Origin of the sequence: Stenotrophomonas sp. UBA7606 (assembly GCF_002477705.1) — a bacterium.
GTDB lineage: Bacteria > Pseudomonadota > Gammaproteobacteria > Xanthomonadales > Xanthomonadaceae > Stenotrophomonas.
This window is the reverse complement of the sequence record NZ_DLJW01000042.1, coordinates 1-57,671: the sequence shown is the minus strand read 5'-3', so window position 1 is coordinate 57,671 and position 57,671 is coordinate 1. Positions and strand designations below refer to the sequence as shown.

The window sequence follows — 57,671 nt, the reverse complement described above, 5'->3', positions numbered from 1 at the left end:
TGGCGCCGGCAGCGGAGCCGGCGCACCAGGACGGACATTCATCGGCTCAGTGCCCCAAAGCCTTGTGCAGGCGCTGCTGCCACTGTGCGTTGCTCATGATCGAGGCGTTGTCCCACTGCCCCTGCGCCGACGGGCCAAAGCCGTAGACCGGCTCGAACATCTGCCACACCAGCACCTGCGGCGGGTTGTCGCGGAAGTCCGCCGATTCCAGGTAGTCCAGCAGCACCACCCATGGCCCGACGTTGCCCGATTTCCAGTTCACCGTCACTGGCCGGTCGATGGCGTTGGAAAGTTTCTGCGGGAAGCCGAAATAGGCCTGCACCATGCTGTGGCCGGTGACATGCACCGGTGCCTTGCCGTCATCCAGCAGCGACTGGCCTTCGGCGGCGCGGCGCACCACGAAGGTATCGCGGCCAACGGCGCTGCGCGCGGCAGGGTCCAGGAACAACTCGGCCAGATCGCCATAGCGGCGCTCGCGGGTTTCACTGCCCAGCGCCATGCCGGTGCCAGGCTCGCCGGCCAGCACCGGTACCTTCTGCTTGATGCGCGCAGCCACGGCATCGGCCACCGCATCGGCGGCGGGCTGGGTCCAATGCTGATCGCTGCGGTAGAACACGTCCTTGCCCGCAGCGCGGGTATCGGCCAATACCTTGCGCGCGTCCAGTGCATCCACCCCGGCTGCCTGCAGCGAACCCAGGATGACGTCATAGCGCTTCCTCACCGCATCACTGACGACACGGCCTTCGGGCAGGCGATCTTCGTAGAAGGTCACCTTGTCCGGCAGCACCAGTACTTCCAGGCGCACGCCACGCGCGGCCAGGGCCTGCTGGGTTTCGGCGATCAAGGCGGTGGCCGCCTGCACACCGGTGGTGTCCACCTCGCTCAGGCTGCCCCAGGCCGGGAACAACCAACCGTCCTTGCCGACGATCACCACGTCGGAGTGCGGGGCCTGCTGCGCCGACGCAATAGCCATCGTTACTGTCAACGCGAGACCTGCGCCGACCTGTTTGATCCATCCGGTTGTGCTCATGCTTGGGTTTCCCATGCAGCCTTTCGGCTTAGTAAGAAAGGGTTACGTTGACGAACAGGCCACGGTTACGTTCGGCCTGGTCGCCATTGAGTGCGAAGCGGTACTGCACGCTGGCGTCGAATGAGGAACGCGGGCCGTGCAGGTTGTCTTCGCGGAACACCCGGCGTACCGCGAAACCGACACCGGCGCCCAGCGCCAGATCACCGTCCTCGGCCGCCAGGCGGAAGCGCTGCCGCGAACCATCCGGGTACACCACGCCCTGTGCGCGGTCGCGCTGCCGGTACCAATCGGCACCGACCACGGCGAAGGGATTGAGCGTCCAGTTGTCACTGGCGGTATGCGGCCGGAAACTCCAGCCATAGCGGAATTCACTGGAAGCGAACAGCTGGCTGCGCTTGAGTTGGCCGCTTGAACGCAGCTCCTCGGCCGGCAGGCCGGTAGTGGCGATGCGTTGCACATGGAAATCGGCGTCATTGTTGCTCCAGGCATAACCGCCCTGGGCGTACAACTGCATGCTCGGCCAGCTGCGATCATCCGGGCCGGTGGCAGCACCGTGGTACCAACCATAGGACAGGTAGGTCATCCAGCCGCCGGCGCTGTCGTCCAGCTGGTAACGCCCCTGCACGCCTTCACCGGTCAACACGGTTTGCGACAACCGGCACTGCTCGGCCGCGGACTGTGCGTACAGGCCGCCATGACGGTTGGCCGAACCGATGAACTGGCGGCGCTCGATGCCAAAGCCCAGGCCAGTGCCCGGCACCCGGAAACGCGCACCAAGAGCGGCGATGCTACTGGGCCAGCCGGTCGCGGTACGGGTGGTGGCGCCACCCTGCGTGCGATCCACGCCGCCAAGATCCTGGCCGGTGCACGGATCGACGTTGCGCAGTGTTTCGTAACGGCCACCACCGTCATACAGCACATTGGTCAGGCGACCGTAGAGCTCGATGTTGGGCTGGTAGGCAATCGGACGCCAATAGGCTTCGACCGAACTGAAGGCGGCATCGCCTGGCGTGCTCAATGCGGCGCCGCCCAAGGTGGCAGTGGTCTGGCGGGCACCACGCCAGCCGACGCTGGCCGTGATGCCCCAACGGCGTTCCAGCTCGGTCAACGAACTGCGCGCATAGCGGCGCTGCTCGGGGGTCAAGGACAAGTTGCCTTGATCGGCCTCGTGCAAGGCCTCGCGGATCTGCTGTGAGGCCTCGCCACGTTCGCTGGCCCCCATGCCGGCGCGGGCATAGGCCTGGTCCAGGCCGATGGTCGGCGGCGCCTTGCCGGTGGCCGCAGCCGCCTCCAGGTCGGCCAGGCCCAGGCTGGCCTCGCCGGCACGCTGGTGCAGGTTGGCACGCTGCATCAACATGTCGACGTTGTCCGGCTCCTTCTGCAGGCCGGCATTCAAACGTTGCACGGCCTCGGCACGCTGGCCGGCATCGCCGGCCGACAACGTGGCGGTCAGCAGGCGCTGCATGGCCGGATCGTCCGGTGCGGCCTTGACCGCCAACTCCGCCTGCTCGATGGCTTCGCCCCACTGCTGGCGGCCATAGGCAGCGTAAGCACGCGCGGCCGGGGTCTCCGGCACCTGATCGGTCGGTTGCATCTCGCACTGCGTGCCATAGGGCGTATCGCGGCAAGCCTGCAGCGGCGGCGGGTAGGCTGTGGCGTCAAGCGCGCGTGCCAGCGAGCGCTTGCCGGCAGCGGCACGCCGGCTCACCACCTGCGCGTCGGTAGCATCCATGGCGTCCAGCAGGTGGTTGGCACGCGCCGCATCCCCTGCCGCCAGTGCCGCATCCACAGCCAGCAGGCGGATGTTGTGGAGCTGTTGCTCATCCAGCCAGTCCTGCGCCAGCGCGCGGTCGTAGTCCGCGTTGGCGCCGGCGTCGCGCCCCAGGCGCTGCAGCATGTAAGCCCTCAGCACCAGTGCGTTGGTGTCCTCCCCGTCATTGGTGATGGCGTCGGTGGCCGCTTGTACGCCTTCCTCAAGCCGGCCGCTGAGCATCAACGCGGTCATCAGCAACAGGCGATGGCTGGCCGACTCCGGTGCAAGCGCGACGGCTTCGCGCGCCGGCTCCACCGCATCGGCAGGGCGGAACTCCATCATCGCTTTGTAACCGGCCTGCGCCGGCGCGACCGCCTGCGCCCGCTTGATGCGCAGCTTGCGCGCTTCCAGATCGGTGATGTTCTTGGCGCCAAGGTCCACCGCGGCCTGCAGCGCCTGCAGGGCGGCGTCCGCCTTGCCCTGGGCCTCCAGCGAGTCCACCCACAACATGGCCCAGGTACCTTGGCTCGGGTCGATGCGGTAGGCCTGTTCGGCTTGTTGCTCGGCCAGTGCCATCTCGCCCCGGTAGTAGCTGGCGTAAGCCTCGGTTGCCAGGGGATAGCCCTTCTCGAACGGGGTCTGCCCAGTCGTTGCCGTGCTGGATGGCGCGCGCGTGGCAGGCACTGGCCTTGCGGCATTGGGTCGACCCTGGCCCGAGGGACGCGCCGCGCCGGCGCCGCTACCGGTGGCACGCGCCTGCGCCTGCGCCAGCAGGTCGCGCAGGCGTTGCACGTCGGGACGCAGGCGTACCGCCTCGCGGGCCTGGGCAGCGGCCTGTGCATAGTCGCCACGGGCATAGGACGCATAGGCCTGCTCGGCGATGCGATATGCGGCGCCCGACAGCGGCAGTTCTTCGGCCATCGCCACCGGCACAAACGCGCCGGCGAGGACAAAGGCAACCAGGGGCTTCAACAGTTTCATGCTCATGCCAGAAATACATCCGGATGCAGGCGCGCTTCACGCGCACGCCGTTGTTGTTCTTCCACGGCGAGGGTGATGGCCTGCTCGCTGGCAACACCGCGGCGCACCAGGTAGTCACCAATACGCCCGTCACGGTGCGGACGATAGTCATCCAGCGCTGCCTGGAAGTGCTCGCGCGAAATCAGCTTCATCTCCACCAGCAAATCGCCCAGCAGTGGCACTGCATCGATCCTGTAGTCGGCGCCGCACATCAGCCGCAGCCCTGCGTTGATCTCGCTCTCGCGCGCCACCTGCTGCTCCACGCGGTCAACCCTGGCAAGCTCGGCCAGCCGCAGCAGCCCTTCATCGGGCAATGCGCTGGCCACGGCCAGGCGCAGGACCCCGGGCTCGCTGTCATGCAACGGCAGCACACGCCAATGCACGCAGGCCTCCACCGGCAAGGGGAAGCGTCCGGCCTTCAGATAGGCCACATCGACGTTGGCACGGGGCAGTTCTTCCTGGAAGGAGATCGCCTCAGCCAGGGTCTCGTCGTCCAGCCAACCCTGCGCCACCAGGATCCGCCCCAGCGGCTGTTGGCGGCCGCCCTGCTGTTCCTCAAGCGCCTGCTGCAGCCGTTCAGGCTCCACCGCCTGCCAGACACTGAGCAACTCGCCCAGTCGACGACGGGTCTGCACCAACTGGTTGTTGGTGGGAAAGTCATGCATGGTCTTGTCCCAGACCAGACGCTTGCCGAACAGCAGATAGCCGGCAAACATGCGCCAGGCGCGGCCGGTGGCGGCGCAGTTGATGACATTGCCAACCACCATGCGCGGCACCGACATCACCGCGTGCTCCCAGCCGTACAGGCGGTTGACGAAGTACATGCGCTGCAGCACGCGGGTGCCCAGTGCCGCGGTGGTGATCAAGGCGACAACCATGGGCCAGGAGCCGGCCTGGAACACGGTCGGAAACTCCATGTGCCAGACGCCGGTCATCTTCAGCACCCAGAACAGCATCAGCTGCAGGAACAACAGGTAGGCCAGGATGCTGACGAAGGAAGTGACGATGCCCTTGCGGTCACGCATCAGCAGGTAGCGATTGGCAATGCTGCCACCCCAACCCAGGGTCTCCCAGCTTTGCAGGCCAATGCCCAGTACCCAACGCGCCTTCTGCCGATAGGCCGCGCGGAAATTGTCGGGGAAGTATTCACGCACACACAGGGCCATCTTCAGGTTGCGCTCGCGTACGCCGCCCCAGCCAAACCATGCCGACGGTCGGCGCACGCGGAATTCCACCGGAAAGCGGGCGAATATCGACTGCATGCCCATGCGCCCCAGGCGGGCGCCAATGTCGTAGTCCTCGGTAAGGCTGTCGGTGTTGAAGGGCTGGTTGTCGGTCTCGGCGCTAAGCGCCAGCAGCGCGCGCCGCGAGAAGCAGGTGCCGACGCCGGCCGAAGGCACGGTTCCGGCCATGCTTTCACGCACGACCAGATCCTTGGCATGCCATTCGGCAAACTCGTCCATGTAGGTACCGGCAACCAGCTCGTACCACTCACGGTCCAGCGAGGTGACCGGCAGCTGGATCATGTCCTTGCGCGGCAACAGGTAGTTGAAGAAACGCAGCTCCAGCGGATGCAGCACATCCTCGCTGTCGTGCAGGATGACGCCGGCAAATTCCAGGCCGTTGCGCTTCTCGTAGTCGAAGATGGACAGCACCAGCCAGTTCAGGCAGTCGGCCTTGTTGGTCGGCCCGGGGTGCGGCACTTCCACCCGCTGCAGGCGCCGATAGCGACGACGCATGCGTTCGACTTCGGCGATGGTCTGGTGGTCGTTGGGATAGGTGCCGACAAACACCACGTACTCGCGGTAATCGAGCACGTCGATCATGTTCTCCACCATCTGCGCGATCACGTCGTACTCGGCCCAGGCCGGCACCATGATCGCCAGCGGCTGTTCGTCCCGGCTACGCAGGTCGTTGGCCGTCAACGGCCGGTAGGACGCACGCTTCACCACCGTAAGCTTGCGCCATACCAAACGGATCCAGTACCAGAGATCAATGAACAGATCATCCAGGCTGGACAGCAGGATCAACACCGCCAGCACCACCGCGCCCTTCTCCAGAAGGGCGTAGTAGTTGGCAAGCATCACATTCCAGGTGACGGCGTCCATGGCAGCTTAGTGCGTATTCTCGAGCTTGCGGCGGTGGCGGATCTGCGCCACGCGGGCGGCCAGCAGCAGGAACACGACCACACCCACCAGCAACAACAACCACACCATGTGCCGCTGCCATGCCGGCTGCGGGTTGCCATCGACCGCCACCCGCAGGCCTTGCGGGTCGTTGCGGTCGAAGTCCTGCACCAGGCCGCTGCCATCCAGCACCGCGACTGAGCCGCGCATCAGCCGGAACGGCTCGGCGATGCTCGGGATACGGTTGCCCAGTTCGCGATAGATGACACCCTGCTTGCCGCTGCCGCCGGCCACTTCGACCAGGGCTGCGTTGTCAAGGCCAGCGAGGTCGAGCAGGGTTTCATCCTTGCTGCCGCTGATGCGCAACTGGCCGCCTTCGGCCACGGCCGCACTCTGGATACCTTCAGGCTGTACGTTGAATGCCAGATAGGGCTGCCCCGGTGCAGGCACCGTCTTGCCCTTGGCCACGTCCAGGGTAGCGCGCTCCACCGAGGCACCCACCGCGTTGCTGACACGGATGACGGTCTGCAGGGTGGTCGGCGCATTCTGCAACCACGCCTCGGGCACCACGACCTGGTGCGGGCCTGACAGCTGTGCGGTCGCCCCCACGAAATCCGGGGCGGTGCCACGTTCCGCCATCACGATATGGCTGCTGGGCAGCAACGACACCGGATACGGCGTGGCCGGGTCATGGCAATGCGGGCGTGCGGGTTGGCGCAGGAACGACACCCGCACCTCGTTGCGCGCGGCGATCGCATAGAGCGGCACCTTGGCGCTGATCCGCTGCGGTTTGCCATCGGTATTGAGCACCTTGGCACCGAGCAGGTAATCATTGAAGAAGATGGACGCCACTGCGCCCTCGCCCGCCCCGTTGGGCGCGGCCGATACATCGATCACAACCTCCGCAGGCAGCTTGCCGTCGCTGGAGATCAGGCCCAGGTCGGCATTGGCGATGCGGTCGCTGCGGGCAATGATGTCCTGCGTGCCGGAGAACGTACCCAGCCGATCCAGCAGCAGGATGCCCTTTTCATTGACCAGCGGCTGCGCCTTGTTGACCTGCAGGTTCTGGCCCAGGGCATAGGCACGCCACTGTGCGCCCAGCAGGCCGGCCACCTCACCCGCAGCGCCGGGCGTGACCACCAGCAGCGGTTGCCCCGCCACCACGGCGGCACTGACGTTGCGTCCTTCAACCGCCGTTTCCAGGGCCGCCATGCCGCCCTTGCGCCAGGCGGCGAACGCCGCGGCGCCATCGGCATCGGCAGCCGCTACCTGCGTTGCCAGCGCGTCCAGCGCGCGCTTCACCGATGCACGCAACGCCGGGCTGGCAACCACTACGTCCATCGGCAGCGCGCTGTTGCCGCCCAGCGACAGTAACGCGCCCACTTCGGCATCGCTGCCGATGCGGTGCTGGGCCTCGCCCGCCGCCAATGCCGCGTAGGCCGGCACCGCCATCAGGCTGGCGGGAACCTGGGTACCACGCAGGTCGATGCTGTCGCCCACCCTGGGCAGCGCCGCAACGCTGACCCGCTTGCCCGCCGTCTCCAGCACCGCGCCCACGCGCCATGCTGTGTCATAACTGGCGGCATCAAGCTGGCGCCCTTCCACCAGCAGGTGTACCTGGCGCGGCAGCGCCGTCCAGGCCTTGGCCACCGTGTCGATGGCGCGCCCATCAAACTGGTAGCTGAAGCGTGTATCCGGGCCAATCCGCAGCACGTTGGCCGGCGCACTCTGGTCGGCACACTGGTAATCCGAGACGATCGACCACCAACCCACGCCGAAACGCACGAAGCCGGTGGAACGCGGCTCCCCGTCGATACCGATCAGCTGGCTCAGGTCGCCCTGGGCATCGGTGATGGTGCGGGCCGCCACGGCATCGTCATCGATGCTCAGCAGGTTGGACGTACGCCCCGGATGTCCGCGCAGATAGCGTGCATCCAGCTGCAACTGCGCGTTCTGGGTGGCCACACCGGCGGGAACTGGCAGGTACAGCTCGCGCTGGTTGTCCTGGCCGCGCAGGCTGATGGGTTGGCTGAAGCCCAGATCGCGCAGGGTCATGTTGCGCGAGACCAGCGCATTGGTGCTCCACTCGCGGAACTGGCCGCCTGCCGTATCGGCAGCCATCGCCGGGGCGCACAGCACCAGGGAAAGGGAAAGCAACGGCAGCAGGCTGCCGGACTTGCGAAGCGTCAGGTTCATCGGGCCAGCTCGAAGGGATGAAATACGAAGGACAACGCCGCCGCAGGCGGCGCCAGTGAGGGCGCAGGTTCTGTTGTGGGCCGATTGCACTGGCGCCCATGCGCGGGCGCGGCACCGTAGCGGATGCTGCGGCCCTGGAGGAGCGAGGGCGCCGACGGCCCTGCTTCCTGACTATAGAGATTGCTGGGGCAGTTTCCGCCGGGGATCACGCCCAACGACGGGTAAGAAAATGCACCGCCCTTGACTCCCCCGGGACGGATGCCCGACAACGGAATTCCCATGGTCCCCTCGCCAGAGACAATGCGTACCCCTGTGTACGCTGGCACAGATTTTACACGGCTGTACCCGGGAAATGTAAAAAATGCGAACTACGTCACAAACGTAAGACTCGCTTGTGTGCAGCCGTGGTGAACAATGCCGTGCGCGCCTTCACCGCAGCTTTACCCCTTAACTTACTGATTTACCTGGAACACCTGGCGAAGATAGGACAGGTAGCCCGGGTCGTCGCACATGCTCTTGCCCGGCGAATCGCTCAATTTGGCCACCGGCTGACCGTTACAGCGGACCATCTTTATTACGATGTTCAGCGGCGTGGGGCCCAGATCATTGGTCAGATGTGTCCCCACCCCGAACGCCACTTGGCAGCGGCCGCGGAAATAGTCGTACAGCTGCATCACCTTTTCGATGTTCAAGCCGTCGCTGAACACCAGGATCTTGCTCACGGGATCGGTACGGTTGGCCTTGAAGTGCGCCAGCATGCGGTCACCCCACGAAAACGGGTCGCCCGAGTCGTGGCGCACACCATCGAACAACTTGCAGAAATAGGTATCGAAGTCGCGCAGGAACGCATCCAGCCCGACCACGTCCGACAACGCAATGCCCAGGTCACCGCGGTACTCGCGCGCCCACGACTCCAGCGCCGCCACCTGCGAATCACGCAGGCGCGGCCCCAATGCCTGGAACGCCTGCAGGTACTCGTGGGCCATGGTGCCATGCGGGGTCATGCCATACAGGCGCGCGAAATGCACATTGCTGGTGCCGACGAACTGCGACCCCAGCGCATCGCGCAGCATCGGCAGCATGGTGCCATGCCACTCCCGCGAGTAACGCCGGCGCGAGCCGTAATCGGCAATGCGGCAGTTCTCGAACCCCGGGGTGTCACGCAGCAGCGCGGTCTTGGCCTGCAGGCGGCGCTCACCTTCGGCGAAATCCGGCGTGGTGGTATTGCGGAACCAGACCTCGTTGATGATCGCCAGCAGCGGCACCTCGAACATGATGGTGTGCAGCCAGGGGCCGGTGATATCCAACTCGATCTCGCCAGGCACCGTCTGCGAGGGACGCAGGTCGATGTACTTGCGATCCAGGTGGAACAGGCCAAGGAAATCGATGAAGTCCGCCTTCACGAAGCGCAGGCGGCGCATGTATTCCAGCTCTTCGCTGCTGAAGCGCAGGCTGCACAGGTGATCGATCTCAACGTTGATCTGGTCGATGTACCGCGCCAGATCGATGCCCGGGGTGCGGCACTTGAACCGGTACTGGACGATGGCGCCAGGGTACTGGTGCAGTACCGCCTGCATCATCGTGAATTTGTAGAGGTCGGTGTCCAGCAGGGATTGGATGATCATGGCCGCATTATGCGCTGGGCCTCCCCACGCTCCCACCTACCGCCCCTGAACGGCCGGGAGCGCCGCAGGCCGACATGCACGACCTGCCTGCGCCCGGCCATGCATGACCCCACGCCACATTGGTCAACCGCCGCGGCCTATCGCCTCAGGAAAAGACGCGGCACCTGCAGCACCGCATGCGCCCAGATCGCGCACCACACGCCGATCTTCACAGGCAGGCTACGCGTGGAAGCCTCGAACTTGCGGAAGTAACGCCACAGGCCGCGGTGCTTGTGCCACTCGACAAAGTAAGGCCGCGAGCGGCTGGAGACACCCCGCACATGCACGACCTGCAGCGCATTGGCGATGGCGACCACGGCCCCCGCCTCACGTGCCCGGCGGCACAGGTCCAGATCCTCGGCATGCAGGCGGTAGCCACCATCCCAGCCGTGCAGGCGGTCAAACAGGCCACGCGGCATCAACAGCAGGGCGCCGGACAAGGCCTGCACCCGTTGCAAAGGCATGGAACGGTCCACCTCCACCGCCAGCCGCGAACCTGCCCCCGGGTTGCGCAGCATCGCCGCAAAATCCGGGTCGCGCCGGCGCACCGCTGGGTCGGCCACGCCCTGCTCATCCACCTGTTCCACCCCCAGCAGGCAATCCCCCAGGGGCTGGCCCAACGCACGCAGGCGCGACAGGGTCTGCGGCTGCACCATCAGGTCGGGGTTGATGAAAGCCAGCCATGGCGCATGGCAATCCCGGGCGCCCTGGTTGCACGCCGTCGCCATGCCGGGATTGTCGGGGTTGGCGATGAAACGCACCCGCGCGTCGGCCAGGGCATGGCGCTGCGCGATTTCCACCGACCCATCGCGCGAGGCATTGTCCACCACGCGTATTTCAGCCACATCATCTGCTGCACGCAGGTGCTGCAGGCATTGGTCCAACGTGGTGGCGCTCTGGTAGCTGACCACCACCACGGCAATCGTTTCGTTCACTGCAGCTCCGTGCCTTGCGGGGTGTCACAGGCATCGAAAAGATCGGGCTGTGCGGCGGGCATTATCGCCTGCGCATACAACTGCTGCAGCTGCTGGCGGTGCAGGTACAACGGGTCGTTCATCAGGAACGCGGCCAAGCGTGCAGTCCACGCCGGCCAGCGGTTGGCCAATACTTCCATGTCGCCATCGGCCGGCTGGCCCTCATGCTTGCGGCCGACAAAGGCGTTGTCACACAGCACATTGCGCCAGCCCAGCCCGCTCATGCGCAGGCTCAGATCCACCAGCGCCGCGTACCAGGAGCCATAACTGTCGGTATCCAGGCCACCGGCGCGCTTACGCGCACTGCCGCGTATCAGCACCGCATGGGTGATGGCCGACGGCAACTCGGGCTGCAGCAGCGGCATCGCGGCCAGCGCCAGGGCCAGACGCGCGCCGTCGTCCGGCAACGCATTGAGCTCGGCCGCACGCGGCCAGGCCACGGTTTCGCCAGCGTTGCTCCACGGTGTGGCGGTGGCGATGGAGGCATCACGCGCCAGGCAGTCGCTGAGCTGCTGCAGCCAGCCCACGCCCGGCAATGCATCCGGGGCCAGCACCGCCACATCGGCGTCGCCACATGCCCGCAGCATTTCCTGCAGGTGTGCGGGCTCGCCGATCGGCCGCGGCCTGCGCGTGTACTCGGCCTGCAATGCGGTACGCGCCAACCAGTGTTCGATCACCGCCAGGCCGCGGGGGCCGGCCTGGCCATCGTCGGCCAGCCACACCGGCGTGCCGGCGGGCGTGTTGGCCTCCAACGCTGCCAGACAGGCGTCCAGCGCGGCATCATCCACCCCTACTGGCAACAGAATGACCGGCAGGGGCATGGCTCAGTGGCCTGCCTTGGGCTTGTTGAGCGGATCCAGCGCACGGAACTTGCTGCCGTACTCGTCGGTGAGATTGCGCGCTTCCTGCGGGTTGCGCACGATGGTCGGGGTCAGCAGCACGATCACCTCGCTGCGGCGGGTGGTCTGGGTCTTGCGCCCGAACAGGCCACCAATCACCGGCAGCCGGCTCAGCCCCGGCAAACCCGACGAGCCCTTGCTCGCACTGTCCTCGATCAAACCCGCCAGCATCACGGTGTCCCCCGCGTTGACGGCAGCCTCGGTCTTCATCCGCCGTGTGTTGATGCGCACATTGCCGTTGTCATCGGGCTCGCCTTCCGGCGAACTGACCTCCTGGACGATGTCCAGGAACACCATGCCGTCACGGGTGACGCGCGGACGCACCTTGAGGATGGTGCCGGTTTCCAGGTACTGCACCTGCGAATACTGGTTGTCGCTGATGCCGGAGACCGAAACCGAATACACGGGGATCTTGCTGCCCACGTTCAAGGTGGCCACCGCGTTGTTGCGTACGAACAGCGATGGGGTCTGCAGCAGGCGTACATCCGTGACCTGGTCCAGTGCCGTGATCACCGCAGCGGCATTCTTGCCCAGGAAGGTCCAGCTCAGGCCACCACCGCCCTTGCCGTCGCCGGGGATCAACGAGCCGGCGATATCGCCCCAGATGCCGCGACCCAAGGCCGAAGGCAGGCCAGCGCCGCCCTTGTCGACGGCGGCATTCACCGCCTGCTCGAAGTACCAGTTGACGCCGTAGCTCAAATCGCCGCTCAAGGCGACCTCCGCCACCTGTGCCTCGATATGTACCTGCATCGGCATCACGTCGAGCTTTTCCACCACCTCGCGGATGGAACGCCACGCCTGCGGCGTGCTGCGTACCAGCAGGGTGTTGGTTTCCTCGACCGCTGACACACCCACGCGATCGCCTTCCACTTCCAGCGTCACACTGCCGTTGCCCGAGCTGCGCTGCGGCAAGGCCATGCCTTCCCCAATGCCGCCGCTACCGGAACCACCACCGGTTCCACCACTCTTGCCGAAGGCGCCGCCGCCATCCCCCAACTGATCATCGGCACTGGCTGAAGGATCCACCGTACCACCGCCCTGCAGACTGATGGCGCTGGCACCCGGTGCCAGCGAGGCCGCGCTGTCCTGTCCCCCGCGCGAGCCACTGCCGGCACCGAATACTTCGGCCAGCCGATCAGCCAGGTCCTTGGCCTTGATGTATTTCAGTTCATGGGAGAACAGACGCGCACTGCCACCCGCGCTGTCGATGCGATCCAGCCACTGCTGGATCTGGTCCAGGTAGCGCGCCTGCGGGGTAATCACCAGTACCGCATTGGCATTGTCCAGTGGCATGAAGCGGAACATGCCTGCACTGGGCGTCTTGCTGGTTTCGCCAAACACCTTCTCCAGGTCGCTGGCCACCTGCGAGGCACGCCCGGACTGGATCGGGAAGACACCCACCGACATGCCGGAAAGCCAATCCACGTCGAAGATCTCGACCGTGCGCAGGTAGTTCTCCAGTTCGGTGCGGGTACCGCCCAGGGTGATGACGTTGCGGGCGCCATCGATGGCGACAATGGCATTGGGCCGTGCATACGGCTTGAGTACTTTCTCCATCTCGCTGGCGGAGATGTACTGCAGCGGCACGACACGCACTTCATAACCACGCGCGGCCGATGCCGGTGCCGTGCTGGGTGCCACCGTGCCAGCCAACGGCTGGTCGGCAGGCACCACGTTGTAGCGACCGCCGCTGTAGACCAGGCGGGCGTTGTTCCAGCCCAGCACCATCTCCAGCAGGTTCAAGGCCTGCGCCGGCGACACCGGCTTGGGCGTGGCCAGGGTAACCGTGCCCTGTACCGTAGGAGCGATCACATAGTTCTGGCCCAGCATGTCACCGAGGATGGCCTTGGTGACGGCCTGCACCGATTCACCCTCGAAGTTGAACACGGCAGTGCCATTGCCTGCGGCCGATAGCGACGGCGCGGGTGCAGCCGCCGCAGCGCGATTGATGACGGTGCCGTTGCCACGGCGGATCACCGCGCGGCTGCCAGCATCGTCGGCGACCGGTGCATCCACCTCGCCAAGCGCAGCGGTGCGCGCCGGTTGGCCCGCCACCGGTGTGGTGACATCGTCGGCGGCCTTGCGGCGTATCTCGGGCACCGGGGTGGTGACGCAACCACTGAGGGTGGCGATCAGCAAGGTGATGGGGACTATGCGTGACGTCATGCGCTCACTCTACGGTTTCGGGCTGCCGGAGCTGCCGTTCTGGTTCTGTTGCGCCTGCCGGCGGCGGGCCTGGATGCGTTCGCGGATGGCCTGGATCTGCGCGGCCGATGGGCCGGCCGCGTCACTGGCCGCCTCGGCAGCGGCATTGGCGGCCCGGGCCGCCGCCGCGGCGCGGGTGCTGGGGGTATCTGCTGGAGGCGGTGGCGGTGGCGCCGCCCCGGCTGTGCCGCCACCGAGGGGTGCCGCCGCATCGCCGGGGATACCCGACTGCGGGGCGACACCGCTGCCGCTGTAGACCTGCAACTCCAGGTTGAGCGTCCCGGCAGGACCACTGACCACAGCAGCGCGCGGCTGCAACGACAACAGCTGCCAGCCATTTTCAGGTTCCGCGCCCAACCGCAGGCGCAGCGACTGGCCCTGCTCGGTGGTCAACGTCGCCATCTCCAGGCTGGGCGTCATCAGCACGCCGGTCAGGCGTACGCTGCCGGTGCTGTCGGTTTCAGTAGGCTGCCCGATGGAGAACGGATGCGGTCGCCGATCACCGGCGAACAACGGCCGTGCCATTGCTTCGGCATTGTCCAGCACCACCGGTGCCGGTGCCTGGGGCACCTGCGGCAGCGGCGGCGCGCTGGCGCCCACATCACCACTACCCAAGCGGCTGCCCAGGCCAAACAGGCTGGCCGCCCACAGCAGCAATGCCCAGCCTCCCATGCCGGCCAGCAACCAGGTACGCAGGCCGGCGGCATCACGGCGCATTGCCAACCTCCGCCTGTGCATTGGCCGGGGCCGCCACGCTGGGTGCCAGATAGCCGCTCAATTCAAAGCTCACATCCAGACCGCCAGTCATTTCACCCATGCCCGCCGCCGACAGGATGTCCAGGCGATCCACCTGCAACTGCGGCGCGCCGGTTTCCAGGCTCTGCAGCACCTGCATCCACTCGCCCATGCCACAGCGCAGGCGCGCCTGCACCGCCACCCGCACGAAGCGGCCCGTGGTGTCGGGCGGCAGCGGCGAACGGTCGCTGATGGCGCAACTGCGCCCGTCCGGGCTGGCCTGGCGCGCGGCTTCCTCCAGCCGCTGCACCAGCCGCGAGGTAGCCAGTTCCATCGAGCCTTCGGGCATGAAGCCGGGCTGGTCGGCCAATACCTGCTGCGCCTGCTGCAGGCGCTGGCTCACCTGCGGTGCCTGTCGCAACTGCTGTTGCACGCGTTGCTGGCGTTCCTGCAGCGCGCTGATCTGCGCTTCCACCTCACGCATGGGCTGGGTCCACAGGGGATGCACCAGCAGCAGGTAGCCCACCACCAGCACCGCCAGCAGCAGCCCTGCGGCCAACAGGCGATCACGGCGATCCGGCAGCTGCGCCATTGGCGGCCTCCGGGTGGGTACCGCGCAGTTCCGCGGTCAGGGTGAAGCGCTCCTGGCCACCGCCGCTGCCGGTCTGCAACACCCCGGTCAGGGAAGGGGTTTTCCACAGCGGCGAGCCCTCAAGCGTTGAGACCAGCGACGAGGCACTACTGCTCAGGCCGATCAACTGCATGCGCCCTGCCTCGATGGACAGTTTCTCCAATGAGGTGTCATCGCCCAGGCGCTTGCTCAGTTCGTTGATTACTACGGTAGCGCGCGGCTGCACGGCACGCTGCTCGGCAAAGAAGCGCTGCCCGTCCACCAGGTCCTGCAGTTGCTGGCGCTGTGCCGCCACCGCACGTGCACGTTGCGCCGCCGACTCGACCTGCGCTGTCAGCTCGGCGGCTGCCTCGCGCCGGTTGTCCAGCACCTGCCACCCGGCCAGTACCAGCATCACCACGCTGCCCAGCATCAACATGCGATCCAGGCGCCGCATGGGATCAGTGCGCTGGCGGCGCAAGGCGGGCGGCAAAAGGTTCACGCCCAGGGGTTCACCGGCGGCATTGGTGGCGTCCACGCCATCCAGCTGTGCCTGCCAGGCATCACGTGGCAGCACGCCCTCCACCAGGGCGCGCGGCGCCACCACCAGCTCGACGTCAAGCTGGCCATCGTCCCGCCGCTGCAGCAGCCGGACATCGTGATAGACCTGCGCGGCGGTGAAAGGCGTCTGCCGGTCGATCTCGAAACCCAGCACATCACGCATGCGGGCTTCGGCGGCGGCAGGCAGACGCATCGGCTTGCACAGCACCGAGGCCGGTGCCAGCAGCGCAAAACGCGGCAGGCGCGAGCAACGCGCCGGCAAGGCCTGCTCCAGCGCCGCCGGCGTCAAGGGTGTCGGCAGGGACTGCAGCGGCTGCAGCTGACCCGACTGCACCACCCCCAATCGCACCTGGTCAGCACCCGGCATCACCAGCAGCCGCGCATCGGAATAGCCCAGCAATGCCCGCCAGGACGCCGGTAGGCAGGACAGCAGTGAGCGCCGCCACCACGCCCAGAAGCCCCCTGCCCCTGGCGCGATGCGCGCGCTCCACTGCCCCAGCTTGTCCTGCAACACCGTCATTTTGCTGCTGCTCCTTGTTCCCACCGCAACACTGTATAGGGCGCTCCGGCGCTTCCCTCCGGATTCAGACGCACAACGGCGCGGGTTACCGCCTGCCGTTCGCCCACCAGCATCACCCGGCTGTCGACGCTGTAGGTACCGCTGCCAGATGCTGTCATCGCCCCCCCGGCAGTGTCGCCGATTGCCGCTGCGGCGTCTTCACGCTCGCGCTGCGCCAGCAGCACTGCCGCATCCAGCCCCATGGCGGTCAATACCGGCCCCTGTGCAAACCGTGGGTTCGGCTGGGCGGCACCAAACACAGTGATATGGGACGCCAGCTGCGCATACAGGGCAGCGTCCATGCCCAGTACCCGCTGCAGTTCGCCAATGCTGTCAAAGCGTGCATTCTTGGCGCCATAGGGATACCCGGCGGCCGCATAGTCGTCGCTTTCCGCACCGCCACCGGGTTGCTTCAGGTCGTCGTTGTCGCGCCAGTCCATGATCGCCCCCGCCAACTGTTGGGCCCGTGCCTGCTCGGCCCCGACGGCGCGCAGCAGGCCTTGCAACAGCACCGGGCTGGCCTGGTTCAGATCGACCTTGCCAGTCTCATCGATGATCCGCAGCGTGATCCGGTGGTCGGCAAATTGCCAACGATAGGGACGACCATCGGCATGCCAGGCAGGCTGGCCAGGCGTGCCACGCATGCGCGACAACGCATAGTCCACACCTGCATGTGCCAGCTCCTGCCCTGCGGCCATGTCGCCCATCGTGCGCCCCTGCAGGTGTTCGACGCGGGCGGTGAGCGCGAATGCGGCAATGGTGGTGGTCAGCAGGGCCACCAGCCACAGCACCAGCACCAGCGCAGCCCCTCGACTGTTCATTGCCAGACCCCCTGCAGGTTCTGCTGCGGCAAGGCCACCAGCAAGGGCGGCCATGGGCTGCCCCGGCTGGGGGTCACCTCGATGCTCACCAGCAGAGGCATGCGTCCTGGCACATCCCAGCGGTCCTGCCAGGCGCCCAAGGCGTTGCTGGTCGGGTCGATGCCGCGATAGCGCAGGCGCACCTGCTTCAGCTCGCCGGCCAGCAGCTCACTGCCCCGGGGCGGGGTTTCCTCCACCGCCTGACCAGCCTGCAGCAGCACAAGGCCCAAGCGCAGCTGCTGCCGGTCGCCGCTGCCACTGACCTGCAGATGATGGATGTAGGGGCCGCCACGGCCCAGGTAGTCAGGTACTTCGGCGACAAATTTCAGTTCGGCCGGACCGCCTTCAAATGCGCTGGCAGCGCCGTTGAGTGCATCGCGCTGCATCGGCAGCGCCATCGCCGTGGACAGGCGCCGGCGCAGGAAGCCCTCGACCGCCCGCATGCGCTCGTTGTCGGCCGCGATCACCTCGCCGCGGGCACTGATGGCCATGGTCGAACGTACCGCGGCAAATGCCAGCGCCATGCCCGCTGCCAGCAACACCGTTGCCAACAGCACCTCGATCAGGGTGAAACCTGCCGCCGAGCGCACGCTCATGGCAGCGCCTCGCCGACCGCGTTGTTGCGCAGCCGCAGGCTACGCCAGCGCAGTTGTTGCTGGGCCTCCTCGCCCCAACTGACCTGCAGATCCAGCAACCACAGCCGCGATTGCGGCTGGCGCGGCTCGTTGTAAGGACTGACCTGCAAGCTCCAGCGGTAGCGGCCCTGCTCCCACTGGCCTTGCTGCCGGCCTGCCACCAACGGCGCCTCGACCCCGGCCACCGCCAACAGGGACTGTGCATGCAGGGCCGCGCGCCCGTAGCCGTCAGCCATGCCCACCTGCCGCGCTGCACCGGACAGACTGCCCAGCAGCAGGGTCATTGCCAACGCCAGCAGGGCAAAGGCAACAATCACCTCGATCAGTGAATAGCCAGCTTGGCGCTTCATTGGCCCGGCCCGCGCAACGGCCCGGACCGCACCTCGCCGGTGATCCAGGCCACGTCGACGCGCCACACCGCCGAGCCCGCCGACAGGTCGATGCGGCCCCCGCTGGACGCGCCGTCCTCGAAAAAGCGCACCACGCCGGTATCGGCGCGGGCCTGCAGCTGACCGGCGCCGGTATAGGACAGCTTCAAGACGGCAGGCAGGTCACCATGGCGGCCATCCGGGCCCTGCCAACGGTGCTGGCGCAGGTTCAACTCGAACTGCTGCGGCACCCCGGTGGCTATCGCACGGGTGCGTGCATAACGCAGCTCCGCTGCCAGCGACTTGCCGGCCGAGCGCAGCTTGAGCCCCTCCAGGCCGCCGTTCATGGCCATCGCGGCCATCAAGGCGATGGCCGCCACCAGCGCGAGCACCAGCAGCATCTCCAGCAGCGACATGCCGGCCACGCCCGCAGGCATGGCCACCGGCCGGCGCAGGCGCGGCTGCTGGGCAACAGGAGCAGCACGCAGCACGTGCTTACTCGTAGCGGATATCGGCGTTGTAACTGTCACCGCCGGGCTGGCCATCGGCCCCCAGGCTGATCAGGTCGAACGGGCGGCCTTCGCCCGGCATCCGGTACTGCACCGGGTTGCCCCAGGGGTCGTTGAACTCGGCGGGCTTGGCATAGGGCCCCAACCAGCCACCCACACCGGCAGGCTGCGTGGCCAGGTCATCAAGCTTGCCGGGCAACCGGCCGGTGTCCAGCTTGTAGTTCTCCACCTTGCCCGCCAGTGTCTGGATCTGGGTCTTGCCCAGGTTGGCCTTGCCACGGTCGGCACCACCCAGCACACGGCTGCCGACAAGGGTAAGGACCGCACCGATCAGGACGATGACGATGATGATCTCCAGCAGGCTCATGCCCGTCTGATGGTGTCGGAACGACGGTTGTTCAAAGCTGCGTTTCATCAAAATGCTTCCTAGGTCACGACTACGGCAGGTTCAGCCGATGGCATTGGTCAGGTCATACAGCGGCACCAGCACCGCGATGATGACCACGCCTACCACCGACGCCAACAACAAGGTGATTACCGGCACCAGCGCGGCCAACATGCGGTCGATGGCGCGCGCGCTTTCCTGTTCAAACGTGTCGGCGGTCTTCAGCAGCATGTTTTCCAGCGTGCCCGACTCCTCGCCCACCTGGATCATCTGCAGCGCCAGGCGTGGAAACCGACCGTTGCGGCTCAGTGAGGTGGCCAGCCCTGCACCGTTCTTCACTGCCTCGGAGGCTTCGGCCACGTCGCCCACCAGGGCACGGTTGCCCAGTACATTGCGGGCGATACCCAGCCCGGCCAGCAAGGGCACGCCGTTGCGCAGCAAGGTGCCCAGGGTGCGTGCCAGCCGTGCGGTCTCCAGCTTGGCCACCAGCCCACCCACCATGGGCCGCCGCAGCAACCAGCCATCAAAGGCCAAGCGGAACGCCGGATCGCGGCGCTTGCGCTCCATCCACAGCAACAGCACCGCCGGGACGGCGATCAGCACGATCCACCATTGCCGCACCAGCAGCCCCATGCTGAGCACAGCACTGGTGAACCAGGGCAGGCTCACATCCAGGCTTTCGTACATCTGCGCGAACTGCGGTACCACGTAGCCCAGCAGGAACAACAATGCACCGCCCACCACCAGCAGCAGGATGGCCGGATAGATCATTGCGTTGATCACCCGGCCCTTGAGCTCCTGGCTGCGCTCCAGATAGTCAGCCAGGCGCTGCAGGGTCTCGTGCAGGCTGCCGCCGGCTTCACCGGCGCGCACCATGTTCACGTACAGGCGCGAGAACAACCCATGCTGGCGTTCCAGTGCCTGCGACAACGGCGCACCCCCGCGCACGCTGTCGCGGATATCGGCGATCACCCGCCGCGAGCGCTCATCCTCGGGCGTCTCCAGCAGGATGGACAACGCACGGTCCAGGGGCTGTCCCGCGCTGAGCAGGGTCGCCAGTTGCTGGGTGAACTGCACCAGCGTGGCGCCGGCAAACGGGCGCTGCCGCCATTGCTTCCAATTGGCACCTTCGAAGGCCGAGCCGGTGGCCAGCCGGGCCTCGACCGGCAGGTGGCCCTGCTCTTGCAGACGGGCGATGACATCGGCATCGCTGGCCGCTTCCATCTGCCCGTCCAGCAGCTCACCGCGTGCGTCCAGCGCCTTGTAGCGGTACAGCGGCATCAGCGCAGGTACTCCTGGAACGGGTGCAGGCTCATGCGTCCTCCGTCACCCGCAGCACTTCCTCCAGCGTGGTCTCGCCACGCAACGCCTTGGCGATGCCATCCTCGTACATGGTGCGCATGCCGTTGGCGCGCGCCAACTGCTCGATCTCGCCCATGCCGGCCTTGCGCATCACCGCATTGCGCAGCGCATCGTCCATCACCAGGAACTCGACGATGGTGGTGCGGCCCTTGTAGCCGGTGGGCGCAAGTGCCGAGGGCTGCGCGCGATACAGGAAAATCTCGCCCTGCGGCTGGTAACGGCGCAGGTTGAAGCGCGCGATCTCCTCGGCCGAGGCCGGGTAGCGCTGGGCATGCTGCGGTTCCAGCCTGCGTACCAGGCGCTGGGCAAGGATGCCATTGATGGTGGAGGTGAGCAGATAGTCCTCCACCCCCATGTCCAGCAGGCGGGTGATGCCACCGGCGGCGTTGTTGGTATGCAGGGTGGACAGCACCAGGTGGCCGGTGAGCGCGGACTGGATCGCGATACGCGCGGTTTCCAGGTCACGCATTTCGCCGATCATGATGATGTCCGGGTCCTGGCGGACGATGCCACGCAGCGCATTGGCGAAATCCAGGCCTATCTGCGGCTTGGCCTGGATCTGGTTGATGCCTTCCAGCTGATACTCCACCGGGTCCTCGACCGTGATGATCTTGACCTTGTCGGTGTTGAGCTGGCTCAACGCGGTATACAGCGTGGTGGTCTTGCCCGAGCCGGTGGGGCCGGTCACCAGCAGGATGCCGTGCGGCTGCTCCAGCACCTTGCGGAACTGCGGCAGGAAATCCTCGCTGAAACCCAGGCGCTGGAAATCGAATACCACCGCCTCGCGGTCCAGCAGGCGCATCACCACGCATTCGCCATGCGCGGTGGGCATGGTGCTCACGCGCAGGTCCAGCTCCTTGCCCTGCACGCGCAGCATGATGCGACCGTCCTGCGGCAGGCGTCGCTCTGCGATGTTGAGCTTGGCCATGATCTTGATGCGGCTGATCACCGCGGCGGTAAGGTTGACCGGTGGGCTTTCACCGTCCACCAGCACGCCGTCAACGCGGTAACGCACCTTCAGGCGGTTCTCGAACGGCTCCACGTGGATGTCCGAGGCGCGCAGCTCCACCGCCCGCTGGATCACCAGGTTGACCAGCCGGATGACCGGTGCTTCGGAGGCCAGGTCACGCAGGTGCTCGATGTCGTCCAGGGGCACGGCCTCGCCGTCGGCGGCCTCCAGGATGGTACCCATCGCGCTGCGGCCCTGACCATGCCAACGCTCGATCGCCTCGTCCACCTCGCTGCGCACGCCGACCACGGGTGCCACGCCGCAACCGGTGACCAGCGCGATCGCGTCGATGGCATAGCTGTCGTGCGGATCGGCCATCCACAGCAGGATGCGACCGCGTTGTTCGCCCAGTGGCAGCACCAGGTACTGCTTGAGGAAACGCAGCGGGATGGGCTCCACGCCATCCACCAGTTCCGGCGGATGCTCAGGCACCTCGCGTGCGCCCAGCAGGCGCAGGCCCAACACCTTGGCGCAGGCCTCCGCATGGTCGCGTTCGGACACCAGCCCAAGACGCGCCAGCAGCACCAGCAGGTCACCACCGGACTCACGCTGCAACTGGCGTGCGCGCAGCAGGTCCGCATCCTTCAGACGGCCCTGCGCCAGCAGCGCATCGACGATGCGCTCGGCAGGCGTAGGCGCAAGTTGGGCGTCGTGGGCTACCGCGTTCACGCATTCCTCCTGTGTTGCCCGGACTTTACCAGTTCAACCTGCCAAGCCGTGCACATGAACACGCATTACGTCCAAAAAAAGAACCCCGGCATGGCCGGGGTTCCTTCAACGGCGAACGGCGTGGTTATTGACGCGCAACCAGGCTGACACCTGCGAACGAGGCCGCGCCCACCACCTTGACGTAGTAGGTACCGGCCTGCGGCTTGTTGATGCGCACCGTCTCGCTGTTGCCGGCACGGGTGGACTTGGCATCGAACGCGCTGCTGGTGGGCTCGGCGTCATAGCTGACGTACAGCGATACGTCACCGGTACCACCGTAGGTCATGAACGTCAGCACCTTGCCGGCCTCGGCCTGGAAGCTGTAGACCGTCTCGCTGCCAGCACCGCCGGTCAGGCCGGTGACGGCCACCTTGTTGGTCAACGGCGTGGCCACCGGCCCGCAATCATCGACGGCCGGATCACACGGCGGCGTGGTGGCCTTGACCAACGCGGCATTGATATCCAGGATGCCCGCGCCAATCGGCGTGCTGGCGGGAATGGTGGTGCCGAACGGCTTGACAGTGGAAGTCAGCAGATCGCGCATCTGGGTCCAGGTCAACGGCGTATCCACCACGCTCTGCACCATGGCCACTGCCGCAGCCACATGCGGTGATGCCATCGACGTACCGACCAGGCCAAGCGGTGCCCAACTGGCCGTCGGCGTGGTGGTGCCCTCGTTGATCACCTGGAAGATCCAGCCATCGTTGCTGTTTTCGGCGTTGCCGCCCGGTGCCGACAGATCCACGCGCGCACCGTAGTTGGAGTAATAGGTACGGCCGCCATTGATGCCCGTAGCGCCCACCGAAATCACGTTGTTGCAGGACGACATCGTGTAGCTGCCGGCATTCGCATTGTCGTTGCCTGCAGCCACCACGATGATGCTGCCCAGGCCGATGGCTTCATCGATGGCGTCCTGGTACATGGCGGGGCATGAAGAAGGGCTGACGCTGCCCAGGCTCATATTGATGACCTCGGCCGGGGTCGGATTGGCCGGCAGGCCGGGCACGCTGCCGCCGGCTGCCCAGACGATGCCGTCGGCAATATCGCTGCCGAAGCCGCCGCAGGAGCCCAGCACACGCACCGGCTGCACCTTGGCCTTGAATGCGAGGCCGGCCATGTTCAAGCCATTGTTGGTTTCCTGTGCCACCGTGCCGGCGACATGGCTGCCATGCCAGGAACTGTCCTTGGCCGCATGCGGATCATTGGTGGCCCACCCGGTGCAGTAGTTCTGCTCGATCCAGTCACCGGTATCCCAGCCACCCGCCACCCGGTCATCACTGTCGCGTCGTGACACACGCTTGTCGGTGATCATGTCGTAGCCGGGGATGACGTTGTTCTGCAGATCCGGGTTGCCCTGGGTGATGCCCGTATCGACCACCGCCACCACCACGCCTTCACCCTGGGAGATATCCCATGCAGCAGTCGCGTTGACACCAGCCTTGGCGTTGTAGAAGTTCCACTGGGCAAAGGTCTGCGGATCGTTGGGCGTGAACTTGGGAGCATCGGTCGCCATGCTGCGGTACATGCGGTCAATCTCGACCCGTTCCACTGCAGGGTTGGCCTTCATCTCCTGGATGAACTGGGCGGTCTCGGCCTTGTCGAGCGCACGCGAGGTTTTCACCACTGCCCAGCCAGGCGCGGCCATGCGCCGCAGCATCGTCGCACTGGCCGCCGGACGGGCAGCGGAGCGCGCGGAGGCCGCCACGGCGCGATTCAGACCCGCCCGGGAGGCAGCGCTGCCAAGCCCGCGGTTGACCGCAGCAGCGTCGCGCAGCTCGCTGGAGCCAGCACGGTATTTGACGATGAAGCGATAGCCACCTTCGCCGCCGCCAATGCCCGTATCCAGCGGGCGTGTCTGCAGCTTACCCGGCGTTGCCGCCGATGCAGCGGTGACACCAACGGTAGCCATCAGCACAACAGCGGCAACTGCCATTCCAAGCTTGGTCTTCTTCATGTTCGATCTCTCGTCTGGTGAAACAGGGATGGAACTCCATTGCTGCATCTACTAACCCTCCGGTTGACCGCTGTGGTGCCGCGGGGGCAACGCCACAGCAGCCGTGCAACCGGAAGCCGGTGCCGCAGCCGGCACCGGCCCGGACCTGCGCGTGGTTACCAGCCGAAGCCGGCGCCCACGCCTACCGAGCTGTCGTCACTGCTGAAAGCACCGCCGATGGTGAGGGTGGCGCGTTCGCTCAATGCACGCTGGTAACCCACCGACAGCGCCGACTCACCACTCTGGTAGCCCACACCCACACCGACGCGGTTCTGGGTATGGATGCCCGCTGCACTGGTGGCCATGTTCATCATGGCGGCGTTCATCGCGCCCTGGCGATCGATGCGACGGTCGACGTTGCGCAGACGGTTGTCCATGTCATTGCGCAGGCCGCTGAAGCTGTCGTTGAGGCTGCCGAACTTGCTGTCGGTGTAGCTGTTGGCCGAGGCGATGCCACTGTCCAGCTGGCCCTTGTTGACCGCATCGGTCGCCTGCGTACCTGCCGCCACGTTGGTGATCTGACGTTCGCTTCCGACGCTGCCCACCGACACCGTGTTGGCACGGTCCGCAACCGAGCCCTGGCCCAGGGCCACCGCACCTTGTGCGGTTACGCTGGAGCCTTGGCCGATGGCAGTACCCGAAGCCGCGGACACGCTGGCGCCCTCGCCGACCGCCACGGCATTGGTGGCCGCTGCGGTGATGTGGGTATTGGCACCCACGGCTGTGCTGCCATCGGCATCGACACGTGCGTTGCTGCCCAGCGCCGTGTCCTTCGGGCCATGGGCATAGCTGCCATTGCCCGCTGCAGTACCGGTTGCATGGTTGGCAGCAGCCTGGTCACCCATGGCAAGGCCACCGGTGGCGGCCGGCGTTACCGGCGTGGTACCCGCATCGGTCGTGCCGTTGCGTGGACCATTGCCATTGCCATTGCCATTGCCATTGCCGTTCCCGTTGCCATTCCCTTGGCCATTGCCATTACCCTTGCTGGCCAACTGGTTGTTGATCGACGTGACCTGCTTGTCCAATGCGGTCAGTGCGGCACCGACGTTGTTGAAGCTCGTGCCCTGGATGACATAGGTGGGCGCGACGAACATGCCCTGCATGCCGACACCGGCACCGCCGCCCAGGAAGCTGGCCATGTTGCCCAGCGACTGGAACAGCTGGCCGCCGTTGATGGCCTGCATGCTGCCGGCAGCAATACTGCCTGCGGCCACGTTGTCCAGGCGGGTGCCCTGGGCACCGGCCAGGGTCAGCGTGTCGCGGTTGGCATCGTCATAGGTCACCGCATTGGCAGTGACGCCCTCGATGCTGCCCAGGCGGCCATCCATGTCGGTCACGCGGGTTTCCACCGCACCCACGCGCTGGTTGGTGACATGCAGCTGGCCACCGGTCACCGCGTCGGTGCTGCCTTCGGCAATACGGCCTGCACCCACATTGACGATACGGCGTGTGGCCGGCCCGTTGCTGCCGTTACCGCCACCCACCGACACCACGTTGGCCTCGACCGCCCGCGAGCCCGCACCCAGCGCCACCGAGTTGGCCCCGGATACACCCGCACCGGCACCAATGGCCACGCTGTTGGCACCGTTGCTGGCAAATGCGCCGTAGCCGATGGCCACACCATTGCTGGCCGTGATGGAGGTCTGCCGGCCCAGCGCCGTGCTGTTGCTGGCACGCGCCGAGGCATCGGCACCCACCGCGGTGGCACCGTTTGCATTGGCGGTGCTGGCCGCACCCAGCGCGGTGCTGCGCTCGGCACTGGCAACGGCGCCGGCACCGGATGCCACCGCATTGGTCCCACTGGCAGTCGCCACGCCGTCACCGCTGGCCTGGAAGTACTTGCTGGTTTCACCGGCGACATCGGCCACCGCGTCCAGCTGCGCTTTGTTGACCGCGTCGGTGGCCTCGGTACCCGCAGCCACGTTGGTGATCTGCCGGGTATTGGCCGCGTGGGTCACGCCGTACTCGTCGGTCCAGGCCTGCGCGGCGCCGACCGACACGGTATTGGCACGATCAGCCAGCGCGCCCGAACCCAGCGCCACGGCGCCGGCAGCGTCTGCCTTGGCGTTGGCACCGATGGCCACCGCATCGCTGCCCTGCTCGTACACCGATGCACGGAAGCCCAGGGCGACACCGTTGTTGGCCAGCGACATCGAGGCGCGTCCCAATGCCATCGAGTTGGTCGCGTCGGCCAGGCTGCTGTTGCCCATGGCGATGCCGTTGTTGCCGGTGCTCAGTGCACCAACGCCCATCGCGATCGAGCTGGTGCCATTGGCCCAGGTGTTCGGGCCGATGGCAATGGCGTTGACCGCATCGGCCCATGAGCCCACACCCAATGCAGTCGCATTGGCGCCGGTGGCCCACGCCGATGCGCCCAGGGCAGTGGCACCGTCCTCCAAGGCCCAGGAGTAGCCGCCAATTGCAGTGGCATTGTCCACCTTGGCCCAGGCATTGCTGCCCACCGCGGTGGACCAGTCACCTGCGGCACGCGACTTCATGCCGGCGGCAAAGGTGTCGTTGCCATAGGCCTGTGCACCACTGCCGAAGGCCGAGCTGCTGATACCGGTGGCCTGCGCGCCCGCACCCACGGCAGTGCCGTTTTCGCCAGCCTGGGTACCCACCAGCAGTGGCGAGCCGTCCGGGTTCTGCAGGGCGAAGTTGTACTCATCGTAGGCCTGGCCCATGCCACCCACCGCCACTGCGCCATTGGCACTGGCGGTGCTGTTCTGGCCCACAGCCACCGTGTTGTCGGCTACCGCCGAGCTGCCGCTGCCGAAGGCCGACGCACCATTGCCCGTGGCATTGGCGGCCTCGCCGGCGGCGGTGGCGTTGTCGCCTTCGGCATAGGCACCGGCATCGCTGTCGGTACTGCCGGTAGCGGTGAAGTACTTGCTGGTGTTCTCGGCCACGGCGGCAACCGCATCCAACTGGTCCTTGTTTACCGCGTCGGTGCCTTCGGTGCCTGCCGCGACATTGGTGATCTGGCGCTCGGCCCCTTCATCACCCACCGAAACCGTGTTGTCGCGGCTGGCGATGGAGCCTGCACCCAGTGCCACCGCATTCTCGCCACTGGCTTCGCTGCCCATGCCGATGGCAGTGGTGCGTTGGCCAACTGCCCAGGCACCGGCACCAACTGCCGTGGCATCGTCACCGAAAGCCCAGCTGCCACTGCCGATGGCGACCGCATTGGTCGCACCGATGCCGAACAAGCCGAAGCCCGTTTCAGCACCGTCGCCGATGGCCAGGCTGCCCTCGCCCAATGCCGAGGCATTGCGGCCAACCGCGACATTGCCGTCTTCATAGGCTGCCGCATTGAAGCCCACCGCCGTCGCCCCGGCACCTTCGGCATAGCTCTGCGAGCCCGTCGCGGTGCTGTAGTCGCCCAGCGCATTGGCCACCGCACCGCTGGCGGTGGACTGGTCACCGCGTGCCAGTGCACCCACACCGGTGGCGGTGGCGGCAAAGCCCTCGGCATTGGCGCTGGCACCCAGGGCGGTACCGCCCACACCGGCGCTGGTGGCACCGGACTGCACCGGCTCGCCCGCGACCGTGATCAACGGATCACCATTGTCATCCACCGCATTGCCACCCACGGCCACCGCGCCCGGGCCCATCGCCTGGGCGTTCTGGCCGAAGGCCGCCGCATTCTGGCCACTGGCCAGTGCATTCATGCCCACGGCGGTTGCCCCGTCGGCAATCGCGTTGGCGCCGCTGCCAAACGCCGATGCACCATTGCCGATGGCATTGGTGGCCTCGCCGGCGGCGGTGGCGTTGTCGCCTTCGGCATAGGCACCGGCATCGCTGTCGTCACTGCCGGTGGCAGTGAAGTACTTGCTGGTGTTCTCGGCCACGGCGGCTACTGCATCCAACTGGTTCTTGTTGACTGCGTCGGTACCCTCGGTGCCATCTGCAACATTGGTGATCTGGCGCTCTGCGCCAACATCACCCACGGACACCGTGTTCTCACGGTCGGCCCAGGAATTCGCACCCAGGGCAACACTGTTGGCAGCCTCGGCAACCGCGCTCTGGCCCAGCGCGGTGGCGTTGTCCGCATCGGCCCAGCTGTTGAAGCCGATCGCCGTGGCGTATTCGCCCAGCGCCCAAGCGCCGTTGCCGAATGCCGAGGCACCGGTGCCCGACGCTTCGGTGCTGATCAGGCCACCGTAGGTGGTGCCGCCGACTGCGGTTGCTTCGTCACCCGATGCAATGGCCGATTCACCCACGGCCGTGGTGCTGGCCCCGGACGCCGATGCGGCCAGACCCATCGCCACACCGTAATCGCCCGTGGCCTGCGCGCCATAGCCCACCGCCGACGCCAGATCGCCAGAGGCGACGCTGTAGCTGCCCACGGCAGTAGTACCGCGGCCGCTGGCATCGGCGCGGAAGCCGTTGGCCAAGGCCTGCTGCCCGGATGCCACGGCTTCGGCACCCTGCGCGGTGGCAAATGCACCCGATGCCTCGGCACCGGCGCCCAGGGCGGTGCTGCTGTCACCGGTGGCGGCACTGGCCGAGCCCACCGCAACCGCATTGTCCGCATCCGCCAGCGCCGCATCACCAATCACCACGCTGCCATCACCGCTGGCCACGCTGTTGCTGCCCAGTGCAATCGCATTGGCACCGTCAACCAGATTGCCCATGCCGAAGGCACTGCTGTTCTCGCCGTCCACCTGGTTGAAGTTGCCGAACGCCGAGCTGTTGGTGCCATTGGCGGTGTTCACGTAGCCAACCGCACTGGCGTAGTCACCGGCGGCAACGTTGTAGCTGCCGACGGCGGTGCTCTGCACGCCGCTGGCCTCCGACCCCACACCCGCCGCCGTGGCACCTTCGCCACTGGCAACCGCATCGTCGCTGCCATCGGCTGCACCGTTGGCCTTGAAGTAACGGCCGGCCAGCAAGGCACCCTCGGCAGCTGCGTTGAGCTGATCCACGTTCACCGCGTCGGTGCCCTCGGTACCGGCTGCGACATTGGTGATCTGCCGATCGATCGCCGCGTGCGTTTCGCCCGCCGCATCGGTCCACTCCTGCGCCGCGCCAACCGACACCGTGTTGGCGCGGTCTGCCAGCGAGCCGGCACCCAGCGACACACTGTTTTCCGCCTCCTTCGTGGTCCAGGCGTTGGAGCCCAGCACTGTCGAGTTCAGCGCCTGCGCGTAGCTGTTGTAGCCCACTACCGTTGCACCATCTTCGGTGGCCCAGGCTTCGGCACCTACCGCGGTGGTGTTCTTGCCCTCGGTGACGCTGTAGAAGTCCTGCCCGGCCAGCGCGTTCACACCCACGGCCACGCCCATCTGGCCGGTGGCGGCGTTGTTGCCCACCGCCACACCGCCCTCACCGGCACGGGTCTGTACGCCAAACGCCGAGCCAGCAATACCGGCGATGGCGTTCTGGCCCATCGCCGTAGCCACTTCCGCAGCCTGCGCCGAGGTACCCACGGCGGTGCCGAAGAACGTCGCATAGGCTCCGCTACCTACCGCCACGGCCTGCCATGCATCGGCGGTGGCGCCGAAGCCGACTGCAGTGGATTCGCGACCGGTCGCCCAGGCCGCGTTGCCGATCGCGGTGGCTGCCAGCCCGGCGGCCTGCGCCTCGGCACCAATGGCCGCGGCAAACAGCCCCTGCGCATTGGCACCGGCGCCAATCGCGAGGAAGGCACCCTCCGACGTACTTGCATTGGTGCCGATGGCGATATCGTCCTGTGCGGACGCACTGGCGTTCATGCCCAGCGCGATGCTGCCGGCACCGGTGGCCAGGGCATTGGTGCCCAGTGCCGTGGCGTTGTCCGCCAGCGCGTTGGCACCACTGCCGTAGGCCGAGGCACCGTTGCCGATGGCATTGGTGGCTTCACCGGATGCGGTAGCGTTGTCGCCTTCGGCATAGGCACCGGCATCGCTGTCGGCGCTGCCGGTGGCTGCGAAGTACTTGGTCGAGCCGGTCACCGCATCCAACTGGCCCTTGTTCACCGCATCGGTGGCTTCGGTGCCTGCTGCGACATTGGTGATCTGACGCTCGGCCCCTTCATCACCTACCGAGACCGTGTTGTCACGGTTGGCAACCGAATCCGCGCCCAGCGCCACCGAATTTTCGGCGCCGGCCTGGCTGCCGGTGCCGATCGCGGTGCTGCGCTGATCAAATGCCCAGGCGTTTGCACCGACTGCCGTGGCATCGTCACCGAAGGCCCAGCTGCCACTGCCGATGGCGACTGCATTGGTCGCACCGATGCCGAACAAGCCAAAGCCGGTTTCAGCACCATCGCCGATGGCCAGGCTGCCCGCACCCAATGCCGAGGCGTTGCGGCCGACCGCGACATTGCCGTCTTCATAGGCCGCCGCATTGAAGCCCACCGCCGTTGCCCCGGCACCTTCGGCGTAGCTCTGCGAGCCCGTCGCGGTGCTGTAGTCGCCCAGCGCATTGGCCACCGCACCGCTGGCGGTGGACTGGTCACCGCGTGCCAGTGCACCCACACCGGTGGCGGTGGCGGCAAAGCCCTCGGCATTGGCGCTGGCACCCAGGGCGGTACCGCCCACACCGGCACTGGTGGCACCGGACTGCACCGGCTCGCCCGCAACCGTGATCAACGGATCACCATTGTCATCCACCGCATTGCCACCCACGGCCACCGCGCCCGGGCCCATCGCCTGGGCGTTCTGGCCGAAGGCCGCTGCATTCTGGCCACTGGCCAGTGCATTCATGCCCACGGCGGTTGCCCCGTCGGCAATCGCGTTGGCGCCGCTGCCAAACGCCGACGCGCCATTGCCGATGGCATTGCTGGCTTCGCCGGCAGCGGTGGCATTGTCGCCTTCGGCATAGGCACCGGCATCGCTGTCGTCACTGCCGGTGGCAGTGAAGTACTTGCTGGTGTTCTCGGCCACGGCGGCTACTGCATCCAACTGGTTCTTGTTGACCGCGTCGGTACCCTCGGTGCCGTCTGCAACGTTGGTGATCTGACGCTCTGCGCCAACGTCACCCACGGACACTGTGTTCTCACGGTCGGCCACCGATTCGGCCCCCAGCGCCACGCTGTTTGCGGCCACCGCTGTCGCACCGGCTCCCAAGGCAGTGCTGTTGGCACCACGGCTGGTGCTGTAGAAGCCCACCGCCGTGCTGTTGGCGCCACTGGCCCAGCTTTCGGCGCCCAGCGCGCTGGCGTTGTCACCTGGCGCATAGGCGAAGTAGCCCACCGCCGTTGCCTCGGTACCCGAGGCTTCGCTCAGGGCGCCGGATGCCAGCGCATAGTCGCCCGATGCGATCGCGCCTGCACCCACCGCCGTGGACACTTCACCGCTGGCCTGGGTGTCGACGAAGAAACCGAAACCCGGGATCAGATCGGCCGGCCCACCAATGGCGACGCTGCTGGTGCCGGATGCCGCGCTCTGCGTACCCACCGATGTGCTGTAGTCGCCGGTGGCATTGGACACCGCACCAAACGCCGACGACTGCGTCCCCTGCGCAAAGGCGCCTACGCCGGCAGCCGTGGCGGCAAAGCCTTCGGCACTGGCACTGGCGCCTACTGCGGTGCCGCCGACAGCCGCACTGGTCGCGCCGGTAGTGACCGGCTCGCCACCAAAGGTGATCAGCGCATTGCCATCAGCATCCACCGCATTACCACCGACAGCCACTGCGGCCGGGCCGGTAGCTTCGGCATTCTGGCCCACCGCGGCGCTGTTCTGGCCAGTGGCCAAGGCGTTCTGCCCAACCGCGGTAGCGCCGTTGGCAACGGCATTGGCACCGTTGCCATAAGCTGACGCACCGTCACCGGTGGCATTGCTTGCTTCACCGGCCGCAACGGCGCCATCACCTTCGGCCAGTGCACCGGCATCGCTGTCGGCACTGCCGGTAGCCTGGAAATATTTGCTGGTGTTTTCAGCCACGCTTGCCACCGCGTCCAGCTGCGCCTTGTTCACCGCATCGGTGTCTTCGCTGCCTGCGGCGACATTTGTGATCTGGCGCTCGGCACCTGCATCACCCACCGACACCGTGTTCTCGCGATCAGCCAGGGAGTTCGCGCCAAGGGCGACGCTGTTGGCAGCCGCCGCGGTAGCGCTCTGCCCCAGTGCCGTGGCGTCGTCGGCATCGGCCCAGCTGTTGAAACCGATGGCAGTGGCGTAATCGGCAACCGCCCAGGCGCCATTGCCGAATGCCGACGCACCGGTACCGGATGCACGCGTGGTGATGAAACCACCGAACGTGGTGCCGCCAACCGCCGTGGACTCCTCACCCGAGGCCACCGCCGAATCACCGACCGCCGTGGTGCTGGTGCCTGATGCTTCGGCGCCCAGCCCCATCGCCACGCCATAGTCGCCACTGGCCTGCGCGCCATAGCCCACTGCCGACGCCAGGTCACCCGAGGCGGCACTGTAGCTGCCCAATGCGGTGGTACCCCGGCCACTGGCCTCGGCACGGAAGCCGCTGGCGGTGGCCTGCTGGCCCGAGGCGAGCGACTGGCTGCCTTGTGCGCTTGCATAGGCGCCGGACGCCTCGGCACCACTGCCGGCGGCCGTGCTGCCCACTTCACTGGCGATGCTGCCTGAGCCTACCGCCGTGCTGTCGTCGGCAGCGGCATAGGCGCCATCGCCAATCACCACGCTACCGTCACCACTGGCGATGCTGTTGCTGCCAAGTGCGATCGCATTGGCACCATCCACCAGATTGCCCGAGCCAAACGCGCTGCTGTTGTCGCCGTCCACCTGGTTGAAATTTCCGACCGCCGAACTGTTGCTGCCGTTGGCGGTGTTCACGTAACCCACCGCGCTGGAGTAGTCGCCGGCAGCAACGTTGTTGTTGCCAACCGCGGTGCTTTCCACCCCCGTGGCCTGCGAGCCCACACCCGCAGCCATCGCCCCGGCACCACTGGCCACCGCATCGTCGCTGCCATCGGCCGCACCGTTGGCCTTGAAGTAGCGGCCCGCCAGCAACGCGCCTTCGGCGGCAGCGTTGAGCTGATCCACGTTGACGGCATCGGTGCCCGCTGTACCCGCGGCAACATTGCTGATCTGGCGTTCGCTACCGGCGGCCCCGACCGACACGGTGTTGGCGCGATCGGCAACCGAGCCGGCGCCCAGCGCCACGCTGTTGTCCGCCGAAGCAAGGGTCCCGGCACCGATGGCGACCGCATTGGCACCGGACGCCTCGGCGTCGTTGGCAATGGCGCACTCCACCAAGGTCGCGCTGCCGAGCACCATGCACTGCGCATTGCCGCCCACTTCCACTGACTGTGCCTGTACCGCTGTTGCCCAGGCGCTGGCCCCTAGTCCCAGGGCAACCGCAACCGACAAGGCCTGCAGGCGGAAACCGGAGCTGTGACGCTCATCCATGACCACACCGGCCGAGCTGGACGATGCCAACTCCGACGCCACCACCAACTGCCCCAACGCCTTGTTCCACACCTTGCGGTAGATCCGGTTCATCGCTGCTGCTCCTCAAGTGGACGGTTTGTTCGCTTGCAGAAACGCGCCATCGTTGGACTGTCGTGCCCAACGATCCCCCTGAGGTGTTGTGGTCCAGCTCCCGGTCGAACCGGGCACGTAAGGCTCACGCCTGTCGTGGTCTACCCAATCGGTTCCATACCTGTCGGGCGACTACGGGATGGATGGAGTCTTAATCGACGATTCATGGTTCGTCAAATTTTTGGCAACTCAGCACTATTTTGTGAAAAAGATCGCAAATATCTGAACAAAGTGAGAAGCACTAACAAATTTCTTCTGAAACAGTCGCCTACGGTCGTTCAGCCAGTCCTGCTGGCTTACCAGAGGCCGGAGGATCAACAAGACAAAAAGCCCGCGGGCCAAGGCCTGCGGGCTTTTCGACTTTTCCAGCCAGGTAACCGAATTCGCGTTGGCTGAATGGCTAGACCAGCTGCATTGCAACAAACCAGATGCGCGAATTCAGAAGCTCCACACTATTGCCGCGCTGTCAGCGTCACACCCTTGTAGTCCTCCAGGTAACTAGCCGCCAACCTGATGTAATAGGTGCCAGCTTTTGGTGCTTGGAAACGAACGGTCTCGATGTTGGACTTGCGGCGGCTCGACCTCGCTTCTGCAGTGACTATGGTTGGATTCTTGCCATAACTCACGTACATGCTGATGTCACCGGACCCGCCATAGGTCATGAAGTTCAGCACTTGCCCGGCGCGGGCATCAAAGCTGAACAGGGACTCGGTGCTACGTTTTCCTTGCACAATGATTGCACGCTTGTTTAAGAGCGGAACGGGCGCCGTGCCAGGTCCACAATCAGTCAGCACAGGGTCACAACGATCCACACAACTGGGCTTCTCAAGATCACAGGTGGGAGTGGCCAATTCTCGCAAGGCTGCGGCTATGTTGAGGATACCGGGACCGATGCCGAAAATTTCCTCAAGCGTAATTCCAGCAGGCGGCGGAAATGGGACGCTGGTAGGTACTGGTGATTTTGACAGCGGACTTGCCGTACGTTGCAACAACACTTTCATTTCGCGAAGATTCAATGGCGACTTGGCGACGCTTTGAATCATTGCCGCAGCGGCTGCAACATGAGGCGCTGCCATCGATGTACCCGCATAGCCTTCGAGCATCCAGTTGCCCGGCTCCGGCCCTCGATCACCGCCGTTGATCATCTGCCAGATAAAAGACGTTGCTTCACCTGATTCGCTACCACGCCCTACCTCGTTGCCACCAGGTGCAGCCAATACGGTTGGCCAGCCCTTGTTCGAAAAATCGGACTTTTCACCCTGGAATGTCGAAGAGGCGACTACCAGAACGCCCTCGCAGCTGCCCATCGTCTGCGTCATTGCACCGGTGTCGCGATTACCTGCGGACACCACAACAATCGCACCCTTGTCGTTGGCGAAATCAAGTGCTTCCTGATAGGCCTGAGGACAGACAGGCGTATCCGGTCGGCCCAAGCTCATATTGAGAATTTCAGCCGGGTTCGGGTTGATGGGCAAACCCGGCACGTCTCCCCCTACAGCCCACACAATGCCATCCGAAATATCACTGGTCAGGCCACCGCACGAGCCCAGCACCCGCACCGGCAGCACTTTGGCCAACGGCGCAACGCCGGCCGCTCCGATGCTGTTGTTGGTCAACTGCGCAATCGTGCCTGCCACGTGGGTCCCATGCCAACTGCTGCGCTCGGCCGGATGGGTCTCGCCCGTAAGCTGCGTGCAGTAGTTTTCCTCGACCCAAGTGCCGACGTCCCACCCCCCTGGCACGCGGCCATCGATACCGCGCCGGGACATCTCTTTAAACGACACCATGTCATAGCCCGGTAGGACATTCGCCTCCAGGTCTGGGTTTCCTTTTGCCACGCCAGAGTCCAAAACCGCTACAACGACCCCCTCCCCCTTGCTGCTTGCCCACGCCTCGGGTGCATGCACCCCATACTTGGGGTTGTTCAGGTTCCACTGATACCTGGAAAAGTCCGGGTCGTTGGGGAGTGCGCTGGCGCTTGCGCGTGCCGCCGCAGAAGGGAACATCAATTCGTCCCGCTCAACCCGTTCGACTGAGGGATTGGCCTTCAGTTCACGTATGAATGCCGCCTCTTCCACAGAACTCAAGCTGCGCGAGACTTTGATGACGCTCCAGCCAGGCATACCCATTCTTCGCAGCAGTGCGGCACTCGCAACGGGAGCCGCCGCACCAGGCAGGCTGGAGCTGCTACCTGCATTGATACCTGCACGCGTCACTGCCTGACCGATGGAGCGGTTGGCGGACGCTGTGTCACGAAAATCCATGCTGCCCGCACTGAACTTCACCATGAAGCGGGAATTGGAAATCGCCGCAGTGGGCGACACCGCAATCACCGCTGCCGCCGATCTGGTCGGCTGTATTGCTGCGGCGCTAGCACACATTGGACTGAGAAGCCCGGCCATCACAGAACCCACTACAGCCGATGAAAATAACCGATTGATTTCCACTTGAAAGCTCTCGATAGAAAGTTATGGAAAAATTTCCTGAGCTGGCGCGCTGTGACGCATTTCGTGAAATGCACGCCAGTCTTCACTGAACGGACGAATTTACGTCCCGGATGAAAACTATTGGCGGGCAACCAGACTCACGCCGGAATAAGCAGAAACCCCCGACAACTTGATGTAATAGGTGCCCGTCTTTGGCGCTGCAAAGCGCAGGGTTTCGGTGCTTGTCGGCCCACTTGAACGTGCCTCCGCCGACGTGCTGCCAGGCTCCTTGTTGAAGCTCGCGGACAACGTCAGGTTGCCGGTACCACCGTAGGTCATGATGGTGAGTGGCTTGCCGGCCAAAGCATCGAAGCGATAGACCCGCTCCTCATCCGCCGCCCCGGAAACGGCAAGCACCCGCGTATTGATCAGCGGGGTAGCCGCCAACGCACAGTTCGGGAAGCAAGCGGGCTCGACTACCTTGATCAATGCCGCCTCAATGTTGAGGATGCCTGCACCTACCGATCTTCCAATGCCATTGATTGGCTTCAACAGTGGCGTGGCAGTGCTCTGCAACAACTCGCGCATCTGCGCAGTTGTCAACGGCGTAGCAGCTACGCTCTGAATCATCGCTGCAGCGGCGGCAACATGTGGACTGGCCATAGAGGTACCCTCATGCCCGGCAGTCCGCCAGCTATTCGGATCGGGTGAGGTGCGGCTTCCATTCACAAGCTGGAAGATGCCCTGTTGATAGCTTGAGACAGGCACGTTGGCACCGCTTCCGCCCGGCGCGGCAATGTCAACCTTCAGGCCGTAATTGGAGTAGCCGGCTTTACCTCCGTCCTCGCCCGTTGCGCCTACGGTAATCACGTTATTGCAACTCGCGGGCGAGAAAAACTCCGCAGGCGACCCGGAATTACCAGCTGCGACCACGACAATAGTGCCGCGGTTGGTGATCATGTCTATCGCCGACTGCAATGGAGCACCGCATTGTCCCGGGCCACCAAGACTCATGTTGATGACGTCGGCGGGGTTCTGGTTGATGGGCAAGCCTGGCACTTCCAAACCAGCCGCCCAGACGGCCCCATCGATGACGTCCCCGAGGGACGCACCGCAGGCTCCGATCACGCGTACCGGAACCACCTTGGCCTTGTAAGCCAGGCCCGCCCCCCACCTTCCGTTATTGGCTTCCTGTGCAATCGTTCCCGCTACATGAGTGCCATGCCAACTACTGGGTTTGGCGACGCCATCTCCACATTGTCCCTCATCGTTCCAGTCACCGAGATCCCAGCCGCCGGGCACACGGCCGGCCTGCTCGCGCTTGGATGAAAATGGGCTGGTAATCATGTCGTAGCCTGGCAACACACTGTCCGCGAGGTCGGGGTGACCAAATACGATGCCCGTATCCACAACGGCAACCACTACCCCCTCACCCTGCGAATAGGCCCATGCGCCAGGCGCGTGCACGCCAACGTGTGGATCAAAGAAATTCCACTGATAGCGGCTGTAATCAGGGTCATCCGGCGTGACGGGTACGCGTTCGGCCACGGTGAATATCCTGTCTTCCTCGACACTTTCCACTGCAGGGCTGGCGCGGAGTTCGCGCAGGAACAATGCTTTTTCCGTTTCATCCATTCGGCGCGACGTCTTCACCACGCTCCAACCCGGCAGCCCCAAGCGACGAACGAGTGAAGCGACAACCGCCGTACGTGGTGCCCGACCAACTGTGGCAGGCAGCGCATTGGACAATCCGGACCGGCTGACAGCCGCACTCAGACCGGCATCTACGCTGGTGGTGCTGCGCGATTCAGCGCTGCCCGAACGGTACTTGACCAGATACTGGGTACCAACTGCGCTACCGGTGATGCTCGCTGGCACATTGGTGCTGCCACCTTTGGAGATTGGCAACATGGCGTCCGCGGATTGCATCGACGTGGCTAGCGCCATTGCGACTAACAGGCATTGCTGGGTATTTCCCTTCATGAGGATTCTCGATTTATTTGAAATGATGGAGGTGGGACGCAGTCGTGATGTGCTGCCATGGCGAGCAACAATCCGGTTGTCTGCTGGATGATCAACGACTCACGTTCTGCGCCTGACGCACAAGGATGAAACAGCTTTCACCAGCCGAAGCCGGCACCGATGCCCACAGAACTGTCGTCACTGCTGAAGGCTCCGCCGACGGTAAGCGTGGCCCGCTCGCTCAGCGCTCTCTGGTAACCCAGCGACAATGCAGACTCCCCCCCCTGAAAGCCCACGCCGACACCAACACGGTTATCAGTCCGCACTCCCGCGGCACTGACAGCCATGTTCAACATCGCTGCGCTCATTGCGCCCTGACGGTCAATGCGGCGATCCATATGCCGCAGCTCCTTGTTCACATCACTGCGCAGAAGATCAAAGCTGTCATTGAGGCCTGCGAACTTTCCATCGGCATAGCGGTTGGCCGACATCACACCCTGGTCAAGCTGGGCTTTATTGACCGCGTCGGTATCGCCGGTGCCGGCGGCAACATTGGTGATCTGGCGCTCATGACCCTTGCTCCCAACAGAAACGCTGTTGTCCCGATCAGCAACCGTACCTTGGCCCAACGCAACCGAATTGTTGGCAACAGCACTGGCACCCTGTCCCAACGCGGTGCTGTTGCTTCCCGAGGCCGAGGCTCCCTGCCCCAGCGCGGTGCTGTTGGTTGCCGAGGCGATGGCGCCCGCACCTACAGCCACGCCGTTCTTCGCCGTCGACGCCACGGTTGCACTGGCGCCCAAGGCCGTGCCGTTGTCGGCAAGCACCGTGGCCCTGTTGCCAACCGCGGTGTCATTCACCCCATTGGCTGAGGCCCCATGGCCGATGCCGGTTCCACTGGTCTGGTCCGCGCTCGCGTCATCTCCAAGCACCACACCCTTGTCACCGTTGACGTCCGGCACGCGGCTGCCAAGCGCAGTCACTTTGGTGTCCAAGGCCGCCAAAGCATCACCAACTGTGTGGTAGCTAGCGCCCTGCACCAGATAGGTCGGAGTAATGAATGCGCCTTGCAGGCCCAGCGCAGCGCCGCCCCCCATCAAACTCGCCACAGAACCAAGAGCGTCGTACAACTGTCCGCCATTGATCACCTGCATGCTGTTGGCAGCCACGTTGCCGGCGGCGAGATTGTCAATGACAGATCCGTTGGCACCCTTCAGCGTTGCCGTACTGCGCGTGTCATCGTCATAGCTGATGGCGTTGGCAGCGACCCCTTCAACCTCAACAATACGGCTGTCAATGGCGTCCACACGCGTCTCCACCACACCAACGCGTTGGTTGGTGTCGTTCAGTTGCCCACCATTGACTGCGTCGGTGCTGCCGGCGGCAACCTGGCCATCGCTTACGTTGACGATACGACGCGTAGCCGGGCCATTGAGGCCGTCGCCACTGCCTACGGAGATCACGTCGCTTTCCATCGCGACCGAACCTGACCCCAGCGCTACGCTATCAGTCCCCAGTGCCAATGAATTTCCGCCCAGTGCGACCGCTCCGTTCGCCAATGCATTTGCCTTGTTTCCCAGGGCCACGGCCGCATCACCAAACGCATTGGCAGACTCGCCGGCGGCAAGTGCGCCCTCACCGGCCGCACCCGCGCCCGCGTCGCTATCCACTGACGCTGTCGCTTTGAAGAACTTGTTGGTGCCTTCAGCCACTGCGGATACCGCATCCAACTGCCCCTTGTTGACCGCGTCGGTGGCCTCCGTACCAGGTGCGACATTGACGATCTGTCGTTCGAATCCAACATCGCCCACAGATACGGTAAACGCACGCGTGGCCAATGAGGCAGCGCCCAACGCGATGCTGTCGTGTGCCTGAGCCCTCGCACGAAAGCCTATGGCCACACTTTTCTGCTCGCTTGCCTCAGACATGGCGCCCAAGGCAACCCCGGCGTAGTCAGCGGAGAATGCGCCGGCACCCACAGCCACGGAGGCATAACCCGCCGCTTCGGCGCTGAATGCCAGCTCATCAATGATGTACGAGCCACCAATGGCGACGGAGGTATCGCCAGCCGTGGCGTTGAAACCCACGCTCACCGATTGAAAGCCAGCTTCTGCAAAACCACCCGCGGCGAAGGCTGCATCGTCGAGTGCCGTTGCGGACTCTCCGAGCGCGATGGACCAACTCCCCGCCGCCCAAGAGTTTGTGCCTACCGCAATACTGGCGTCCCCTTCCGCCGTAGCCCCCCCCATCATCGCCATGCTGTCCTGCCCCTGCGCCAAGGCGCTGTGACCCAAGGCCAAGGCACTTTTGGCAACGGCAGTAGCGCCTTCGCCTATCGCGATTGTACTTTCAGATATGGCACTGGCAGCCTCACCAATGGCTATGGCACCGTAGCCCTCCGCATAGGCACCGGCTGAACTCTCGTTTGTTCCCTCAGCAACAAAGTACTTGCTGGTCTCTTCGGCAACTGAAGCCACCTCGTTGAGCTGATTCAGGTTGACGGCATCAGTCCCTTCTGTGCCTGCAGCGACATGAGTTACCTGACGTTCCCTGCCTGCATCGCCCACCGACACGCTCAGATCGCGATCGGTCACGGAACCTGCGCCAAGCGCGACGCTATCGATATTCGCCGCCTGAGCATTTACTCCCAAACTCACTGCGTTACTTGCCTCTGCCAACGCGTTGGAACCCAACGCGATGCTGTCCAGCGCATCTGCTTTGGCTCCATCACCGGCAGCCAAAGCCCGCTCCAACGATGCCTGCGCCATATTGCCCAATGCCAAACTACCCGCACCTAGGGCCACCGCGTTGCTGCCCACTGCCGTGGCATTGGCGCCGTCAACAAAATTTGTGGTACCAAACGCGTTGGCGTTTTCGCCATTGACTTGGTTGAAGCTGCCCACAGCCGAACTACTGGTTCCCAGGGCGGCATTCTCGTAACCGATCGCGGTGGTGTAGTCGCCCCCTGCTTCGTTGTAGCTGCCAACAGCCGTGCTCTCAACTCCCACAGCATGCGAGCCAACGCCCGCCGCCAATGATCCAGAACCGCTGGCGACTGCATCATCGTTCCCGTCACCCACGCCATTGGCGCTGAAGTACTGGCCGGTACTGGCTGCGCTGGCGGCTGGCGCGAAAGACTGAGCTGGGTTCACCGGGTTGGCGCCGACAAGAGCGCCATTCAATGGCATCTGAGCCAACGCCAATGCGTAGTCATTCGCGGTGTAGGCACGTGCGCCAAGCGAAACACTGATTCCTTCGCCGGCACATCCACCAACGTTGGCGCTATAAAGTGTGTCGCACTGATCACTGCCCCCACCAGCAAACGACTGAGCTTGCGCGTGTGAGTTGTCGGCAGCCACCCCAAGCGCAAACGTGATGGCCAATACCAACAAGCGCAAATCTGACCGTGTGCGCTTATCGATGGAGGTGGATCTGCCCTGCGATGATGCAAATTCCGACGCCACCACCATCTGGCCCAATGCCCTGCTCCACACCTTGCGATAAATCAGATTCATCGAAAACCGCTCCCGAAATGATTGTTTACTTGCGCGTAGACACAGCCATACCGCTGCACTCGACGTGCTCAGTCCTTGTTTTCCTGCTGGATGCCTGCTCCCAGATCCCATTGGGCACGGCAGATTCACTTCCGCCGTGTGCGCCTGATTCCCCGTTACGAATCTTTGGGCGCCTGCAAGGCGTGCGGAGTTTTGGAGCTGTATCTTTTGAACGTCAAGTTTTCGACTGATCCAAAAAAAAAGCAGATACGGCGCAGGAAATGCGCGCTCAACGAGGAAACGTCATGGATTTTTTTTTACAAACAACTCTGTATGAACACATGCGGGCACAGTGCACGGACCAGACGGAAATCTACATTCCAGAACGGAAAAAGCCCGCAGACGTTGGCCTGCGGGCTTTTTCGTTTTCATATGTACTGAAACTATCTTTCGGCGCTTCCGCCTGTTCAGCCACACCATACTCTTGCGTTGCGGAACATTCGCAGCCACGGTGAATCCTCACTCCAGCTGCTCGGCGCCCAGCTCAGGTTGACCGTGCGCGGGGTGCGTTCCGGGTGCGGCATCAGGATGGTGACGCGGCCGTCGCTGGTGGTCAGGCCGGTGATGCCGTCCGGCGAGCCGTTCGGATTCAGCGGGTACTGGGTGGCCACGCGGCCATCACCGTCGACGTAACGCAGCGCGATGCTGGCTGCTGCCTGGTCCACCGCGCTGTCGAACTCGGCACGGCCTTCGCCGTGTGCCACCGCAACCGGCAGGCGCGAGCCAGCCATGCCACGCAGCAGGATCGACGGCGACTCGACGACTTCCAGCAATGCGGTGCGGGCTTCGAACTGCTCGCCGGCATTGCGCAGGAACTTCGGCCAGTGCTCGGCACCGGGGATGATGTCCTTGAGCTGGCTCATCATCTGGCAGCCGTTGCACACGCCCAGCGCAAAGGTGTCCGGGCGGGCGAAGAAGGCCGCAAAGGCCTCACGTAGCGCCGGGCGCTCGAGGATGGAGGTTGCCCAGCCACGGCCGGCACCCAGAACGTCGCCGTAGCTGAAGCCACCGCAGGCAGCGATGCCACGGAAGTCGGCGAGCTGCACACGGCCTTCGATCAGGTCGCTCATGTGCACGTCGTAGGCTTCAAAGCCGGCACGTTCGAAGATGTTGGCCATTTCGATCTGCCCGTTGACGCCCTGCTCGCGCAGGATCGCCACCCTCGGGCGCTTGCCGCTGGCGATGAACGGTGCAGCCACGTCCTCGGCCGGGTCAAACACCAGCTTCGGCTTCAGGCCCGGCGCGTTGAAGTTGCGCGCAATCGCACGCTCCTGGTCCGCCGCATCCGGGTTGTCACGCAGCTTCTGCATGGCGTGGGTCACCGACCACCACGCATCGAACAATTCTTCCCAGCGCCATTCCACCACGCTGTCGCCGCCCAGCTGCACGCGCACCACCGGTGCGGTAGTCGGGCGTGCAATGCGCTGCGCGCATTCGGTCAGGGCGTGACGCTCGACCAGGTCGGCAAACGCGGCACGGTCTTCCTTGGCGATCTGCACCACGGCACCCAGTTCTTCGTTGAACAGGCTGCGGAACGGATCATCGCCCCAGGCATCGAGCACGATGTCCAGGCCCAGGCGCGAGGCGAAGGCCATTTCGCACAGGGCGGCAAACGCGCCGCCGTCGCTGCGGTCGTGGTAGGCCAGCAACAGGCCGGACGCACGCGCATCGCGGATCAATTCAAAGAACGCACGCAGGCGCTGCGGGTCGTCCAGGTCCGGCACTTCACCGGCAAAGGCCGGCAATGCACTGTGGTCGGCCTGGGTCTGCGCCAGGATCGAGCCGCCCAGACGCTGCTTGCCAGCGCCCAGGCCAATCAACCACAGCTCGCTGTCGGTTTCGCGGTCCAGCAGCGGGGTCAGCTGCTGGCGGGCATCGCTGACCGGGGCAAAGGCGGAGATCACCAGCGACACCGGCGATACCGACTTCCCGGTCTGGCCATCGGCCTGCCACTGCGCCTGCATCGACAGCGAGTCCTTGCCCACCGGAATGCTGATATCCAGCTGCGGGCACAGTTCCATGCCCACCGCCTTGACCGCGTCATACAGCAGCGCGTCTTCGCCGTTGTGGCCGCAGGCGGCCATCCAGTTGGCCGACAGCTTGACCGTATCCAGCGCGGTTACCGGTGCGGCGCACAGGTTGGTGATGGCTTCGCCCACCGCCATGCGTGCCGATGCGGCGGCATCCAGCAGTGCCAGCGGGGTACGTTCGCCCAGCGACATCGCCTCACCTGCATAGGTATCAAACCCAGCCAGGGTGATTGCAACGTCCGCCATCGGCAGCTGCCACGGGCCGATCATCTGCTCGCGCGCGGTCAGACCACCCACGCTGCGGTCGCCGATGGTGACCAGAAAGCTCTTCGAGGCCACGGTCGGGTGTGCGAGCACGCGCAGGCCAGCGTCATGCAGGTCGATGCCGGCGGTCTTCAGCGACGGCCAGCGCGGTGCCGGCGGATGCACGGTGTCACGGTGCATCTTCGGTGCCTTGCCGAACAGCACGTCCATCGGCAGGTCGATCGGTGCATCGGCCGGGGTGTTGCCCGGGGTCGCGCCATAGGCAACGACCAGGTGTTCCTCCGCAGTTGCCACGCCGACGGCGGCAAACGGGCAACGCTCGCGCGCACAGATGGCGGCGAACTCGGCCAGGCGCTCCTGCGCCACGCCCAGTACATAGCGTTCCTGCGACTCGTTGCACCACAGTTCCAGCGGTGACAGCGAGGGATCGTCGGTGGGCACCTTGCCCAGATCGATCACGCCACCGACCTTGGAGTCGTGCAGCAGTTCGGGGATGGCGTTGGACAGGCCACCGGCGCCGACGTCGTGGAAGAACTTGATCGGGTTGTTGGTGCCCATGGCCACGCAACGGTCGATCACTTCCTGGCAGCGGCGCTCCATTTCCGGGTTGTCGCGCTGCACGCTGGCGAAGTCGAGGTCTTCGGCGCTCTCGCCCGAAGCCACCGACGAGGCCGCACCGCCGCCCAGACCGATCAGCATGGCCGGGCCGCCGAGCACGATCACCGCGTCGCCGGCCTGCAGCTGCAGCTTTTCAACCTGCACGCGATCAATCGCGCCCAGGCCACCGGCCAACATGATCGGCTTGTCGTATGCGCGGGTGATGCCGTCTTCCGGCAGCTCGAAGCTGCGGAAATAACCCAGCAGGTTCGGGCGGCCGAATTCGTTGTTGAACGCAGCGCCGCCCAGCGGGCCGTCGAGCATGATGTCCAGGGCCGGTGCCATGCGCGGGTTCAGCGCGCGCGGCGCTTCCCACGGCTGCGGCAGGGTCGGGATGCGCAGGTGCGAGACCGAGAAACCGGTCAGGCCGGCCTTGGGCTTGCCGCCACGGCCGGTTGCACCTTCGTCGCGGATTTCACCACCGGCGCCGGTCGCGGCACCCGGGAAAGGCGCGATCGCGGTCGGGTGGTTATGCGTTTCCACCTTGATCTGGAAGGCGCTGGGCACCACCGCTTCGCTGCGGTACTTGCCGGTGGCCGGGTCCGGGCGATAGCGCGCGGCCGGCTCGCCTTCGATCACCGCTGCATTGTCGCTGTACGCGCTGAGCGTGTGCTGCGGGGTCTGCTGGTGGGTGTTCTTGATCATCTTGAACAGCGAGCGGTCCTGCGCGTTGCCGTCGATGGTCCAGCTGGCGTTGAAGATCTTGTGCCGGCAGTGCTCGGAATTGGCCTGCGCGAACATCATCAGCTCGACGTCGGACGGATCGCGGCCGAGTTCGCTGTAACGCTGGCGCAGGTAATCGATCTCGTCATCGGCCAGGGCCAGACCGAGGCGCTTGTTGGCACCTTCCAGGTCATCCAGGGCGATGCGCTCCAGGCTGCCACGGCCGACGTTGTTGAACAGCGCCTGGGCCTGGCCGATGTCGTCCAGCAGCGACTGGGTCATCGGATCGTGCAGCAGCTTGACCAGCGCGGCCTGCTGGGCCGGATCGGTCGGCCAGCCGCTCAGGTCGATGCGGGTGCCGCGTTCGACGCGCTGGATCGGCAGGCCGGCACCGCGCACCAGCTCGGTGGCCTTGCTCGACCACGGCGACAAGGTGCCCAGGCGCGGCACCACATAGCGCGAGATCGCGCCAGCGGCGCGCTCGGCGGCCTCTGGCTGGCCCTGCAGGATGCGGCCCAGCGTGGTCTGGTCGACCGCGCCGGCATCGGCAGCCTGGGTGAAATAGACGTGCCAGGCACCGGTAATGCGCAGATCGGCGGCAATGGACTGCAGGCGAGATTCAAGACGTTCGCGGCGGAACGGCGAAAGGGCAGCTGCGCCCTCGAGGACGATCATGTCCGGGAGACCATGGTGGGAATCGGCCCGCGATTGTACCGGACTCGGCCGCCCCAAGCCTCAGCAGGCCGACTACCGGAAGTCCTCAGGGATGACGCGGTTCACACCGACAGTCAGCTGCGCAGGGCAAACCGCGTCGCTGATTTTGACAACGTTATCCTCAATCGGCCGGCACTTGCGTGCCGGTTCAGCAGCCCGGATCCGGGTCCAGCAAGCATTCCCCGCCGTTCCAAGGCCGGGCGCAAGCGCGCCCGCCTTGCCGAAGGCGTGCCCCAAAGACACCGCACAAGCACTAGCCAACCGCAGAAGGAAACCCGCCATGACGGACCATCCCACAGGCCCTGCAAGACCCCGACACACCCGCCAGCACCGCCACAGCGCGCGGCTGGGCTGGACACTGGCCCTGGTATTCGCGTCAGCCAGCGGCCTGCCGACGGCACAGGCCGCCAACTGCGCAGGGGTCGGCCCCTGGCTGGGAACCACCATCTACCAGTCCGGCGATACCCTGCAGAAAGACGGCGTGCTGTACAAGGCACGCCAGACCATCTGGAACGCACCACCGGACCACCCCGCTGGCCGCCACTACTACGACAACCTGGGCCGCTGCGTTGATGGCGCACCGGCAGCCAATCAGCCGCCGCAGGTCCACCTGACCTCGCCCAGCGCAGGCAGCACGTTCAGCGCCGGCAGCACCATCACCTTCAAAGCTGCTGCAACCGACAGCGACGGCAGCATCCGCAAGGTCGAATTCTTCCGCAACGGCCATTCCGTGGGCAGCGTCAGCAGCGCGCCCTACAGCCTTGCCTGGCGCAACGCCGCAGCCGGCAACTACCTGCTCAGTGCCGTCGCCACCGATGACCGCAATGCCAGCACCACCTCGGCCACGGTCAGCGTCACTGTCACCGCGCCGGACAACGACAGCACCGCACCCTCGATCCCGGACGGACTCAGCGTGCAGGCGCGCACCCCGACCCGCATCGCGCTGCGCTGGAACACTGCCAGCGACAACCCCGGCGGCAGCGGCATCGCCGTCTATGACCTGTACCGCGACGGTACGCAGATCGCCTCGATTGCCGCCACCGGGCATACCGATACCGCGCTGACCCCAGCTACCAGTTATCGCTATGCCGTGCGCGCCCGCGACAAGGCAGGCAACGCTTCGGCACTCAGCGCCATGGTCAGCGTCACCACCTTGGCCGAGGACGGCGGCGGCAGCGGTCCAGGAGGGCCGGGAGACCCGGGCACCCCGAGTGAGGGCAGCAAACGTGTCATCGGTTATTTCACCCAATGGGGCATCTACGGCCGCAACTACCGGGTCAAGAACATCGACAGCAGCGGCTCGGCGGCACGCCTGACCCATATCAACTACGCCTTCGGCAACGTCCGCAACAACCGCTGCGAAGTCGGCATCACCCAGGCCGCCGATCCGGCCAGCGGCGCGGGCGGCGATGCCTATGCCGACTACACCCGCAGCGTTGGCGCCAGCGAAAGCGTCAGCGGTGTCGCCGACCAATGGAACCAGCCGCTGCGCGGCAACTGGAACCAGCTCAAGCAGCTCAAGGCCAAATACCCGCAGCTGAAGACGCTGATCTCGCTCGGCGGCTGGACCTGGTCACGCGGTTTCTCCAGCGCCGCACGCCCGGAGAACCGCCAGGCCTTCGTCGCGTCCTGCATTGATGCCTACATCAAGGGCAATCTGCCCTTCACCGACAACGCCGGTGGCAAGGGGGTGGCCGCGGGTGTCTTCGACGGTATCGACATCGACTGGGAATACCCGGCCGCCTGCGGCCTGGCCTGCGGCACGTCGGCCGACCGCGACAACTTCACCGCCCTGCTGGCCGAATTCCGCCGCCAGCTGGACGCGGTGCGGCCGGGCTTGCTGCTGACCGTGGCGGTCGGCGCCGGCATCGACAAGATCCGCCCTACCGACCCGGCGGCGTACCACCGCTACCTGGATTTCATCAACGTGATGACCTATGACTTCCATGGCGCCTGGGCAGGCACCACCAATCACCACAGCGCCCTGTTCCACTCCCCGGCAGATCCTTCAACCGGTGACGCCGCCCTGTACAACAGCAACGACGCCATCGAGGCCTACCTGCAACGCGGCGTCCCGGCCGCCAAGCTGAATCTCGGCGTCGGCTTCTACGGCCGCGGCTGGACGGGCGTGGCGCGAACCAACAACGGTCTGTACCAGAGCGGGCGGCCGGCGGCAGGCAAGTACGAAGCCGGCATCGAGGATTGGAAGGTACTCAAGAACCTGGGCTGGCCGGTCCATACCGACCCGCTCGCACAGGCCACATGGTTGTATGACGGCAACACCTTCTGGAGCGTGGATACGCCGGAAATGCTGGGCCGCAAGATGGCCTACATCAAAGCGCAGGGGTTGGGCGGTGCCTTCTTCTGGGAGTTCAGCGGCGATGACGCACAGGGCACCCTGGTCAACAGCATCGGCAACGGCCTGAAATAAGCGCCACCAGAACCACAACGCCCCTGCCGTTGCCGGCAGGGGCGTTGTCTGCAACTACCCAGAGGCTGGGACGCAGCCTTCAGCGGCTGCCTTCCATGCGATCCAGCGTCGCCTTCAGCTGTGCCGGCGGCACATAGCCACCCAACTGGGTGCCATCGGCGGCGAAGATTGCCGGCGTACCGTTGATGCCCAGCTGCTGGCCGAGGTTGTACTGCATGGCCACCGGGTTGGTGCAGTTCCTGGCCGGGACCGGCTGGCCGGTCTTGGCAGCGGTCAGCGCGGCCTTGCGGTCGCTGGCACACCAGACCGAGATCATGTCGGTGGCGTCCTTGCTGGCCAGGCCCATGCGCGGAAACGCCAGGTATTCGACCGCAATGCCATTGCGGTTCAGCTCGGCGATGTCCTGGTGCAGCTTGCGGCAGTAGCCGCACTCGATATCCGTGAACACGCTGATGGTGTGCTTGGCATTCGGCGGCGCAAACACGATGCGGTCGGCATGCGGCAGGGTCGCCAGCAGACGCTGGCGATAGGCCAGCAGGCCCGCGCTGGTGGCCTGGGCCTTCTTCTCGATGTCGTACGGCGTGCCCTGCAGCAGGTAACGGCCATCATCGGTCACGTACAGCACCTGCCCGGATACCAGGACCTCGCGGAAACCCGGGAACGGCGCTGCGCCGATGTACTCGGGCTGCAGGTTGGGGTCCAGCTGTTTGAGGGCGTCGCGCACGTGCTTTTCGACCGGGCCATCGGCAACCGGGGCAGTGGCGCTGGCGGCGGCCACGGGGGCCTGCTGCTGCGCACAGGCGGTGAGGCTGATCGCGCCAAACAGCGCGGCAATGGCAAATCGGAACATGGCGACCCATCGGAAGAGAACCCACGGATTCTCGCACACCCCCTGTGCGGACGTAGAGACAACCTCTTTCGGGCCTGTTGCAGCCTGCGCCGCCGCCATCGCCCGATGGCACCGGTCAGCCCCGTGGGTGGTGCTTGCGGTGCAGCTTCTGCAGGTGTTCGCGGGCAACCAAGGTGTAGATCTGGGTGGTGGACAGCGAGCTGTGACCCAACAGCATCTGCAGCGCGCGCAGGTCGGCGCCATGGTTCAGCAGATGGGTGGCAAAGCTGTGCCGCAGCCCATGTGGACTGATCTTGCCCGGATCTATCCCGGCAACCGCCGCGCTGTTCTTCACCAACAGCCAGAACTGCTGCCGGGTCAATGGCTTGCGCGCTTCATCCACGAACAGCGGAACCTGCCCATCCGGGGTGGCAGCCACTGCCTTGCCAGCGGTGAGCAACGGGCGCGCATCGGCCAGGTAGCGCTCCAGCCAATGCTGGGATTCCTCACCCAAAGGCACCAGCCGCTCCTTGCTGCCCTTGCCGGTTACCCGCAGCACCCCCTGGCGCAGATTCACGGCATTGGCTGGCAGATTGACCAGTTCGCTGACGCGCAGGCCTGCGGCATACATCAACTCCAGCATCGCGCGGTCGCGCAGGCCGTGCGGGGTGGCGGCATCCGGCGCGCCCAGCAGGGCTTCGATCTGGCTTTCGGCCAAGGCCTTGGGCAGGGAACGCGGCAGCTTGGGCGGCTCCAGCAGTGCGGCGGGGTCGTCCGCGCGCTCGCCGCGTTTCACCGCCATGCCAACGAAAGCCCGCAGCGCTGACAGCAGGCGCGCGTTGCTGCGCGCCGACCAGCCGTGCCGGGTACGCCAGGCCAGGTAGTCGAACAGCCCCGCCCTGTCCACGCCTGCCAACCCCCCGTTGGCGCCATCGCGCCAGCGGGCCAGCCCTTCCAGATCGCGCCGATAGCTGTCCAATGAGGCCCGCGCCAGGCCTTGTTCGGCCCAGATCGCATCAAGAAAACGCTGGATATGGCGGCCATCGGCATCGCCCAGAGGGGGCAGTTGCTGTACCAGTTGGCGGCGTTCGGCAGGGGTCATGGAAGCAGGCATCACCCCAAGGATAGGCCGTGCACCGGCCGCTGCCCATGCCGCCGGACACCGACAGGCCGTATGCTCGGGGGCATGAGCGCACCCGCCCTTGCCGACACCCCGCGACCCTCCGCCCTGCTGCTGCGCCGCCTGGCCGCGTTGTTCTACGACCTGTGGCCGGTGCTGGCGCTGTGGATGCTGGTCTCGGCCCTGTTCACCGTGGGCTACACCCTGTCCGGGCATGCCAGCCGTGAAAACATCCATCCGTTCAGTGCGCTGCAATGGCTGCTGTGGCTCAGCTGCTGGCTGGTTGCCGGCCTGTATGCCACCGAAAGCTGGAAGCGCGGGGGGCAGACCCTGGGCATGCGGCCATGGCGGTTGCGCGTGCAGACCGCCGACGGGCAGCCCGCCAGCCGGGCACTGCTGTGGAAACGCTATGCACTGGCCACGCTGTCACTGCTGCTGGCCGGTTCAGGCTTTGTCTGGGCACTGTTCGACCGCGAACGGCTCACCCTGCACGACCGTCTGACCGGCACAAGACTGGTGAAACTGTAGTGCCGAGCCATGCTCGGCAGGGGCTTTCCCGGCAAACGACCGCAAACAGCTGACCCTGCACGACCGACTGAACGGCACAAGGCCGATGAAACTGTAGTGCCGAGCCATGCTCGGCAGGGGCTTTACCAGCAATCGACCGCAAACGGCCGACCCTGCACGACCGCCTGAACGGCACAAGGCCGATGAAACTGCAGTGCCGAGCCATGCTCGGCAGGGGCTTTACCGGCAAACGACGGTGCTCACCCCCACCCCGCTTACGCAGACGGCGAGCGATTCGCTGCTGCAAACCGCCAACGGCTTACCCCTGCCCTGCCCTTCACAGCGCGAAATGGAGGGAGCAAAAGCAGGTGCCGAGCATGGCTCGGCACTACCGCACTCACCCCACCCTGCGTCGTGACAACCAGCTGGAGATGATCAGCATAAGGATCGGCGGCAACGCATAGGCAATGCGGTAATCAAACTTCAACGCACCGGCCATGCGGCCGAAGAACATCTGCAGCAGCAGGAAGCCGATGGCGAACAGCATGCCCAGGAACAGGCGCTTGCCCATGCCGCCACTGCGCAGCGAGCCGAACGCGAACGGAACCGCCGCCAGGCACAGCGCCAAGACGTTCAACGGATAGAACCAGCGGCTCCAATACGTATCTTCGTAGTCGCGGGCATCCAGGCCATTGCGCTTGCGATAGTCGATGCTGGTCTTCAGCTCGGCGGCACTCAGGCTGCGCGGCTTGGCCAGGCCCGATGCCAGTGCGGCTGCATCCAGCTTGGAATCCCAGGGCTTGCTGGCCACGATCTGGCGGGTCGCCGAGCGCTCGCCGAAGGTATCGGTACGCACGTTCTCCAGCACCCAGCCGCGGGCGTCATGGCGGGCCGTGGACGCATAGGTCAGGCTGGCCAGATTGCCCTTCTGGTCCAGCGTATACAGGCGGACCTCGTGCAGCAGCAAGCGCGACTGGCCATCCTGGTCCACCTGTTCCTCACCGGTCTGGGCGTTGAGAAAAGTGGTGCCTTCGCGGGCCCACAGCCCCGAATAGCGGGCGCTGGCCATGTCGGTGTTGAAGCGGGCGCTGGTCTTGAGGACGTCGGCGCGGTTCTGGGCCCATGGGGCCAGGGTTTCGCCGTTGACCACCATCAGCACGGTCAACAGGGACAGCGAAATGGCCACGGACACCGCGATGCGGCGGCGTGACAGGCCCACTGCGCGCAGTGCGGTCAGCTCCGAGGTGGCCGCCAACTGGCCCAGGCCCATCAGCGCACCGATCACAGCGGCCATCGGGAACAGCGTGTAGGCGCGGCGCGGCACCGTGTAAAAGGTCCACGCCAGCGCGTGGCCGAACGAGTAACTGCCGGTGCCGATGTTCTTGGCCTCGCCGGACAAGGCCATGATCGCGTCCAGCCCAAGCAGCACCAGCCACACCAGCAGCACGGTCGCCAGCACGGTACGGCCAACGTAGACATCATGGATACGCGGGGTCAGCCTCATGCCTTCGCTCCTGCACGGCGGCGGACCAGGCGCCCATCACGGAAATACAGCCATAGCGCGAACACCAGCAGGGGGACGGTCAACCACCACATGCCGATACCCATCGGGATCTTGCCGTCAGCCAGCCATTGGCGGCCGAGAATGCTGAGGTTGACCCCGACCATATAGGCCAGGAAGGCCATCATGATGCGGCCATAGCGCTGCTGGCGCGGAGCACTGCGGGCCAGCGGCAGGGCCAGCAGGGCAAAAGCCAGGGCCAACAGCGGCGGGGTGATGCGCCAATGCAGCTGGGCCTTGGCTTCCGGCCGCGGGTCACTGAACAACTGGCTGGTTGGCATCATCTCGGGGTCGTCCTTGTCCCGCACCTCATCGCGGTCGGGCAAGGCCACCTCGTTGCTGGCATAGCGCATCAGGCGGTAGTCCAGCTCACCGTTGGCCGGGCCCTCGACCCGGTAGCCGTCCTCCAGCCGCAGGAAGCGCTGGCGCTCGCCCTCAAAGAACATGGCGCCGCTGTTGGCCGACACCACGTCGATGCGGTCGTCTTTCTGCCGCTGCATGAACACCTGGCCCATCTTGGTGCCGTCCTCGCTCAGCGAGGACAGATAGACGATGCCACCGCCGGACAAGGTGGTGAACTTGCCTGGCTCCAGCCCGGCAACCACCATGCTGCGGCTGGCGTCATCCACCATTTCCTCCGCCGTCCGGTCAGCCCAGGGGCCTAACCACAGCGAGCACAGCGCCACCAGCCCCACCACCGGCAGTACCAGCATCAGGATCGGCCGCAGCAGCCGCTTGGGGCCCACACCGACACCGGTCAGCACCGCCATCTCCGAGTCGCGGTACAACCGCGCGATGGCCAGCGCCATGCCCAGCAACAGCGCCAGCGGCAGGATGATGGGCAGGTAGACGATGAACTGCAGGCCCAGTTGGGACAGCAGCAGGCCGGCCGGGATGCGGCCGTCGGCCACCTTGCCCAGCACATCCACCAGCACACCGCCTACGCTGACGACCAACAGGATGATCAAAGTGGCCAGAAAGCTCTGGACGAAGTCACTCAGAAGGTAGCGGTCAAGCTTTGCCATAGGGTCGGTGGTTTAAACTCTCGGTTTAGTCCGCGGCGCGCCCGGCCTGGTGGCCTGGCGTAAACAGCCTGCGATTGTACGGATTTGGCAACGGAATCTGATCAATGTCTCTGGAATTCACCCTGAACCACGCCGCCCCGGTCTCCGCCGCGGTGGATTGCGTCATTGTTGGCGCCTTCTCTGACAAGTCGCTGTCGCCGGCTGCCCAGGCCCTGGATGCAGCCTCCGGCGGCCGCCTGGCCACCCTGGTCGAGCGCGGCGACGTGGGCGGCAAGACCGGCAACACCACCCTGCTGCACGACCTGGCCGGCGTCAACGCCCCGCGCGTGCTGGTGGTTGGCCTGGGCGACCCGGCCAAGTTCGGCGTGGCCCAGTACCTGAAGGCCGCCGGTGACGCCGCCCGCGCCCTGAAGAGCGGCAATACCCGCAGCGCGCTGTTCACCCTGAACGAACTGCAGGTCAAGGACCGCGATGCGGCCTGGAATGTCCGCCAGGCGGTGATCACCGCCAACCACGCCAGCTACCGCTACACCGCCACCCTGGGCAAGAAGAAGCCCGAAGCCCCGGGTCTGGAATCGCTGGCCATCGCCAGCAGCGATGAAACCGCGCTGCAGCAGGGCCAGGCCATCGCCGCCGGCGTGGAATACGCCCGCGAGCTGGGCAACCTGCCGCCGAACTACTGCACCCCGGCCTACCTGGCCGAATCCTCGGTCAAGTTTGCCGCCGAGCATGAAGGCGCCGAGGCCGAGATCCTGGACGAGGCACAGATGGAAGCGCTGGGCATGGGCTCGCTGCTGGCCGTGGCCCGTGGCTCGGCCAACCGCCCCAAGCTGGTGGTGCTGAAGTGGAACAACGGCGGTGACGCCAAGCCCTACGTGCTGGTCGGCAAGGGCATCACCTTCGACACCGGTGGCGTCAACCTGAAGACCCAGGGCGGCATCGAGGAAATGAAGTACGACATGTGCGGTGGCGCCAACGTCATCGGCACCTTCGTCGCCACGGTCAAGGCCAAGCTGCCGTTGAACCTGGTGGTGTTGGTGCCGGCGGTGGAAAACGCCATCGACGGCAACGCCTACCGCCCGTCCGACGTGATCACCTCGATGTCGGGCAAGACCATCGAAGTGGGCAATACCGACGCCGAAGGCCGCCTGATCCTGTGCGATGCGCTGACCTATGCGCAGCGCTTCGAGCCGGCCGCACTGATCGACGTGGCCACCCTCACCGGCGCCTGCATGGTGGCCCTGGGCCACCAGACCGCCGGCCTGATGAGCAAGCACGACGACCTGGCCAACGAACTGACCGCCGCCGGTGAGCACGTGTTCGACCGCGCCTGGCGTCTGCCGCTGTGGGACGAGTACCAGGGCATGCTGGATTCCAGCTTTGCCGACGTCTACAACATCGGCGGCCGCTGGGCTGGCGCCATCACCGCCGGCTGCTTCCTGTCGCGCTTCACCGAAGGCCAGCGCTGGGCGCACCTGGATATCGCCGGCGTTGCCAGCGACGAAGGCAAGCGCGGCATGGCCACCGGTCGCCCGGTGGGCCTGCTGACCCAGTGGCTGCTGGATCGCGTTGCCAGTACCGCCGGGAATTGAGAAAAGGGAATCGGGAGTAGGCAGAAGCCAAACTCCTGATACCTTGCCGGCGCGCAGACATGTGGTCGCGCGCCGCTGTTCCCTTTCCCTGTTCCCCACTCCCGATTCCCAAAGACCATGCGTGCCGACTTCTACCTGATCGCCAAGCCGCGTTTTCTCACCGAACCGTTGAAACTGGTGTGCGAGCTTGCCCGCAAGGCCAACGACGGCGGTCTGTACACGCTGGTACTGGCCCGCGACCAGGCCCAGGCCGAGGAGCTGGACGAGCTGCTGTGGTCGTTCGACCCGGACGCCTACATCCCGCACCAGATCATCGGCGAGGACGTGGACGAGGAAGAGGCCATCGTACTGATCGCCACACCCGGCGCCGAAGCCCCGGAGCGGCCGCTGGTGATCAACCTGCGCGACGAACCCTACCTGGGTGCCTGCGACCGGGTGCTGGAAGTGGTGCCGGCCGACCCGGCCGCACGTGAACCGCTGCGTGAACGCTGGCGCCAGTACAAGGCCGCCAACTACACGCTCAACAAATACGACATGTAAAGGAAGACACCCATGCGCCTGCTGATCGCCATCCTGCTGCCGTGGCTGGCCTTTTTCACCATTGGTCGTCCGATTTCCGGCATTGTCTGTCTCATCCTGCAGTTCACCTTGATTGGCTGGCTTCCCGCAGCCATCTGGGCTGCATATGCCGTCAGCCAGTACCACACCGACAAAAAGATCCAGCGCGCACTCGGCCGCTGATCCCCCTCCCGCTTTTACCGGTTCCCCCGCATGACCCAACTCGCCTCCAGCTACGACCCCAAATCCTTTGAAACCGCGCTCTACGAGTCGTGGGAGAAGGCCGGCCTGTTCAAGCCGTCCGGCAAGGGCGAGCCTTACACCATCCTGTTGCCGCCGCCGAACGTCACCGGCACCCTGCACATGGGCCACGCCTTCCAGCAGACGCTGATGGATGCGCTGATCCGTTACCACCGCATGCGTGGCTACGACACGCTGTGGCAGGTGGGTACCGACCACGCCGGCATCGCCACCGAGATGGTGGTCAGCCGTAACCTGGCGCTGGAAGGCAAGGGTGAAACCCGCGACTCGCTGGGCCGCGATGGCTTCATCGGCAAGGTGTGGGAGTGGAAGGCACATTCGGGCAACGTGATCGAAGGCCAGATGCGCCGCCTCGGCACCTCGGCCGACTGGTCGCGCAGCACTTTCACCATGGACCCGGGCCCGAGCGAGGCGGTGATCGAGTCCTTCATCCGCTGGCATGAGCAGGGCCTGATCTACCGTGGCCAGCGCCTGGTCAACTGGGATCCGGTGCTGAAGACCGCCATTTCCGACCTGGAAGTGGAGAGCGTGGAAGAAGACGGCTTCATGTGGTCGATTGCCTACGCGCTGGAAGACGGCGCCAGCTACGAGCACGTCGAGGTGGATGCCGACGGCAACGAGACCCTGCGCGAAACCCGCACCTCCCTGGTCGTGGCCACCACCCGCCCGGAAACCCTGCTGGGCGACACCGCGGTGATGGTGCACCCGGAAGACAGCCGCTACGCGCACCTGATCGGCAAGCGCGTGACCCTGCCGCTGACCGGCCGCAGTGTGCCGGTGATCGGCGACGACTACGTCGACAAGGCCTTCGGCACCGGCGTGGTCAAGGTAACCCCGGCGCATGACTTCAACGACTACCAGGTGGGCGTGCGTCACAGCCTGCCGATGATCAACCTGTTCACCACCACCGCCACGCTCAACGAGAACGCCCCGGAAAAGTACCGTGGCCTGGACCGTTACGAGGCGCGCAAGCTGATCCTGGCCGAGCTGGAAGACCTGGGCATCCTGGTCGAGACCAAGGCGCACAAGCTGCAGGTGCCGCGTGGTGACCGCACCGGCCAGGTGATCGAGCCCTATCTGACCGACCAGTGGTTCGTAAAGATGGACGGGCTGGCCAAGCGCGGCCTGGAATTGGTTGAGAACGGCAGCATCAAGTTCGTGCCGGGCAACTGGATCAACACCTACCGCCATTGGATGGAGAACATCCAGGATTGGTGCATCAGCCGCCAGCTGTGGTGGGGCCATCGCATTCCGGCGTGGTTTGACCAGGCCGGCAACTGCTACGTGGGCCGCAACGAGGCCGAGGCCCGCGCCAAGGCCGGGCTGGATGCCGACGTGGTGCTGACCCAGGACAGCGACGTGCTGGAGACCTGGTTCTCCTCGCAGCTGTGGCCGTTCTCCACCCTGGGCTGGCCGAACGAAGCGGCGATGGCCGAGCGCGGGTTTGAGCGCTACCTGCCGTCGAACGTGCTGATCACCGGCTTCGACATCATCTTCTTCTGGGTGGCGCGCATGATCATGGCCACCGACAGCTTCACCGGCCAGATCCCGTTCAAGGACGTCTACATCACCGGCCTGATCCGCGATGGCCAGGGCCAGAAGATGTCCAAGTCCAAGGGCAATGTGCTCGATCCGCTGGACATCATCGACGGCATCAGCATCGACGACCTGGTGGCCAAGCGCACCCATGGCCTGATGCAGCCGAAGATGGCCGAGAAGATCGAGAAGGCCACGCGCAAGGAATTCCCGGACGGCATCATCGCCCACGGTGCCGATGCGCTGCGCTTCACCATTGCCGCGCTGGCCACCCACGGCCGCGACATCAAGTTCGACATGAGCCGCGCCGAGGGCTACAAGAACTTCTGCAACAAGCTGTGGAACGCCAGCCGCTTCACCCTGATGAACACCGAGGG

At 65.4% G+C, this 57,671-nt stretch carries 36 protein-coding genes (1 of these 36 running past the window's edge); 7 read left to right on the top strand and 29 right to left on the bottom strand.

The genetic code is table 11. From position 1 onward, the window contains the following. The 22 genes from B2527_RS05935 to B2527_RS05830 form a co-directional block, all read right to left on the bottom strand. Positions 1-42 carry the 5' portion of an alginate O-acetyltransferase AlgX-related protein gene (locus tag B2527_RS05935; protein WP_293706611.1) on the bottom strand. 1,083 nt of this gene lie to the left of the window's left edge, so 42 of the gene's 1,125 nt are visible here — the first part of the coding sequence; the start codon lies at positions 40-42; its stop codon lies beyond the left edge, outside the window. Between the two features lie 4 nt (positions 43-46). Further along, a complete protein-coding gene (locus B2527_RS05930) occupies positions 47-973 on the bottom strand; it encodes an alginate O-acetyltransferase AlgX-related protein (RefSeq protein ID WP_293706610.1) in 927 nt (308 codons plus the stop codon). An 85-nt stretch (positions 974-1,058) separates the two neighbouring features. Further along, complete coding sequence (locus tag B2527_RS05925) at positions 1,059-3,764, bottom strand: NfrA family protein (RefSeq protein WP_293706609.1); 2,706 nt, start codon at positions 3,762-3,764, stop codon at positions 1,059-1,061. Between the two features lie 2 nt (positions 3,765-3,766). Then, entirely contained in the window at positions 3,767-5,911 is a 2,145-nt protein-coding gene (locus B2527_RS05920; protein WP_293706608.1) for a glycosyl transferase family protein, read from the bottom strand. Between the two features lie 6 nt (positions 5,912-5,917). Continuing rightward, positions 5,918-8,125 (bottom strand): cellulose biosynthesis cyclic di-GMP-binding regulatory protein BcsB, encoded by a 2,208-nt coding sequence (locus B2527_RS05915; RefSeq protein ID WP_293706607.1) that lies wholly within the window; start codon positions 8,123-8,125, stop codon positions 5,918-5,920. A 452-nt stretch (positions 8,126-8,577) separates the two neighbouring features. Further along, the gene (gene pncB / locus B2527_RS05910) at positions 8,578-9,750 is read right to left on the bottom strand and encodes a nicotinate phosphoribosyltransferase (protein WP_293706606.1); all 1,173 of its coding nucleotides are present in this window, start codon (positions 9,748-9,750) and stop codon (positions 8,578-8,580) included. A 137-nt stretch (positions 9,751-9,887) separates the two neighbouring features. Further along, a complete protein-coding gene (locus B2527_RS05905) occupies positions 9,888-10,724 on the bottom strand; it encodes a glycosyltransferase family 2 protein (protein ID WP_293706605.1) in 837 nt (278 codons plus the stop codon). Further along, positions 10,721-11,584 (bottom strand): glycosyltransferase family 2 protein, encoded by an 864-nt coding sequence (locus B2527_RS05900; RefSeq protein WP_293706604.1) that lies wholly within the window; start codon positions 11,582-11,584, stop codon positions 10,721-10,723. The genes B2527_RS05905 and B2527_RS05900 overlap by 4 nt, the downstream gene beginning before the upstream one ends. Positions 11,585-11,587: 3 nt before the next feature. Next, positions 11,588-13,828 carry a type II secretion system secretin GspD gene (gene gspD, locus B2527_RS05895; protein ID WP_293706603.1) on the bottom strand — a complete coding sequence of 747 codons (2,241 nt, stop codon included), beginning with the start codon at positions 13,826-13,828 and terminating at the stop codon, positions 11,588-11,590. 9 nt (positions 13,829-13,837) lie between these two features. Beyond that, the gene (locus tag B2527_RS05890; protein ID WP_293706602.1) at positions 13,838-14,584 is read right to left on the bottom strand and encodes a general secretion pathway protein GspN; all 747 of its coding nucleotides are present in this window, start codon (positions 14,582-14,584) and stop codon (positions 13,838-13,840) included. Beyond that, a complete protein-coding gene (gspM, locus tag B2527_RS05885; protein WP_293706601.1) occupies positions 14,574-15,194 on the bottom strand; it encodes a type II secretion system protein GspM in 621 nt (206 codons plus the stop codon). The genes B2527_RS05890 and gspM overlap by 11 nt, the downstream gene beginning before the upstream one ends. After that, complete coding sequence (locus B2527_RS05880) at positions 15,169-16,293, bottom strand: PilN domain-containing protein (RefSeq protein ID WP_293706600.1); 1,125 nt, start codon at positions 16,291-16,293, stop codon at positions 15,169-15,171. Before B2527_RS05880 ends, gspM begins: the two co-directional genes overlap by 26 nt. Further along, positions 16,290-17,153, bottom strand: a complete 864-nt coding sequence (locus B2527_RS05875; RefSeq protein WP_293706599.1) for a general secretion pathway protein GspK — start codon at positions 17,151-17,153, stop codon at positions 16,290-16,292. The genes B2527_RS05880 and B2527_RS05875 overlap by 4 nt, the downstream gene beginning before the upstream one ends. Further along, on the bottom strand, positions 17,150-17,788 hold the full coding sequence (locus B2527_RS05870) for a prepilin-type N-terminal cleavage/methylation domain-containing protein (protein ID WP_293706598.1): 639 nt from the start codon (positions 17,786-17,788) through the stop codon (positions 17,150-17,152). Before B2527_RS05870 ends, B2527_RS05875 begins: the two co-directional genes overlap by 4 nt. Beyond that, entirely contained in the window at positions 17,785-18,177 is a 393-nt protein-coding gene (xpsI, locus tag B2527_RS05865) for a type II secretion system protein XpsI (protein WP_293706597.1), read from the bottom strand. Before xpsI ends, B2527_RS05870 begins: the two co-directional genes overlap by 4 nt. Next, positions 18,174-18,632 carry a type II secretion system protein XpsH gene (gene xpsH / locus B2527_RS05860; protein WP_312914071.1) on the bottom strand — a complete coding sequence of 153 codons (459 nt, stop codon included), beginning with the start codon at positions 18,630-18,632 and terminating at the stop codon, positions 18,174-18,176. The genes xpsI and xpsH overlap by 4 nt, the downstream gene beginning before the upstream one ends. A gap of 58 nt (positions 18,633-18,690) precedes the next feature. Further along, a complete protein-coding gene (gene gspG / locus B2527_RS05855) occupies positions 18,691-19,119 on the bottom strand; it encodes a type II secretion system major pseudopilin GspG (RefSeq protein WP_293706595.1) in 429 nt (142 codons plus the stop codon). Between the two features lie 33 nt (positions 19,120-19,152). After that, positions 19,153-20,370 (bottom strand): type II secretion system protein XpsF, encoded by a 1,218-nt coding sequence (gene xpsF / locus B2527_RS05850; RefSeq protein WP_293706594.1) that lies wholly within the window; start codon positions 20,368-20,370, stop codon positions 19,153-19,155. 31 nt (positions 20,371-20,401) lie between these two features. Next, entirely contained in the window at positions 20,402-22,129 is a 1,728-nt protein-coding gene (gene gspE, locus B2527_RS05845; protein WP_293706593.1) for a type II secretion system ATPase GspE, read from the bottom strand. Positions 22,130-22,253: 124 nt separating this feature from the next. After that, on the bottom strand, positions 22,254-24,122 hold the full coding sequence (locus B2527_RS05840) for a S8 family peptidase (RefSeq protein WP_293706592.1): 1,869 nt from the start codon (positions 24,120-24,122) through the stop codon (positions 22,254-22,256). 155 nt (positions 24,123-24,277) lie between these two features. Then, positions 24,278-33,565, bottom strand: a complete 9,288-nt coding sequence (locus B2527_RS05835) for an ESPR-type extended signal peptide-containing protein (RefSeq protein ID WP_293706591.1) — start codon at positions 33,563-33,565, stop codon at positions 24,278-24,280. A 491-nt stretch (positions 33,566-34,056) separates the two neighbouring features. Then, positions 34,057-35,868, bottom strand: coding sequence for a S8 family serine peptidase (locus tag B2527_RS05830; protein WP_293706590.1), 1,812 nt, complete (start codon positions 35,866-35,868; stop codon positions 34,057-34,059). Here B2527_RS05830 and B2527_RS05825 point away from each other — a divergent pair. After that, positions 35,867-36,055: a hypothetical protein gene (locus B2527_RS05825; protein WP_293706589.1), complete on the top strand. Its 189-nt coding sequence runs from the start codon at positions 35,867-35,869 to the stop codon at positions 36,053-36,055. The two genes, B2527_RS05830 and B2527_RS05825, sit on opposite strands and share 2 nt — an antisense overlap. Positions 36,056-36,168: 113 nt before the next feature. On the opposite strand, the gene B2527_RS05820 is transcribed toward B2527_RS05825, so the two are convergent. From B2527_RS05820 to purL, 3 genes are all read right to left on the bottom strand, one after another. Beyond that, the gene (locus tag B2527_RS05820) at positions 36,169-38,013 is read right to left on the bottom strand and encodes a S8 family peptidase (protein ID WP_293706588.1); all 1,845 of its coding nucleotides are present in this window, start codon (positions 38,011-38,013) and stop codon (positions 36,169-36,171) included. A 137-nt stretch (positions 38,014-38,150) separates the two neighbouring features. Next, positions 38,151-41,507: an ESPR-type extended signal peptide-containing protein gene (locus tag B2527_RS05815; RefSeq protein ID WP_293706587.1), complete on the bottom strand. Its 3,357-nt coding sequence runs from the start codon at positions 41,505-41,507 to the stop codon at positions 38,151-38,153. A gap of 446 nt (positions 41,508-41,953) precedes the next feature. Then, complete coding sequence (gene purL / locus B2527_RS05810) at positions 41,954-45,835, bottom strand: phosphoribosylformylglycinamidine synthase (protein WP_293706586.1); 3,882 nt, start codon at positions 45,833-45,835, stop codon at positions 41,954-41,956. A gap of 319 nt (positions 45,836-46,154) precedes the next feature. Here purL and B2527_RS19530 point away from each other — a divergent pair, with 319 nt between their 5' ends. Next, positions 46,155-48,305: a glycosyl hydrolase family 18 protein gene (locus tag B2527_RS19530; protein ID WP_343124740.1), complete on the top strand. Its 2,151-nt coding sequence runs from the start codon at positions 46,155-46,157 to the stop codon at positions 48,303-48,305. Positions 48,306-48,384: 79 nt separating this feature from the next. On the opposite strand, the gene B2527_RS05795 is transcribed toward B2527_RS19530, so the two are convergent. Continuing rightward, on the bottom strand, positions 48,385-49,155 hold the full coding sequence (locus tag B2527_RS05795; protein ID WP_293706585.1) for a DsbC family protein: 771 nt from the start codon (positions 49,153-49,155) through the stop codon (positions 48,385-48,387). A 115-nt stretch (positions 49,156-49,270) separates the two neighbouring features. Continuing rightward, on the bottom strand, positions 49,271-50,248 hold the full coding sequence (gene xerD, locus B2527_RS05790; RefSeq protein ID WP_293706584.1) for a site-specific tyrosine recombinase XerD: 978 nt from the start codon (positions 50,246-50,248) through the stop codon (positions 49,271-49,273). A 72-nt stretch (positions 50,249-50,320) separates the two neighbouring features. Between xerD and B2527_RS05785 the strand changes: the two genes are divergently transcribed. Beyond that, complete coding sequence (locus tag B2527_RS05785; protein ID WP_293706583.1) at positions 50,321-50,782, top strand: RDD family protein; 462 nt, start codon at positions 50,321-50,323, stop codon at positions 50,780-50,782. Between the two features lie 376 nt (positions 50,783-51,158). Here the strand turns inward: B2527_RS05785 and lptG are convergent, their stop codons facing one another. Beyond that, positions 51,159-52,265: an LPS export ABC transporter permease LptG gene (gene lptG, locus B2527_RS05780; RefSeq protein ID WP_293706582.1), complete on the bottom strand. Its 1,107-nt coding sequence runs from the start codon at positions 52,263-52,265 to the stop codon at positions 51,159-51,161. Beyond that, positions 52,262-53,347 carry an LPS export ABC transporter permease LptF gene (lptF, locus tag B2527_RS05775; protein WP_293706581.1) on the bottom strand — a complete coding sequence of 362 codons (1,086 nt, stop codon included), beginning with the start codon at positions 53,345-53,347 and terminating at the stop codon, positions 52,262-52,264. Before lptF ends, lptG begins: the two co-directional genes overlap by 4 nt. A 104-nt stretch (positions 53,348-53,451) precedes the next feature. On the opposite strand from lptF, the gene B2527_RS05770 reads away from it, so the two are divergent. From B2527_RS05770 to B2527_RS05755, 4 genes are all read left to right on the top strand, one after another. Beyond that, positions 53,452-54,939 (top strand): leucyl aminopeptidase, encoded by a 1,488-nt coding sequence (locus B2527_RS05770; RefSeq protein ID WP_293706580.1) that lies wholly within the window; start codon positions 53,452-53,454, stop codon positions 54,937-54,939. Between the two features lie 117 nt (positions 54,940-55,056). Next, complete coding sequence (locus B2527_RS05765) at positions 55,057-55,479, top strand: DNA polymerase III subunit chi (protein ID WP_293706579.1); 423 nt, start codon at positions 55,057-55,059, stop codon at positions 55,477-55,479. 12 nt (positions 55,480-55,491) lie between these two features. After that, complete coding sequence (locus B2527_RS05760) at positions 55,492-55,680, top strand: YqaE/Pmp3 family membrane protein (RefSeq protein ID WP_293706578.1); 189 nt, start codon at positions 55,492-55,494, stop codon at positions 55,678-55,680. A 30-nt stretch (positions 55,681-55,710) separates the two neighbouring features. Next, positions 55,711-57,671, top strand: a 1,961-nt coding sequence (locus tag B2527_RS05755; RefSeq protein ID WP_293706577.1) for a valine--tRNA ligase, incomplete at its 3' end; no start/stop codon positions are given.

Coding starts and splice junctions, on each gene's coding strand:
- B2527_RS05930 (WP_293706610.1), bottom strand. CDS start 973: ATGGCTATTGCGTCGGCGCAGCAGGCCCCGCACTCCGACGTGGTGATC.
- B2527_RS05925 (WP_293706609.1), bottom strand. CDS start 3,764: ATGAAACTGTTGAAGCCCCTGGTTGCCTTTGTCCTCGCCGGCGCGTTT.
- B2527_RS05920 (WP_293706608.1), bottom strand. CDS start 5,911: ATGGACGCCGTCACCTGGAATGTGATGCTTGCCAACTACTACGCCCTT.
- B2527_RS05915 (WP_293706607.1), bottom strand. CDS start 8,125: ATGAACCTGACGCTTCGCAAGTCCGGCAGCCTGCTGCCGTTGCTTTCC.
- pncB (WP_293706606.1), bottom strand. CDS start 9,750: ATGATCATCCAATCCCTGCTGGACACCGACCTCTACAAATTCACGATG.
- B2527_RS05900 (WP_293706604.1), bottom strand. CDS start 11,584: ATGCCCCTGCCGGTCATTCTGTTGCCAGTAGGGGTGGATGATGCCGCG.
- gspD (WP_293706603.1), bottom strand. CDS start 13,828: ATGACGTCACGCATAGTCCCCATCACCTTGCTGATCGCCACCCTCAGT.
- B2527_RS05890 (WP_293706602.1), bottom strand. CDS start 14,584: ATGCGCCGTGATGCCGCCGGCCTGCGTACCTGGTTGCTGGCCGGCATG.
- gspM (WP_293706601.1), bottom strand. CDS start 15,194: ATGGCGCAGCTGCCGGATCGCCGTGATCGCCTGTTGGCCGCAGGGCTG.
- B2527_RS05880 (WP_293706600.1), bottom strand. CDS start 16,293: ATGACGGTGTTGCAGGACAAGCTGGGGCAGTGGAGCGCGCGCATCGCG.
- B2527_RS05875 (WP_293706599.1), bottom strand. CDS start 17,153: ATGAACAGTCGAGGGGCTGCGCTGGTGCTGGTGCTGTGGCTGGTGGCC.
- B2527_RS05870 (WP_293706598.1), bottom strand. CDS start 17,788: ATGAGCGTGCGCTCGGCGGCAGGTTTCACCCTGATCGAGGTGCTGTTG.
- xpsI (WP_293706597.1), bottom strand. CDS start 18,177: ATGAAGCGCCAAGCTGGCTATTCACTGATCGAGGTGATTGTTGCCTTT.
- xpsH (WP_312914071.1), bottom strand. CDS start 18,632: ATGCCTGCGGGCGTGGCCGGCATGTCGCTGCTGGAGATGCTGCTGGTG.
- gspG (WP_293706595.1), bottom strand. CDS start 19,119: ATGAAACGCAGCTTTGAACAACCGTCGTTCCGACACCATCAGACGGGC.
- xpsF (WP_293706594.1), bottom strand. CDS start 20,370: ATGCCGCTGTACCGCTACAAGGCGCTGGACGCACGCGGTGAGCTGCTG.
- B2527_RS05840 (WP_293706592.1), bottom strand. CDS start 24,122: ATGAAGAAGACCAAGCTTGGAATGGCAGTTGCCGCTGTTGTGCTGATG.
- B2527_RS05835 (WP_293706591.1), bottom strand. CDS start 33,565: ATGAACCGGATCTACCGCAAGGTGTGGAACAAGGCGTTGGGGCAGTTG.
- B2527_RS05825 (WP_293706589.1), top strand. CDS start 35,867: ATGCTGCCCGCACTGAACTTCACCATGAAGCGGGAATTGGAAATCGCC.
- B2527_RS05830 (WP_293706590.1), bottom strand. CDS start 35,868: ATGGATTTTCGTGACACAGCGTCCGCCAACCGCTCCATCGGTCAGGCA.
- B2527_RS05820 (WP_293706588.1), bottom strand. CDS start 38,013: ATGAAGGGAAATACCCAGCAATGCCTGTTAGTCGCAATGGCGCTAGCC.
- B2527_RS05815 (WP_293706587.1), bottom strand. CDS start 41,507: ATGAATCTGATTTATCGCAAGGTGTGGAGCAGGGCATTGGGCCAGATG.
- purL (WP_293706586.1), bottom strand. CDS start 45,835: ATGATCGTCCTCGAGGGCGCAGCTGCCCTTTCGCCGTTCCGCCGCGAA.
- B2527_RS19530 (WP_343124740.1), top strand. CDS start 46,155: ATGACGGACCATCCCACAGGCCCTGCAAGACCCCGACACACCCGCCAG.
- B2527_RS05795 (WP_293706585.1), bottom strand. CDS start 49,155: ATGTTCCGATTTGCCATTGCCGCGCTGTTTGGCGCGATCAGCCTCACC.
- xerD (WP_293706584.1), bottom strand. CDS start 50,248: ATGCCTGCTTCCATGACCCCTGCCGAACGCCGCCAACTGGTACAGCAA.
- B2527_RS05785 (WP_293706583.1), top strand. CDS start 50,321: ATGAGCGCACCCGCCCTTGCCGACACCCCGCGACCCTCCGCCCTGCTG.
- lptG (WP_293706582.1), bottom strand. CDS start 52,265: ATGAGGCTGACCCCGCGTATCCATGATGTCTACGTTGGCCGTACCGTG.
- lptF (WP_293706581.1), bottom strand. CDS start 53,347: ATGGCAAAGCTTGACCGCTACCTTCTGAGTGACTTCGTCCAGAGCTTT.
- B2527_RS05770 (WP_293706580.1), top strand. CDS start 53,452: ATGTCTCTGGAATTCACCCTGAACCACGCCGCCCCGGTCTCCGCCGCG.
- B2527_RS05765 (WP_293706579.1), top strand. CDS start 55,057: ATGCGTGCCGACTTCTACCTGATCGCCAAGCCGCGTTTTCTCACCGAA.
- B2527_RS05760 (WP_293706578.1), top strand. CDS start 55,492: ATGCGCCTGCTGATCGCCATCCTGCTGCCGTGGCTGGCCTTTTTCACC.